Source organism: Pseudomonas sp. N-1-13 (genome assembly GCF_057787095.1).
The window spans coordinates 170017-225944 of record NZ_JBYNRI010000001.1 but is presented as its reverse complement, the minus strand read 5'-3'; the positions used below and the strand labels follow the sequence as shown (position 1 = coordinate 225944).

Annotated in this window: 55 protein-coding genes and 1 other RNA gene (2 of these 56 only partly in view); 24 read left to right on the top strand and 32 right to left on the bottom strand. The window is 60.9% G+C overall.

Going from position 1 to position 55928, the window contains the following annotated elements:
• Nucleotides 1-589, top strand: partial view of a TetR/AcrR family transcriptional regulator gene (locus AC3I65_RS01050; RefSeq protein WP_047226059.1) — the 3' portion only. 44 nt of this gene lie to the left of the window's left edge; only the last 589 of its 633 coding nucleotides appear in the window; its start codon lies beyond the left edge, outside the window; the stop codon is at nt 587-589.
• A gap of 98 nt (nt 590-687) precedes the next feature.
• Here AC3I65_RS01050 and AC3I65_RS01045 read toward each other — a convergent pair whose 3' ends face one another.
• The 10 genes from AC3I65_RS01045 to argE form a co-directional block, all read right to left on the bottom strand.
• Complete coding sequence (locus AC3I65_RS01045) at nt 688-903, bottom strand: TOBE domain-containing protein (protein ID WP_003177394.1); 216 nt, start codon at nt 901-903, stop codon at nt 688-690.
• Between the two features lie 25 nt (nt 904-928).
• The gene (ssuB, locus tag AC3I65_RS01040; RefSeq protein WP_107321383.1) at nt 929-1735 is read right to left on the bottom strand and encodes an aliphatic sulfonates ABC transporter ATP-binding protein; all 807 of its coding nucleotides are present in this window, start codon (nt 1733-1735) and stop codon (nt 929-931) included.
• Nucleotides 1732-2514 (bottom strand): aliphatic sulfonate ABC transporter permease SsuC, encoded by a 783-nt coding sequence (gene ssuC, locus AC3I65_RS01035; protein ID WP_107321382.1) that lies wholly within the window; start codon nt 2512-2514, stop codon nt 1732-1734. The genes ssuB and ssuC overlap by 4 nt, the downstream gene beginning before the upstream one ends.
• Before the next feature lie 7 nt (nt 2515-2521).
• Nucleotides 2522-3670: an FMNH2-dependent alkanesulfonate monooxygenase gene (gene ssuD / locus AC3I65_RS01030; protein ID WP_488523404.1), complete on the bottom strand. Its 1149-nt coding sequence runs from the start codon at nt 3668-3670 to the stop codon at nt 2522-2524.
• Nucleotides 3671-3694: 24 nt separating this feature from the next.
• Nucleotides 3695-4660 carry a sulfonate ABC transporter substrate-binding protein gene (locus tag AC3I65_RS01025; protein ID WP_173407486.1) on the bottom strand — a complete coding sequence of 322 codons (966 nt, stop codon included), beginning with the start codon at nt 4658-4660 and terminating at the stop codon, nt 3695-3697.
• 90 nt (nt 4661-4750) lie between these two features.
• A complete protein-coding gene (gene ssuE, locus AC3I65_RS01020; RefSeq protein WP_047226064.1) occupies nt 4751-5344 on the bottom strand; it encodes an NADPH-dependent FMN reductase in 594 nt (197 codons plus the stop codon).
• 289 nt (nt 5345-5633) lie between these two features.
• Nucleotides 5634-6272: a peroxiredoxin gene (locus AC3I65_RS01015; protein ID WP_047226065.1), complete on the bottom strand. Its 639-nt coding sequence runs from the start codon at nt 6270-6272 to the stop codon at nt 5634-5636.
• 282 nt (nt 6273-6554) lie between these two features.
• Nucleotides 6555-7874 carry an OprD family outer membrane porin gene (locus AC3I65_RS01010; RefSeq protein WP_047226066.1) on the bottom strand — a complete coding sequence of 440 codons (1320 nt, stop codon included), beginning with the start codon at nt 7872-7874 and terminating at the stop codon, nt 6555-6557.
• A gap of 488 nt (nt 7875-8362) precedes the next feature.
• The gene (gene argA, locus AC3I65_RS01005; RefSeq protein WP_047226067.1) at nt 8363-9661 is read right to left on the bottom strand and encodes an amino-acid N-acetyltransferase; all 1299 of its coding nucleotides are present in this window, start codon (nt 9659-9661) and stop codon (nt 8363-8365) included.
• Between the two features lie 133 nt (nt 9662-9794).
• On the bottom strand, nt 9795-10952 hold the full coding sequence (argE, locus tag AC3I65_RS01000; protein WP_047226068.1) for an acetylornithine deacetylase: 1158 nt from the start codon (nt 10950-10952) through the stop codon (nt 9795-9797).
• Between the two features lie 205 nt (nt 10953-11157).
• Here argE and AC3I65_RS00995 point away from each other — a divergent pair, with 205 nt between their 5' ends.
• Nucleotides 11158-12525: a CYTH domain-containing protein gene (locus tag AC3I65_RS00995; RefSeq protein WP_076383052.1), complete on the top strand. Its 1368-nt coding sequence runs from the start codon at nt 11158-11160 to the stop codon at nt 12523-12525.
• 112 nt (nt 12526-12637) lie between these two features.
• Here AC3I65_RS00995 and AC3I65_RS00990 read toward each other — a convergent pair whose 3' ends face one another.
• Nucleotides 12638-13108, bottom strand: a complete 471-nt coding sequence (locus tag AC3I65_RS00990) for an Lrp/AsnC family transcriptional regulator (protein WP_047226070.1) — start codon at nt 13106-13108, stop codon at nt 12638-12640.
• 125 nt (nt 13109-13233) lie between these two features.
• Here AC3I65_RS00990 and AC3I65_RS00985 point away from each other — a divergent pair, with 125 nt between their 5' ends.
• From AC3I65_RS00985 to AC3I65_RS00965, 5 genes are all read left to right on the top strand, one after another.
• Entirely contained in the window at nt 13234-13566 is a 333-nt protein-coding gene (locus AC3I65_RS00985) for a hypothetical protein (RefSeq protein WP_076383053.1), read from the top strand.
• A 144-nt stretch (nt 13567-13710) separates the two neighbouring features.
• Nucleotides 13711-15495 (top strand): type IV pilus assembly ATPase TfpB, encoded by a 1785-nt coding sequence (gene tfpB, locus AC3I65_RS00980; protein WP_274091170.1) that lies wholly within the window; start codon nt 13711-13713, stop codon nt 15493-15495.
• Nucleotides 15496-15669: 174 nt separating this feature from the next.
• Nucleotides 15670-16590 (top strand): SPFH domain-containing protein, encoded by a 921-nt coding sequence (locus AC3I65_RS00975; RefSeq protein ID WP_047226073.1) that lies wholly within the window; start codon nt 15670-15672, stop codon nt 16588-16590.
• A gap of 9 nt (nt 16591-16599) precedes the next feature.
• Nucleotides 16600-17049: an NfeD family protein gene (locus AC3I65_RS00970; RefSeq protein ID WP_047226074.1), complete on the top strand. Its 450-nt coding sequence runs from the start codon at nt 16600-16602 to the stop codon at nt 17047-17049.
• A 65-nt stretch (nt 17050-17114) separates the two neighbouring features.
• Nucleotides 17115-17435 carry a DUF2388 domain-containing protein gene (locus AC3I65_RS00965; protein ID WP_339490513.1) on the top strand — a complete coding sequence of 107 codons (321 nt, stop codon included), beginning with the start codon at nt 17115-17117 and terminating at the stop codon, nt 17433-17435.
• A 175-nt stretch (nt 17436-17610) separates the two neighbouring features.
• Here AC3I65_RS00965 and gcvH read toward each other — a convergent pair whose 3' ends face one another.
• From gcvH to AC3I65_RS00925, 8 genes are all read right to left on the bottom strand, one after another.
• Nucleotides 17611-17994, bottom strand: coding sequence for a glycine cleavage system protein GcvH (gene gcvH / locus AC3I65_RS00960; protein WP_047226076.1), 384 nt, complete (start codon nt 17992-17994; stop codon nt 17611-17613).
• Between the two features lie 51 nt (nt 17995-18045).
• Nucleotides 18046-19128, bottom strand: a complete 1083-nt coding sequence (gene gcvT / locus AC3I65_RS00955) for a glycine cleavage system aminomethyltransferase GcvT (protein WP_047226077.1) — start codon at nt 19126-19128, stop codon at nt 18046-18048.
• 150 nt (nt 19129-19278) lie between these two features.
• Entirely contained in the window at nt 19279-20895 is a 1617-nt protein-coding gene (locus AC3I65_RS00950; protein WP_047226078.1) for an ABC transporter permease, read from the bottom strand.
• A 129-nt stretch (nt 20896-21024) separates the two neighbouring features.
• Entirely contained in the window at nt 21025-22029 is a 1005-nt protein-coding gene (locus AC3I65_RS00945) for an extracellular solute-binding protein (protein ID WP_076383055.1), read from the bottom strand.
• 242 nt (nt 22030-22271) lie between these two features.
• Nucleotides 22272-23489, bottom strand: coding sequence for a 2-octaprenyl-3-methyl-6-methoxy-1,4-benzoquinol hydroxylase (locus AC3I65_RS00940; protein WP_171061307.1), 1218 nt, complete (start codon nt 23487-23489; stop codon nt 22272-22274).
• Nucleotides 23490-23556: 67 nt separating this feature from the next.
• Nucleotides 23557-24744, bottom strand: a complete 1188-nt coding sequence (gene ubiH, locus AC3I65_RS00935; protein ID WP_160893860.1) for a 2-octaprenyl-6-methoxyphenyl hydroxylase — start codon at nt 24742-24744, stop codon at nt 23557-23559.
• Nucleotides 24741-26075: a Xaa-Pro aminopeptidase gene (pepP, locus tag AC3I65_RS00930; protein ID WP_047226082.1), complete on the bottom strand. Its 1335-nt coding sequence runs from the start codon at nt 26073-26075 to the stop codon at nt 24741-24743. The genes ubiH and pepP overlap by 4 nt, the downstream gene beginning before the upstream one ends.
• A 27-nt stretch (nt 26076-26102) precedes the next feature.
• On the bottom strand, nt 26103-26657 hold the full coding sequence (locus tag AC3I65_RS00925; RefSeq protein ID WP_047226083.1) for a YecA/YgfB family protein: 555 nt from the start codon (nt 26655-26657) through the stop codon (nt 26103-26105).
• A gap of 127 nt (nt 26658-26784) precedes the next feature.
• Between AC3I65_RS00925 and AC3I65_RS00920 the strand changes: the two genes are divergently transcribed.
• The 4 genes from AC3I65_RS00920 to AC3I65_RS00905 all read left to right on the top strand — a co-directional run bounded on the left by AC3I65_RS00920 (nt 26785) and on the right by AC3I65_RS00905 (nt 28240).
• Entirely contained in the window at nt 26785-26994 is a 210-nt protein-coding gene (locus AC3I65_RS00920) for a TIGR02449 family protein (protein ID WP_030138125.1), read from the top strand.
• Nucleotides 26991-27308, top strand: a complete 318-nt coding sequence (locus tag AC3I65_RS00915; protein ID WP_047226084.1) for a cell division protein ZapA — start codon at nt 26991-26993, stop codon at nt 27306-27308. Before AC3I65_RS00920 ends, AC3I65_RS00915 begins: the two co-directional genes overlap by 4 nt.
• Before the next feature lie 30 nt (nt 27309-27338).
• A non-coding RNA gene (ssrS, locus tag AC3I65_RS00910) (6S RNA) lies at nt 27339-27518 on the top strand.
• A 116-nt stretch (nt 27519-27634) separates the two neighbouring features.
• Nucleotides 27635-28240, top strand: coding sequence for a 5-formyltetrahydrofolate cyclo-ligase (locus AC3I65_RS00905; RefSeq protein WP_047226085.1), 606 nt, complete (start codon nt 27635-27637; stop codon nt 28238-28240).
• A 36-nt stretch (nt 28241-28276) separates the two neighbouring features.
• Here AC3I65_RS00905 and AC3I65_RS00900 read toward each other — a convergent pair whose 3' ends face one another.
• Nucleotides 28277-28423: a hypothetical protein gene (locus AC3I65_RS00900; protein ID WP_092395219.1), complete on the bottom strand. Its 147-nt coding sequence runs from the start codon at nt 28421-28423 to the stop codon at nt 28277-28279.
• Between the two features lie 195 nt (nt 28424-28618).
• On the opposite strand from AC3I65_RS00900, the gene AC3I65_RS00895 reads away from it, so the two are divergent.
• The 4 genes from AC3I65_RS00895 (at nt 28619) to AC3I65_RS00880 (ending at nt 33953) form a co-directional block, all read left to right on the top strand.
• Nucleotides 28619-29068: an EVE domain-containing protein gene (locus AC3I65_RS00895; RefSeq protein ID WP_488523403.1), complete on the top strand. Its 450-nt coding sequence runs from the start codon at nt 28619-28621 to the stop codon at nt 29066-29068.
• Between the two features lie 81 nt (nt 29069-29149).
• Nucleotides 29150-30115 (top strand): HlyD family secretion protein, encoded by a 966-nt coding sequence (locus AC3I65_RS00890; RefSeq protein ID WP_173407491.1) that lies wholly within the window; start codon nt 29150-29152, stop codon nt 30113-30115.
• Nucleotides 30112-32835 (top strand): ribosome-associated ATPase/putative transporter RbbA, encoded by a 2724-nt coding sequence (rbbA, locus tag AC3I65_RS00885; RefSeq protein ID WP_488523402.1) that lies wholly within the window; start codon nt 30112-30114, stop codon nt 32833-32835. Before AC3I65_RS00890 ends, rbbA begins: the two co-directional genes overlap by 4 nt.
• Nucleotides 32835-33953, top strand: a complete 1119-nt coding sequence (locus AC3I65_RS00880) for an ABC transporter permease (protein WP_047226089.1) — start codon at nt 32835-32837, stop codon at nt 33951-33953. Before rbbA ends, AC3I65_RS00880 begins: the two co-directional genes overlap by 1 nt.
• Before the next feature lie 67 nt (nt 33954-34020).
• Here the strand turns inward: AC3I65_RS00880 and AC3I65_RS00875 are convergent, their stop codons facing one another.
• A complete protein-coding gene (locus AC3I65_RS00875) occupies nt 34021-34428 on the bottom strand; it encodes a flagellar basal body-associated protein FliL (RefSeq protein ID WP_047226193.1) in 408 nt (135 codons plus the stop codon).
• 150 nt (nt 34429-34578) lie between these two features.
• On the opposite strand from AC3I65_RS00875, the gene AC3I65_RS00870 reads away from it, so the two are divergent.
• Nucleotides 34579-35556, top strand: coding sequence for an NADPH:quinone oxidoreductase family protein (locus AC3I65_RS00870; RefSeq protein WP_076383061.1), 978 nt, complete (start codon nt 34579-34581; stop codon nt 35554-35556).
• Between the two features lie 694 nt (nt 35557-36250).
• Nucleotides 36251-37600 (top strand): glycerol-3-phosphate transporter, encoded by a 1350-nt coding sequence (gene glpT / locus AC3I65_RS00865; RefSeq protein WP_047226091.1) that lies wholly within the window; start codon nt 36251-36253, stop codon nt 37598-37600.
• Here the strand turns inward: glpT and AC3I65_RS00860 are convergent.
• The 6 genes from AC3I65_RS00860 to AC3I65_RS00835 all read right to left on the bottom strand — a co-directional run bounded on the left by AC3I65_RS00860 (nt 37576) and on the right by AC3I65_RS00835 (nt 43806).
• Nucleotides 37576-38244 (bottom strand): gamma-glutamylcyclotransferase, encoded by a 669-nt coding sequence (locus tag AC3I65_RS00860; RefSeq protein WP_047226092.1) that lies wholly within the window; start codon nt 38242-38244, stop codon nt 37576-37578. The genes glpT and AC3I65_RS00860 overlap by 25 nt on opposite strands.
• Before the next feature lie 345 nt (nt 38245-38589).
• The gene (locus AC3I65_RS00855; RefSeq protein ID WP_076383063.1) at nt 38590-39558 is read right to left on the bottom strand and encodes a CDP-6-deoxy-delta-3,4-glucoseen reductase; all 969 of its coding nucleotides are present in this window, start codon (nt 39556-39558) and stop codon (nt 38590-38592) included.
• The gene (gene ubiD / locus AC3I65_RS00850; protein WP_039590257.1) at nt 39558-41024 is read right to left on the bottom strand and encodes a 4-hydroxy-3-polyprenylbenzoate decarboxylase; all 1467 of its coding nucleotides are present in this window, start codon (nt 41022-41024) and stop codon (nt 39558-39560) included. The genes AC3I65_RS00855 and ubiD overlap by 1 nt, the downstream gene beginning before the upstream one ends.
• Before the next feature lie 122 nt (nt 41025-41146).
• Nucleotides 41147-42406 carry a transcription termination factor Rho gene (gene rho, locus AC3I65_RS00845; protein WP_025216061.1) on the bottom strand — a complete coding sequence of 420 codons (1260 nt, stop codon included), beginning with the start codon at nt 42404-42406 and terminating at the stop codon, nt 41147-41149.
• Between the two features lie 242 nt (nt 42407-42648).
• Nucleotides 42649-42978: a thioredoxin TrxA gene (trxA, locus tag AC3I65_RS00840; RefSeq protein WP_047226095.1), complete on the bottom strand. Its 330-nt coding sequence runs from the start codon at nt 42976-42978 to the stop codon at nt 42649-42651.
• 120 nt (nt 42979-43098) lie between these two features.
• Nucleotides 43099-43806 (bottom strand): FadR/GntR family transcriptional regulator, encoded by a 708-nt coding sequence (locus AC3I65_RS00835; protein ID WP_047226096.1) that lies wholly within the window; start codon nt 43804-43806, stop codon nt 43099-43101.
• 253 nt (nt 43807-44059) lie between these two features.
• On the opposite strand from AC3I65_RS00835, the gene AC3I65_RS00830 reads away from it, so the two are divergent.
• The 5 genes from AC3I65_RS00830 (at nt 44060) to ppx (ending at nt 48586) form a co-directional block, all read left to right on the top strand.
• Entirely contained in the window at nt 44060-44845 is a 786-nt protein-coding gene (locus AC3I65_RS00830; RefSeq protein WP_076383064.1) for a transporter substrate-binding domain-containing protein, read from the top strand.
• Nucleotides 44846-44866: 21 nt separating this feature from the next.
• Nucleotides 44867-45535: an amino acid ABC transporter permease gene (locus AC3I65_RS00825; RefSeq protein WP_092452819.1), complete on the top strand. Its 669-nt coding sequence runs from the start codon at nt 44867-44869 to the stop codon at nt 45533-45535.
• Nucleotides 45532-46182, top strand: coding sequence for an amino acid ABC transporter permease (locus AC3I65_RS00820; RefSeq protein ID WP_076383065.1), 651 nt, complete (start codon nt 45532-45534; stop codon nt 46180-46182). The genes AC3I65_RS00825 and AC3I65_RS00820 overlap by 4 nt, the downstream gene beginning before the upstream one ends.
• Nucleotides 46169-46906: an amino acid ABC transporter ATP-binding protein gene (locus AC3I65_RS00815; RefSeq protein WP_047226100.1), complete on the top strand. Its 738-nt coding sequence runs from the start codon at nt 46169-46171 to the stop codon at nt 46904-46906. The genes AC3I65_RS00820 and AC3I65_RS00815 overlap by 14 nt, the downstream gene beginning before the upstream one ends.
• Nucleotides 46907-47083: 177 nt before the next feature.
• Nucleotides 47084-48586: an exopolyphosphatase gene (ppx, locus tag AC3I65_RS00810; protein WP_047226101.1), complete on the top strand. Its 1503-nt coding sequence runs from the start codon at nt 47084-47086 to the stop codon at nt 48584-48586.
• Nucleotides 48587-48674: 88 nt separating this feature from the next.
• Here the strand turns inward: ppx and ppk1 are convergent, their stop codons facing one another.
• Both ppk1 and hemB read right to left on the bottom strand, forming a co-directional pair.
• Complete coding sequence (gene ppk1 / locus AC3I65_RS00805; protein WP_047226102.1) at nt 48675-50897, bottom strand: polyphosphate kinase 1; 2223 nt, start codon at nt 50895-50897, stop codon at nt 48675-48677.
• A gap of 17 nt (nt 50898-50914) precedes the next feature.
• The gene (hemB, locus tag AC3I65_RS00800) at nt 50915-51928 is read right to left on the bottom strand and encodes a porphobilinogen synthase (protein WP_047226103.1); all 1014 of its coding nucleotides are present in this window, start codon (nt 51926-51928) and stop codon (nt 50915-50917) included.
• A gap of 205 nt (nt 51929-52133) precedes the next feature.
• Here hemB and AC3I65_RS00795 point away from each other — a divergent pair, with 205 nt between their 5' ends.
• Nucleotides 52134-52757: a DedA family protein gene (locus AC3I65_RS00795; RefSeq protein ID WP_047226104.1), complete on the top strand. Its 624-nt coding sequence runs from the start codon at nt 52134-52136 to the stop codon at nt 52755-52757.
• Here the strand turns inward: AC3I65_RS00795 and AC3I65_RS00790 are convergent.
• Nucleotides 52738-53973 carry a sterol desaturase family protein gene (locus AC3I65_RS00790; protein WP_047226105.1) on the bottom strand — a complete coding sequence of 412 codons (1236 nt, stop codon included), beginning with the start codon at nt 53971-53973 and terminating at the stop codon, nt 52738-52740. The two genes, AC3I65_RS00795 and AC3I65_RS00790, sit on opposite strands and share 20 nt — an antisense overlap.
• A gap of 123 nt (nt 53974-54096) precedes the next feature.
• On the opposite strand from AC3I65_RS00790, the gene elbB reads away from it, so the two are divergent.
• On the top strand, nt 54097-54765 hold the full coding sequence (gene elbB, locus AC3I65_RS00785) for an isoprenoid biosynthesis glyoxalase ElbB (protein ID WP_173407496.1): 669 nt from the start codon (nt 54097-54099) through the stop codon (nt 54763-54765).
• A gap of 120 nt (nt 54766-54885) precedes the next feature.
• Here the strand turns inward: elbB and AC3I65_RS00780 are convergent, their stop codons facing one another.
• The gene (locus AC3I65_RS00780) at nt 54886-55341 is read right to left on the bottom strand and encodes a YaiI/YqxD family protein (protein WP_047226107.1); all 456 of its coding nucleotides are present in this window, start codon (nt 55339-55341) and stop codon (nt 54886-54888) included.
• Nucleotides 55342-55449: 108 nt separating this feature from the next.
• A protein-coding gene (locus AC3I65_RS00775; RefSeq protein WP_488523401.1) for an FTR1 family protein crosses the window boundary here: on the bottom strand, nt 55450-55928 show its end. Its footprint extends 1420 nt past the window's final position; the window shows 479 of its 1899 coding nt (coding positions 1421-1899); its start codon lies off the right edge, out of view — the gene reads right to left on this strand; it ends in the stop codon at nt 55450-55452.

Sequence of the window (55928 nt, the reverse complement as noted above, 5' to 3'; positions counted from 1 at the left end):
GGCCCGGATCGACTCGATTCTCGATGCCGCCCGCACGCTGCTCGCTGCCGAAGGCGTGGCCAGCCTGTCGATCTACAGCGTCGCCGAACGCGCCGGGATCCCGCCCTCCTCGGTGTATCACTTCTTCGCCAGCGTCCCGGCCCTGCTGCAAGGGCTGACCGCCGACGTCCACGCGGCCTTTCGCGCCTGCCTGCAAGTGCCGATCGATCATGCGCGACTGAACCACTGGCACGACCTGTCGCGGCAGGTGGAGCAACGCATGCTGACCATCTACAGCCAGGACGCCGCCGCCCGCCAACTGATCCTGGCCCAACATGGCCTGACTGAAGTCATCCAGGCCGACCGTCAGCACGATCTCGAACTCGGCGAATTGTTGCACAAGCTCTTCGCTCGCCATTTCGAACTGCCGGCACTGCCCCATGACGTTGATGTGTTCGCCCTGGCCATGGAACTGGGCGACCGCGTCTACGCCCGCTCGGTGCAGCAACACGGCCAGATCACCCCGCGCATGGCCGAAGAAGGCATGCGGGTGTTCGATGCTTACCTGGGGTTGTATCTGCCGCCGTATTTGCCCAAGCGCTCTGATTGATCGAACGCGGAGCATCCGCAGAGGCGTTAGCACGCAGAGCGTGGGAACGATAAGCCCCGAAGGGCTCATGCCGTCCGGGGCTGTGGGTGAAACATCGCTCACAACTTGGCGATAGACACCTCCGTGGATTTGACGAAGGCGATCACTTCGCTGCCGATCGCCAGCTCCAGCTCCTTGACGGAACGAGTGGTGATGACCGAGGTGACAATACCCGAGGCAGTCTGTACGTCGATTTCCGACAGCACGTCGCCCTCGACGATTTCCTTGATGGTGCCTTTGAACTGGTTGCGTACGTTGATGGCTTTGATAGTCATGGTGTCGATTCCTGTCTGGATGAAGTTATTGCGCCCAACGCAGTTGCGTAGGCAAGGGTGAAATCGGTTCGGGCTCCGGCGGTTGGCCGGGCAAGGACAGCACGCGGTTGAGAACTTCGGTTTCCAGGCTCGCCAGCCGATGAGAGCCGCGAGCCCGTGGGCGTGGCAGGTCGATGGCCAAGTCGAGGCCGATCCGGCCGTCCTCGATCAGGATCACCCGGTCGGCGATGGCCACCGCCTCGCTGACGTCATGGGTCACCAGCAGCACGGTGAAGCCGTGTTGCTGCCACAGGCGCTCGATCAATTGCTGCATCTCGATCCGGGTCAGGGCGTCCAGCGCCCCCAAGGGTTCGTCGAGCAGCAACAGGCGTGGCTGATGAATCAGCGCGCGGGCCAGGGCCACCCGTTGTTTCTGTCCGCCAGACAGCGCCGCCGGCCACTCATGAGCGCGGTCGGCCAAACCGACGGCTTCCAGTGCTTGCAACGCCTGCGGGCGCCAGTTGCCCTTTAGGCCGAGGCCAACGTTGTCGATGATTTTTTTCCAGGGCAGCAAACGCGCCTCCTGGAACATCAACCGCGTGTCCTGTTGTGCGGCACTCAACGGTGCCGAACCCGCCAGTAATTGGCCGTCAGTGGGTTGATCGAGGCCAGCCAGCAAGCGCAGCAAAGTACTTTTGCCGCAGCCGCTGCGCCCGACCACTGCCACGAACTGCCCGGCCGGTATATGCAGGTCAATGTCACGCAGAACCTGGCGCGAACCGAAGTTTTTTTGCAATTTGCGCACGGCCAGCGGGATACCGCGCAGCAAGCGTGGAGGTTGTTGGGCGGTCATGCGGGACCTCCCTTGCTCACTTGATACGCCGGGTGCCAGCGCAGCCAGACCCGCTCAAGCCCGCGGGCGGCAAGGTCGGCCAGTTTGCCGAGCACGGCGTACAGAAGAATCGCCAGGACCACCACGTCGGTCTGCAGGAATTCCCGGGCATTCATCGCCAGATAACCGATGCCGGCACTGGCTGAAATGGTTTCCGCCACGATCAGCGTCAGCCACATGAAGCCCAACGCAAAGCGCACGCCCACCAGGATCGAAGGCAAGGCGCCGGGCAGGATCACTTGGCGAAACAGGCTGAAGCCGGACAAGCCGTAGCTGCGCGACATTTCCACCAGCGCCGGATCGACGTTACGAATCCCGTGGTAGGTGTTGAGGTAGATGGGGAACAGCGTGCCCAGCGCCACCAGGAAAATTTTCGCTGACTCATCGATGCCGAACCACAGGATCACCAGCGGAATCAGCGCCAGGTGCGGCACGTTACGCACCATCTGCACCGAGCTGTCCAACAGTCGCTCGCCCCATGTCGACAAACCGGTGATGAAACCCAGGGTCAGGCCGATGCCGCCGCCGATCAGGAAGCCCACCGCTGCGCGCCAACCGCTGATGGCCAAGTGCGTCCAGATTTCGCCGCTGCGCACCAGGTTGACCCCGGCTTCGATGACGGCCACGGGGGCCGGCAGGATCCGCGTGGACAACCAGCCTGCCGATACCGACAGTTGCCACACCGCCAGCAACAGCAGCGGCACCGCCCAGGGCGCCAGGTTGTGGATAATTTTCTTCATGGCCGCCTCAGCTCTGGGACGCGGCTTTGGGAAGAATGTCGTTGGCGACCATTTCACCAAACGGGCTCACATAGCCCTGGCTCTTCGGCAACTCCGGGCGCTCCACGTCCAGGTGTGGGAACAGCAGTTCCGCCACGCGATAGGACTCTTCCAGGTGTGGATAACCGGAGAAGATAAAGGTGTCGATACCAAGGTCGGCGTACTCCTTGACCCGGGCCGCCACGGTCGGGCCATCGCCCACCAACGCCGTTCCGGCGCCGCCGCGCACCAGGCCGACACCGGCCCACAGGTTGGGGCTGACTTCCAACTTGTCGCGTCGGCCGCCATGCAACGCGGCCATACGTTGCTGGCCCACCGAATCGAAACGCGCCAGGGAGGCCTGGGCACGGGCAATGGTGTCGTCGTCCAGGTGGGAGATCAGCCGGTCGGCCGCTCGCCAGGCTTCGGCGTTGGTTTCACGCACGATCACATGCAGGCGGATGCCGAAGCGCACGGTACGGCCAAGCTTCGCGGCCTTGGCCCGCACTTGTTCGATTTTTTGCGCGACGGCTGCGGGCGGCTCACCCCAGGTCAGCACCATTTCCACCTGTTCGGCCGCAAGATCCTGGGCAGCTTCCGACGAGCCGCCGAAATACAGCGGCGGACGCGGTTGCTGAATCGGCGGATAGAGCAGCTTGGCGCCCTTCACACTGATGTGCTCACCGTCATAATCCACGGTTTCGCCTTCCAGCACCCCGCGCCAGATGCGGGTGAATTCCACCGACGCCTGGTAGCGTTGCTCGTGGTCCAGGAACAGGCCGTCGCCAGCCAGTTCGTCCGGGTCGCCGCCGGTCACCAGGTTGAACAGCGCACGTCCACCGGACAACCGGTCGAGCGTCGCGGCCTGGCGCGCCGCCACCGTCGGGGAAATGATCCCGGGGCGCAGGGCGACGAGGAACTTCAGGCGCTGGGTCACCGGAATCAACGAAGCGGCCACCAGCCAGGAGTCCTCGCAGGAACGCCCGGTAGGAATCAGCACACCGCCGAAACCCAGTCGATCCGCCGCCTGGGCTACCTGCTGCAGGTAGCCGTGATCGACGGCGCGGGCGCCTTCAGCAGTGCCAAGGTAATGGCCATCGCCGTGGGTGGGCAGGAACCAGAAAATATTGAGGCTCATGGAGTGGTCTCCTAAGGGATCGAATTACTGCGCTTTCGCAACGGCCGCCGGCGGCGTCCAGATCACGTCCTTGATGCTCAAGGGTTTGGGGATCAATTTGAGCTGGTAGAAGCGGTCAGCGATTTTCTGCTGCGCCGCCACCACTTCCGGCGTGAGGAACAACGCCCCGTAGCCTTGGCGTTTCACCGCCGTCAGGGTGATGTCCGCCGGCAGGCCGAGCAGCGGCGCTACCTGCTGGGTCACCTCTTCAGGGTTGGCCTTGGACCACTCCCCCACCGCGCGCACTTCTTCCACCAGCGTCGTGATGACCTGGGGATTTTTTTGCGCATAGGGTTTGGTGGCGAGGTAGAACTGGTGGTTATCGACGATGCCTTTGCCGTCACGCAGGGTGCGTGCCTGCAACTGTTGCTCAGCGGCCGCCTGATACGGATCCCAGATCACCCAGGCGTCCACGCTGCCACGTTCGAACGCCGCACGGGCATCGGCCGGTGGTAGGAAAACGGTCTGGATATCGGCGTACTTGAGGCCTGCATCTTCGAGTGCCCGGACCAGCAGATAATGGACATTGGAGCCTTTGTTCAGCGCGACTTTCTTGCCCTTGAGGTCCTGCACCGATTGGATGGGCGAGCCCTTGGGCACCAGGATCGCCTCGCTGTCAGGCGCGGGCGGCTCGTAAGCAACATAAAGCAGGTCAGCGCCGGCCGCCTGGGCGAATACCGGAGGGGTTTCGCCGGTCACACCAAAATCGATGGAGCCGACGTTCAAGCCTTCAAGCAGTTGGGGGCCGCCGGGAAACTCGGTCCATTGCACGTCCACGCCCTGGGCGGCGAGGCGCTTTTCCAAAGTACCCTTGGCCTTGAGCAGCACCAACGTGCCGTATTTTTGGTAACCGATCCGAAGGGTCTCGGCTTGAGCCTGGGTGATGGCGCCGAAGGACACAGCCGCAGCAAACAGAGCGACCAGCCCGCGACGCAAAATGACAGTGCGCATGGCGCCTCTCCTTTTGCTGTGGGGTTTTGGCTGCACCTGCTTGGCCGTTGGCGGCTGAGTAAGGTGGAGTTGAATCAGTGATGTATCGGGTCAGATGCTCCAGCGAGCACTCAATAGGCGTTCATTCAATACGCTGGGGTCCAGCGGCTTTGGCCGGCGAGCCATGGCGCTGTAGAACTGCTCCAGCGCTTCGCTCAGGCGCGCTTGCAGGGCCGGGGCCAACTGCGCCTGGGCACTGCCTTCGCCATAAGCGATCTGGCTGTCTTCGGCGAAAATCCCATGGAGCATTTCCTGGGCCTTGAGCGCCGACAGCACAGGCTTGAGGGCGTAATCCACCGCCAGCATATGGGCGATGCTGCCGCCCGTGGCCATGGGCAATACCACCTTATGGGCCAGGGCACGTTCCGGCAGAAGGTCCAGCACTGTCTTCAATGCACCGGAAAAAGACGCCTTGTAGACCGGCGTGGCGATCAACAGTCCGTCGGCGTTTTCGATCTGGGCGAGCAGGTCCACCACCTTGGGGCTGCCGAACCGGGCATGGAGCAAATCTTCGGCGGGAAAATCCCGCACCTGATAGCTCACCACTTCCACCCCCTGTTGCTGCAACCAACGTTGTGAGCGCTCCAGCAGCACTCCTGAACGGGAGCGCTGGCTAGGACTGCCGCCGAGCGAGACAACCAACATACCAACCATTCCTTAACTGTCACGTGCGATGCGCAGTGGGCGATCTCGCGGGATGGAGCAAACCATAACAGCCGGTTTATATATCCTTAAATCATATTTTTTCATTTGTTTATTCGATAAAGAGATATAAACATCAAGACGTAAAAAAGGCCGTCGGAACGGCCAAAACCCTTAGTGCACAGAGATCCTCCTTGTGGGAGCGAGCCTGCTCGCGATGGCGGCCGGCGGCGATGTCGACTGATAGACCACTATCGCGAGCAGGCTCGCTCCCACAGGTTCAGGTTTTGTGTCAGCGATTGGGCTGCGGAGTGAGGCGCAGGTAAGGTTTTACCGCGCGGTAACCCTTGGGAAAGCGCTGTTTGATTTCGTCCTCATCCTTGAGCGACGGCACGATCACCACTTCATCGCCGTCCTGCCAGTTGGCCGGTGTGGCCACCTTGTAGTTGTCGGTCAGTTGCAATGAGTCGATCACCCGCAGGATCTCGTTGAAATTGCGCCCGGTGCTGGCCGGATACGTGATAGTCAGGCGGATTTTCTTGTTCGGATCGATCACGAACAGGGAGCGCACGGTCAGCGTGTCACTGGCGTTGGGGTGGATCAGGTCATACAGGTCTGACACCTTGCGGTCGGCGTCGGCCAGGATCGGGAAATTGACCACCGCATTCTGAGTTTCGTTGATGTCCTCGATCCACTTGTGGTGCGAGTCCACCGGGTCTACCGAGAGAGCAATGGCCTTGACTCCACGTTTGGCGAACTCGTCCTTGAGCTTGGCGGTCAGGCCCAGTTCGGTGGTGCACACCGGTGTGAAATCCGCCGGATGGGAAAACAGCACTCCCCAGCTATCGCCGAGCCACTCGTGGAAGCGAATCTTGCCGGCGCTGGAATCCTGTTCGAAATCGGGGGCGATGTCGCCGAGTCTGAGGCTCATGGTGCGGCTCCTGATGGTTTTTGTGAGTCCAAACTGTGCACTGGTTTTGATTGCTTTAAAAAGAATCAATATCCATTTATCTAGATCAATAGCGAATATAAAAAACTGTTCACTGGCGGCTTCGGACCTAGCCGCTCATGATTATTTCCGAGGTTTCGAGAAGGCCTCGAGTTGCTGAAAGAGGAGAAGGTTCGGAGAAGGCTACAGGGGTGGGCCTGATCCGAAGACGCAAAAGCCCCGCCCGGCGTGCTGCCGGGCGGGGCTTCTTTACTTCGCTACGTCTTACATGAAGTTGTAAGTGTAGTTGAAGATCACGCGAGTCTGATCCTGATCATCGCCAACACCGCTGCTGCGGTAGGAGCCGTGACGCACGGTGGTACCGAAGCCTTTCAACGCACCCTGCTGGATGACGTAATCCACACGCATGTCGCGTTCCCACTCGGAGTAATCGCTTGAGCCGCTGACGGTTTTAACGTCATCACCACGCAGGTAGGAAACCGAGGCTTTCAGGCCTGGAACGCCCAAGGAAGCGAAGTCGTAGGAGTATTGGCCGAAGGTGGTATTTTCACCGGCACGGACAAACCCGTTGATCATGCTGTCGGTGAACAGGTAGAAGCTCGCACCACCGGCACCTTCGGGGCGACCGTTGCCATCAACTACGTTGCCCTGGTTCAGGTAGACAAAACCACCGTCATCGCCGACTTGCTGGTGACCCAACAGGAAGGCACTGCCGCCGAGGGTGTAAGTGAACATCGCGCTCCAGGTCTTGTTATCGACCTCGCCCGGGTTCTTGGCATAGCCACTGTTGTTGTTGAAGCGATAGCCCGCGTCGCCGTTACGGCCATCCGAGCTGCTGTCGAAATAGCGCAGGTCGGTCTTGAAGGATTGCCCCTCGCTGATCGGGAAAACGTGTACCGCGCCCAGGAAGTGCTGCTTGTAGTAATCCTGCAGGTTGGCGTAGTAGTACTGCAGGGTCAGGTCTTTGGTGACCTTCCAGTCAGCACCGGCGTAACGGAACTGGTTGCTTTCCTCGGTACCGCCCGCCACTGCCAGACCAGTGCTGTTGCTCGATGCACGGCCTGTGGCGTGTTCCAACTGACCAGCGTTGAAAGTGACGTTGTCGATTTCCTTGGAGGTGATGGTGCCACCTTCAAAGGTCTGTGGCAGCAGACGGCTGTCGTTGGCAACCAGGATCGGCAGGTTTGGTGCCAGGGCGCCACCCACGTGAGCTTCGGTTTTGGAGAAAAGTGCCTTTACGTTGCCGGACAAACGGCTCCACTCATGCACAGCCGAACCATCAGTATCGGCTGGCATATAGGAGCCGGCGTTACGACCTCTCCCCCCATCGAGACGAATACCAACCAGCGCCTGAGCGTCGATGCCGAAACCAACCACACCCTGCGTGAAGCCAGATTTGTAGTCGAACTTGAGGCCGGTGCCCGTTTCGCGCAGATCTTCAGTGCCCGTTTCACGGTTATCGTTATTGAAATACAACGTACGAGAACTGACAGACGCCTTGCTGTCCTCGATAAAACCCGCGGCGCCTGCCTGCTGCGCCAGAACCCCAACGGCCACAGCCAGGGCCAAGGTGGACTTGTTCATGCTTCGCTCCTCTCGTTTTCTAATTCTTGTGTGTCTTTGGTTCCGGGTCGAACGCCCGGAATCCGCGGATGCGTGATTAGCGCCAGACCGTGACTGGCAAGTCAATCGTAAGCATTTGTGATTACGACCATCGTCTAACCCCGCGACACCGGCCCGCAGAATAATGGTTTGCTTATAAATCTAAAAATAATTGTTTCATAAGTTTTCAGCTCATTTGGAAATATCACCGCCATCAAAGCGTCATCCAACCGTGACATGGCATATCGGCCAGTCTGGGAATTACTGAATATTTTTATTGATAGCGATTCTGCACTGTGGCGATCCTGGGAAACGCAGCAGGCTTCCATGCATTCCAAGTGCAGCACTCATGGACAAAACAGCGTAGCTGCGATCTTGATGGATTCCAGCCGGACGGATCATTGTCTGGAATCAAGAAGGTCGCAGCTACGCGGTTCACTCCGATGTGCGGCTCACCCCTGGCAGGACGCCTAGAGGGCTTTTTCGAAGATTTTCGAGTTGCGCTGATAGTTGTACAGCGATGCCCGCGCCGCTGGCAGGCGCTCGACACTGCTGGGCTCAAAGCCCCGCTCGCGGAACCAATGGGCCGTACGGGTGGTGAGTACGAAGAGCGTCTTGAGCCCTTTGGCCCGAGCCCGGGTTTCGATCCGCTCCAGCAGCTCATCGCCACGACCGCCGTGGCGGTATTCCGGATTCACCGCCAGGCACGCCAGCTCCCCGGCATCCGAATCGGCGATCTGATAAAGCGCCGCGCAGGCGATGATCATGCCTTCGCGTTCGACCACGCTGAACTGCTCAATCTCACGCTCCAGCACTTCGCGGGAACGACGCACCAGAATCCCCTGTTCTTCCAGCGGGCTGATCAGGTCCAGCAAACCGCCGACATCCTCGATGGCCGCTTCGCGCACCACCTCGAATTGTTCCTGGGCCACCAGCGTACCGCTGCCATCGCGGGTAAACAGTTCGGCCAGCAACGCACCGTCTTCGACGTAGCTGACGATATGACTGCGCGCCACACCGCCGCGACAGGCCTGGGCCGCCGCATCCAGCAGCTCGGCCTGATAGTCGCTGCCCAGCCGTTGCATGTGGGCCGGGACCTGTTGCGGGCGCAACTCGCGCACTAAACGACCGTCTTCGCCGATCAGCCCCTGCTCGGCACCGAACAGCAGCAGTTTGTCGGCTGCCAGGTCGATGGCCGCCCGGGTCGCCACGTCTTCGCAGGCGAGGTTGAAAATCTCCCCGGTCGGCGAATAGCCCAATGGTGACAGCAGGACGATGGAGCGTTCGTCCAGCAGGCGATTGATGCCCTTGCGATCGACCCGACGGACTTCGCCGGTGTGGTGATAATCCACGCCTTCCAGTACGCCGATGGGCCGTGCCGTCACCAGGTTGCCGCTGGCGACCCGCAGGCGCGAACCCTGCATCGGCGAGGACGCCATGTCCATCGACAGGCGCGCTTCAATGGCGATGCGTAGCTGGCCGACAGCGTCGATCACGCACTCCAGGGTTGCAGCGTCGGTGATGCGCATACCGTGGTGGTAATGGGGCGTCAGGCCCCGCGCGGCGAGGCGGGTTTCGATCTGTGGACGCGAACCATGAACCAGCACCAGGCGCACGCCAAGGCTGTGCAGCAGCACCAGGTCGTGGACGATGTTGCCGAAGTTCGGATGTTCCACACCATCGCCGGGCAGCATGACGATGAAGGTGCAATCGCGGTGGGCGTTGATGTAGGGCGAAGCGTGACGAAGCCAATTGACGTATTCGGGCATGAACCTGGGCCTGTAAATAAATAGCAGCCGAAAAAAGACGAAACGGAACGCACAGCGGGCTGATGGTTATCGTCGGAACAGGCTTGGCGACACGCGCGCTCTCCTCATGAATACGGGCCCGGATGTGGGCAATTTAGCCGGCCGTGGCCGGTGTCAGGCAGTAATGTTCGATCAGTTGTCGCAACAGCTGCACGGTAGGTTGCAAACGTGACATTTCAAGGTACTCGCCCGGTTGGTGGGCACAGGCGATATCGCCGGGGCCAAGTACCAGGGTTTCGCAGCCAAGACGCTGAAGATAAGGCGCTTCGGTGCCAAACGCCACTGCTTCGGCACGATGGCCGGTGAGTCGCTCGGCCACTCGCACCAGTTCGCAGTCTTCGGCCTGCTCGAAGGGGGGCACTTCGGGGAACAGCGGTGCGTAGTCGATCTTGACTTTATGACGCTCGGCGATGGGATTGAGCTTCTGCTGGATCGCCGCCCGCAAGACATTCGGGTCCATGCCGGGCAATGGCCGCAGATCGAACTCCATGGAGCACTGGCCGCAAATCCGGTTGGGGTTGTCGCCGCCGTGGATGCAGCCGAAATTCAGGGTTGGCTGTGGCACGGTGAATTGCGGGTTACGAAATTCGCGCTGCCATTGCAGGCGCAGGCCACGCAACTCGCCCATAGCGTCGTGCATCGCTTCAAGGGCGCTGTGACCCAGGCTCGGGTCGGAGGAATGACCACTGCGCCCGAGAATGTCGATGCGCTCCATCATGATGCCTTTGTGCATCCGAATCGGCTTGAGGCCGGTCGGCTCGCCGATCACCGCCGCACGCCCCAACGGCCTTCCGGCATCGGCCAGGGCACGGGCGCCGGCCATGGAGCTTTCTTCGTCGCAAGTGGCCAGGATCAGCAAGGGCTGCTTGAACGGTTGCTCCAGCAAGGGCTTGACCGCTTCGATGGCGAGGGCGAAAAAGCCCTTCATGTCGCAACTGCCCAGGCCAACCCAACGACCATCGACCTCGGTGAGCTTCAGCGGATCGGTCTGCCACAACTGGCCATCGAACGGCACCGTGTCGCTGTGCCCGGCCAGTACCAGGCCTCCGGGACCGCTGCCGAAACTGGCCAGCAAATTGAACTTGCCGGGGCTGACCTGCTGGATATCGCAGGAGAACCCCAGATCGGCGAGCCAACCCGCCAGCAGCTCGATCACGGCACTGTTGGACTGGTCCAGCCCAGGTTGGGTACAACTGACCGAAGGCGCGGCGATCAGGGCAGCGAACTGATCTTTCAGGGTGGGCAAAGGCATCGCTGGCTCCGGACTTACAAATTGATGTCCATCATAGAACCATCTTGCGCGAGTGTCCTGTCTCACCAAAAAGGAACAGTATTGGTGAGACAAGACACTCCCATAAACCGCCGCGGCGCGTAGAACGGATGAGTCCTGTACACTGCACGGCCTTGGCAGCCACACCTTCCCCCGGCTGCGCACCCGATCCCTGGATTTTCCGGCCATGCAGAAAGAAACCGAAATCAAACTCCGCGTCAGCCGCGAGACCCTGGCAGCCTTACGCGAGCACCCATTGCTCAAGAAACGCAACAAAAGCGGCTGGGAACGCCACGAACTGATGAACCAGTATTTCGACACGCCAGAGCGTGACCTGGCCGGGGCCAAGGTCGCCCTGCGCCTGCGTCGCGACGGCGAAGAGGTGATCCAGACCCTCAAGACTCGCGGCCAGAGCATCGCCGGCCTGTCCGAGCGCAACGAGTACGACTGGCACCTGCCCAAAGCCAAGCTCGACCTGAAGAAACTCGATGGCGAATGCTGGCCAGAGGCGTTGGCCGAACTGGACAAGAAAACCCTCAAGGCCATCTTCACCACCGATTTCGTGCGTGAACGCGCGGAAATCGCCTGGGGCCGCGGCAAAAGCAAAGTGGTCATCGAGGCCGCGCTGGACCTGGGCCACGTCGTGGTCGGCAAGCAGAAGGAAGAAATCTGCGAGCTGGAGCTGGAATTGCGCGAAGGTGAACCCGCTGCCCTGCTGGAACTGGCCGCCGAGCTGGCCGCGACCCTGCCCTTGATGCCGTGTGATATCAGCAAGGCCGAGCGTGGTTATCGCCTGCATGATGCGAACAGCTATGCCCTGAGCCTGCCGGCCCCGCAATTGACCGCCGAGATGCCACTCGATGATGCCTTTGCCGCGCTGAGCTGGCATTTGCTGGGCAGCAGCCAGCGTCTGGCCGAACAGTATCGTTTTAACGGCCACTGGCGCCTGCTGCAGGATTGGGTGGAAAACCTGGCCGAATTGCGCGCCCTGCTCAGCAGCCTCGGCCAGGCCGCACCACGCCAATCGACGCATGACTTGCGCGTCGCCCTGGACGCACTGCTGGAAGACTGGCGCCCGTTGGTCCAGGCCGGCCTGGATGACGAAGACGTGCGCAAGGCCGCGCCGGAACAGTTCCTTGAAGAGCTGCAAGACCCGCGCTGGGGCCAATTCTCCCTCAACACTTCACGCTGGCTGCTGGCCCGCAGCTGGGCTGCCGAGCGCAACACCCGCGGCAATCGCCAGGGTGCCGCCCAACTGGCTAGCTGGCTGCCGCGCCTGCTGGGCGAAGAGTCCTCGTCGCTGCAACTGCAACGCTATCAGCAACAGCCGGAAGACCTGGCCGAACAGCTGCCGCGCATTGAACGCATCCAGGCCTGGCTGCACCACGCTCGCCATGTGCTGGAAATCCCGGAAATGGACCGCCTCTACGGTGAGCTGAACAAACTGGCACAACTGGCCAACGAACCGATTACCGAAGAAGCCCTGGAGGCGCGCAAGCAACAGGCGATTGCGGTTTATCAGAATCGGGCCTGGAAGACTTTGCTGCGCCTGTAACATCGCCATCGCGAGCAGGCTCGCTCCCACAATGGATCTTCGGCGAACAGAGATCTCATGTGGGAGCGAGCCTGCTCGCGATGGGGCCAGCACAAACACCGCAAAAACAAGCTCAGCGCACCACCGGCAAACTCGTCGTCGATTTGATCTCCGACAGCGCCACAATCGAGTTCACTTCCTGGATCCCCGGCACCATCGACAGCTTTTCGAAGAAGAAGCGTTCATACGCCTCGATGTCCGCCGTGACGATGCGCAGCAGGAAATCCACCGACCCCATCAGCACGTAGCATTCCAGCACCTCGGGAAAACCGCGAATGGCTTCGGTGAACTCGGTGAAGTTCGAACGTCCGTGCGCGTTGAGTTTGATTTCGGCGAATATCTGCGTGTTGAGGCCGATTTTCTTGCGATCGAGCAAGGTCACCTGACCGCGAATAATCCCCTCCTCCTTCATCCGTTGAATCCGCCGCCAGCAGGGTGATTGGGACAAGCCCACCTGTTCGGCGATCTGCGCGCTGGACAGCGAAGCATCCTCTTGCAACAGCGCCAGGATCCTGCGGTCGTAGCCGTCCAACTCTCCGTGCATAAATAAACCTCTTCTAGGCTGAATCCAGAATCATACGATTCACCGGATCTGAATAATCATTCATATTAGATAAGAAATACCCCGTCGCGCATGTAAACATTTCTCCACATCCCCGGAGACCGTCCATGCCCCCTCTCGAAGCCGTCACCCCCAACCGACCCGATGTCTGGCACGCCCAGAATCGCCATTGTCGCGCCCACTACCATCTGCGGGCCGAAGCCGAACCGGATCTGCTGTGCCGGGCGCTGAATCTGTTTGCCTTGCAAGGCCTGACACCCCGGCAGGTCCACGTCGAACGCGACGACGATCTGCTGTCGATGGAGATCCTCATGGACGGGTTGAGCTGGCACCGTGCCCAAGTGCTCGCTGAAAAATTACGTAACCTGATCAGCGTGTGTTCCGTGGACCTGCAAGACGCTGACAGTGCGCGCCTTGAGCCGGCCCAGGCGGCAGGCTGAACGGCTGCCGGCAAGAATTCGAAACGCATTGGTCGGGTAGTGGCCCAACGGTCCATAGTGTCGGGACTATTCTTTTGCAGACCGAGCGAGGACGCCGAAGCGTCTGTATCGCGGCTTTGCTGCAATTGTCCAATAGGAACCCGCATGTCCACCAAACACGCCACTCAGGACCGCTGGCTGGACCTCAATGATCTGCTGCGCCAATTGGTCGCCCAGGGCTTCATCAGCCAGGACTGCGCCGAAACCGCACTCAATGCGCGCCGGCGCCATAGCGTCAGCGCCCAGCTGCACCCACTGGAGTTCATCGCCAACCAGCATCTGGACGATCTCAGCCGCCCCGGCAAGCGCCTGGACCTGGAAAGCCTGACCCTCTGGCTGTCGCAGCAGGCCGGCCAGCCCTACCTGCGCATCGACCCGCTGAAAATCAACGTGGCGGCCGTCACGCCGCTGATGTCCTACGCCTTTGCCCAGCGCCACAAGATTCTCGCGGTGGCTGTAGACCGCGACGCAGTCACGGTGGCCAGCGCCCAGCCTTACGTCAGCAGTTGGGAAGCGGACCTGACCCATGTACTCAAGCTGCCAATTCAGAGGGTCGTTGCCAACCCGGTGGATATCCAGCGCCTGAGCGTGGAGTTCTATCGCCTGGCCAAATCGGTCAGCGGTGCCACTACGGTCGATCAGCAACCGAGCAATCTGAGCAACTTCGAACAACTGCTCAACCTGGGCGCCAGCGATCAGGAGCCGGACGCCAACGACGCCCATATCGTCAACATTGTCGACTGGCTGTTCCAATACGCCTTCCAGCAACGTGCCAGCGATATCCACATCGAACCGCGTCGCGAGCAGGGCACGGTGCGCTTTCGCATCGACGGGGTGCTGCACACCGTCTATCAGTTCCCACCGCAGGTGACGATGGCGATCATCAGTCGCCTCAAGAGCCTGGGGCGGATGAATGTCGCGGAAAAGCGCAAGCCCCAGGACGGTCGGGTCAAGACCAAGACTCCGGACGGTGGCGAAGTGGAATTGCGCCTGTCGACGCTGCCCACGGCGTTTGGCGAAAAAATGGTCATGCGGATCTTCGATCCCGAAGTACTGCTCAAGGACTTCGACCAACTCGGCTTCTCCGCCGATGACCTGCGCCGCTGGCAAGACATGACCCGTCAGCCCAACGGCATCATCCTGGTGACCGGCCCCACCGGTTCGGGCAAGACCACCACCCTCTACACCACCCTCAAGAAGCTGGCGACACCAGAGGTAAACCTTTGCACCATCGAGGACCCGATTGAAATGGTCGAGGCGTCCTTCAACCAGATGCAGGTGCAGCACAACATCGACCTGACCTTCGCCGCCGGGGTCCGGGCGTTGATGCGGCAAGACCCGGACATCATCATGATCGGCGAGATCCGCGATCTGGAAACCGCTGAAATGGCGATCCAGGCGGCGCTCACCGGACACCTCGTCCTCTCGACCCTGCACACCAACGATGCACCGAGCGCCATCAGTCGCTTGCTGGAGCTAGGCGTGCCCCATTACCTGATCAAGGCCACGGTGCTCGGCGTCATGGCCCAGCGCCTGGTACGCACGCTGTGCCCGCACTGCAAGGCCCCTCTGACCCTGGATGAAGACGATTGGCAGACCCTGACACGCCCCTGGCAGGCCCCGTTGCCGGCCAATGCCCAACAGGCCGTCGGCTGCCTGGAATGCCGTGACACCGGCTATCGCGGCCGCGCCGGGGTCTACGAAATCATGCAATTGACCGACAGCGTCAAAGGCTTGATTCACCCCGACACCGACCTGCTGGCGGTGCGTCGCCAGGCATTCAAGGAAGGGATGCGCAGCTTGCGGTTATCGGGCGCACAAAAAGTCGCCGCCGGGCTGACGACCGTTGAGGAAGTCCTGCGCGTGACCCCGCAGAGCGAGCAGAAGTAGCTGTGGGGAGAGGCTGTGGGAGCAAGGCTTGCCCGCGATGAAAATGACGCGGTCTCCCAGGGAAGCAAGGCGCCTGCATCGCGAGCAAGCTTTGCTCCCACTGAGTGATGACAATGGCCGTTTGCCCTACACTCAGGGCGCGCAAGTCATTTTCAATCAGAACAGGGAACAGTCATGCAGATCGGTAGCGTACTTTTACTTTTTATCGGCCTCGTGGTCGCCATTCTATTCATGGGCTTCAAGGTCGTGCCCCAGGGCTACCAATGGACTGTCGAACGGTTCGGCCGCTACACCAACACCCTCAAGCCCGGCTTGAACATCATCATCCCAGTGATGGATCGCATCGGCCGCAAGATCAATGTCATGGAAAGCGTACTGGACATCCCACCTCAGGAAGTCATTACCGCCGACAACGCCACGGTACAGATCGACGCAGTGTGCTTCTTCCAAGTGGTCAATACCGCCCAGGCTGCGTACGAGGTCAACAACCTCGAGCACGCGATCCGCAATCTGCTGCAAACCAATATCCGCACCGTGTTGGGGTCCATGGAGCTGGACGCGATGCTGAGCCAGCGTGATGGCATCAATGAAAAACTGCTGCGCACTGTCGATGAAGCTACAGCACCGTGGGGCATCAAGATCACCCGGATCGAGATCAAGGACATCAGCCCACCGGCCGACCTGATGGCCGCCATGTCAGGGCAGATGAAAGCCGAACGCATCAAGCGTGCCCAAATCCTGGAAGCCGAGGGCTTGCGAGCGTCGGCGATTCTCACCGCCGAGGGCAAGAAGCAGGCGCAGATCCTCGAGGCAGAGGGCAGCCGCCAGGCCGCGTTCCTGGAGTCCGAGGCCCGCGAGCGTCAAGCGCAAGCCGAAGCGCTGGCCACCCAGGTGGTATCCCAGGCAATCGCAGACGGCAACGTCCAGGCCGTGAACTACTTCGTCGCGCAAAAATACATTGATGCGCTGGGCCGCCTGGCGTCGGCCAACAACAGCAAAGTGATCCTGATGCCTCTGGAAGCCAGTCAGGTCATCGGAGCGGTTGGCGGCATCGGTGAGATCGTCAAGGCCACCTTCGACAGCAAGAAAGCCTGAGGCGCCAATATGTGGGTGTTCCTGCAACAACTATCGTACTGGGACTGGCTGGCGCTGGGCGTCATCCTGCTGATCCTCGAAGTGTTTGGCGCCGGCGGCTACCTGCTGTGGATCGGCATAGCCGCCGCCGCGGTCGGCGTGCTCACGTTCATCCTGCCGCAGATGCCGTGGGAAATGCAGTTCCTGTTGTTCGGCCTTTTCGCCATCGCGACAGCACTGTACTGGTGGCGACGCCAGCGCAGCGCAGTACGCCAAAGCGATCAACCGCTCCTGAACCTGCGCGGGCAGGAACTGATCGGCAAGGTCTTTCAGATTCATGAAGCGATTATCGATGGACGCGGCAAGATCAAGGTGGCGGACAGTGTCTGGCTGGCGAAGGGGCCCGAGTCGCCCGTGGGCACGCGGGTCAGGGTGGTGGCACAGGAAGGCGCGGTGCTGCTGGTAGAACGGGCTGACTGAGACGTCATGGAACTCAATCGAGGGGTTGGTTATCCAAAGTCATAGTTAACCCAGTGGAGTCACCTATCATGCGTCTCAAACTTGCTGTCGCGACCTTGGCCTTGCTTGCTCTTCCTGTCGGCTCGGCAATGGCCGACACGTTTTGGCGTAACGTCATCTCGTCCGGTGCAACCACCGGTTCCACCTACCTGACTTTCAAGGATAACAAGCTGATCGTCGCCGCTCAGGACGACGCCGGCAGCTTCGTTGCCAGCGACGGCGGTATCCGTGGTCCATACCTGGAAGCTGCAATGCAGAAAGTCCGTGCCGAAAACCCGGGCTTGCAGGCCACCGACATGGAACTGGCCAACGCGATCCTGGCGAAAAACGCCGTCGCCCAGGACTGATTCCAGACCGATGGAAAATGCCGCTCGATTGAGCGGCATTTTTTTGCCTGGCAATTCTCTCCAAGGCACTTAAACCTGTGGGAGCGAGCCTGCTCGCGATAGCGGTGGATCAGTGGCAGCCATATTGACTGACCCACAGCTATCGCGAGCAGGCTCGCTCCCACAGGTTTGTTGCTTATTCGCCGATAGCGGCCTTGTAGCCTGCTGCATCAAGCAGCTTGTCCAGCTCGGCCTTGTCGCTTGGCTTGAGCTTGAAGATCCATGCACCGTAGGGATCGGAGTTCAGCAGTTCCGGTGAACCGCCCACGTCTTCGTTGATTGCGATCACTTCGCCACTGATCGGCGAGTAGATGTCGGAAGCGGCTTTTACCGACTCCACCACACCGGCCTGGTCACCCGCGGAATAAACCTTACCGACCTCGGTCAGTTCGACAAACACCACATCACCCAGAGCTTCCTGCGCATGATCGCTGATGCCCACGGTGACGGTACCGTCAGCTTCCAGGCGCGCCCACTCGTGGCTTTCGGCAAAATGCAAATCGGTAGGGATAAAACTCATACTCTGTGTCCTCAAGAGAAGTGTCAGCGGCCAGCGGCCCGCCGCAAAAGGTTAGATCAGGGTTTTGCCATGGCGGACGAAGGTCGGCTTGACCACTCGTACCGGGTACCACTTACCACGAATTTCCACCTCGGCACGATCGGCGGTGGCCATCGGAACGCGTGCCAAGGCAATTGACTTGCTAAGCGTAGGAGAAAAACTACCACTGGTGATCTCCCCTTCGCCAACATCGGCGATGCGGACCACCTGATGAGCGCGCAGAACGCCGCGTTCTTCCAGCACCAGGCCCACCAGTTTTTGCTGTACACCGCCGGCCAGCTCGGCTTCCAGAGCACTGCGCCCGATGAACTGACGGCTCGCCGGTTCCCAGGCGATGCTCCAGGCCATGTTCGAGGCCAGCGGAGAAACGTCCTGGTGGATGTCCTGGCCATACAGGTTCATGCCAGCTTCCAGGCGCAAGGTATCGCGAGCGCCAAGGCCGATGGGAGAAATGCCAGCGCCCACCAGATCATTGAAAAAACTCGGGGCTTCGTGGGCAGGCAGGACGATTTCCAGGCCATCTTCGCCAGTGTAGCCGGTACGGGCGATGAACCAGTCACCGTCGGCACGGCCTTCGAAAGGCTTGAGTTGCTGGATCAGTTGGCCGCGCGATTGCGAAACCAGTTCGGCAATCTTGTGCCGGGCCTGGGGGCCCTGGATCGCCAGCATTGCCAGTTCGGGGCGTTCAAGCAGGTGCACATCGTATTCACCAAGCTGTGCCTGCATCCAGGCCAGGTCCTGATCGCGGGTCGAGGCGTTGAAGACCAGCCGATAGCCGTGCTCGACCCGATAAATGATCATGTCGTCGACGATGCCGCCGCGCTCGTTAAGCATGGTGCTGTACAAGGCACGTCCCGTGTCCTGCAAGCGATCGACATCGTTGGCCAGCAAGCGCTGCAACCAGACCTTGGCCTGGGGACCGGCGACATCGATAACGGTCATGTGGGATACATCGAACACACCGCAGTCGCGACGCACCTGATGGTGCTCCTCAACCTGCGAGCCGTAATGCAAAGGCATATCCCAACCGCCAAAATCGACCATCTTCGCGCCGAGGGCGAGATGAAGGTCATACAGAGGCGTACGCTGTCCCATGGGTGTCTCCTTCCGGGATTGGCGAAGGTGCGGACGAGCACTGCACAGCGTGAACGCAAAAAACGTTTTCAGACGCTATCAGTTGCCCGGTCCGACAGACGGACCGCACCGAATGCCGCGCATTGTAGCCGCATGATGTAGGACTGACACCTAGCTGTTTCGATGGGCCGAGCGTCGTATCAATCCGATGACCGGCAACAACCCCACCAGCACCAGGGTCAGCGCCGGTAACGCGGCCCGGGCCCACTCCCCTTCACTGGTCATTTCAAAGATCCGTACCGCCAGCGTGTCCCAGCCGAACGGGCGCATCAGCAGGGTCGCCGGCATTTCCTTGAGCACATCGACGAACACCAGCAACGCCGCACTCAAGGTGCCCGGCAACAGCAACGGCAGATACACTTTGAAAAACAGTCGCGGCCCACTGACCCCAAGGCTGCGTGCTGCCTCAGGCAAAGAAGGACGGATTCGCGCGAGGCTGCTTTCCAGTGGACCGTAGGCCACGGCCAAAAAGCGCACCAGATAGGCCAGCAGCAGGGCCGACAGGCTGCCCAACAGCAACGGTTTGCCGGCACCGCCAAGTAGCGTTGACAGGGGGATGACCAGTTCGCGGTCCAGATAGCTGAAGGCAAGCATGATCGATACCGCCAGCACCGAACCGGGCAAGGCGTAGCCCAGGTTCGCCAGGCCAACACCGGCGCGAATGGGACGGGTCGGCGCCAGACGCCGAGCGAAGGCCAACAGCAAGGCGACGCAAACGGTGACCAGTGCCGCCAGCCCACCCAGATAGAGGGTATGGACGATCAGCCCGGCATAACGCTCATCCAGATCGAACCGGCCACGCTGCCAGAACCACACAAGCAGTTGCAGCATCGGAATAACAAATGCGCAGGCAAACACCAGGGCGCACCAGCCGCTGGCCGCCACCGCCTTGAGACCGCGCAAGTGATAAAGCGCCTTGACCCGGGGTCGCTCGTTGCTCGCCCGCTGGGCGCCTCGGGCGCGGCGTTCGCCGTAAAGCACCAGCATCACCGCCAGCAGCAACAGGCTGGCCAGTTGCGCGGCGCTGGAGAGGCTGAAGAAGCCGTACCAGGTTTTGTAGATGGCCGTGGTGAAGGTGTCGAAGTTGAACACCGACACCGCGCCGAAATCCGCCAGGGTTTCCATCAACGCCAGCGCCACGCCGGCACCAATGGCCGGTCGGGCCACCGGCAACGCCACTCGCCAGAACGCCTGCCACGGCGACTGCCCGAGCACCCGGGCCGCTTCCATCAATCCCTTGCCTTGGGCCAGGAACGCACTTCGCGCCAGCAAATAAACGTAAGGGTAAAAGACCAGGACCAGCACCAGGATCACTCCGCCGGTGGAGCGTACCCGGGGCAGGCGCAGGTTGCTGCCGAACCATTCGCGCATCAATGTCTGCACCGGACCGGCAAAGTCCAGCAGGCCCACGAAGACAAACGCCAGCACGTAGGCCGGAATCGCAAACGGCAACATTAACGCCCAGTCGAGCCAGCGTCGCCCAGGGAACTCACACAGGCTGGTGAGCCAGGCAAGGCTGACGCCCAGCAACGTTACACCGACACCCACACCGACAATCAGCGTCAGGGTGTTGCCCAACAAGCGTGGCATCTGGGTATCCCACAGGTGGGACCAGATTTGCTGATCGATGTTTTGCCAGGACAGCAGCAGGACGCTCAAGGGCAACAGCACCAGCGCGGCGATAGCAAAAACCAGAGGGTACCAGCGGCGTTGGACGGGGTGGGTCAAGGGGGAATCTCGGGGCAGTCAGCAAACGCCTATTAAACCGCAAAAAAAAGATCGCAGCCTGCGCCACCTTCTACATTGGAACGCGATCCCCTGTAGAAGCTGTCGCAGGCTGCGATCTTGAGTGCTTTTTTAGTTCCAGCCAGCGCGATCCATCAAGCGGATAGCTTCGGCCTGGCGTTTACCCGCCACTTCAACCGGCAGGGTGTCAGCCTTGAACTTGCCCCAGGCGGCGACTTCCTTGGAAGGCTCCACGTTCGGATTGGCCGGGAACTCCTGGTTCACGTCGGCAAAGATGTTCTGGGCTTCGGGCGTGGTCATCCACTCCACCAGTTTCTTCGCGGCTTCCGGGTGCGGTGCGTACTTGGTCAGGCCGATGCCCGAGAGATTGATGTGCACGCCACGGTCGGCCTGGTTCGGCCAGAACAGCTTGACCTTCAGGTCCGGCTTCTGCTGGTGCAGGCGACCGAAGTAGTAAGTGTTGACGATACCGACGTCGCACTGCCCGGCATTGATGGCTTCAAGCAGTGCCGTGTCATCGGAGAACACATCGGTGGACAGGTTCTTGACCCAGCCCTTGATGATTTCTTCGGTTTTTTCCGCGCCGTGGGTTTCGATCAGGGTGGCGGTCAGGGACTGGTTGTAGACCTTCTTCGAAGTGCGCAGGCACAGGCGGCCTTCCCACTCTTTACCCGCCAGGGCTTCATAGGTGGTCAGTTCGCTCGGTTTGACCCGGTCGGTGGAGTAGACAATGGTCCGCGCCCGCAGGCTCAGGCCGGTCCAGGCGTGGGAAGACGCGCGGTATTGGGCCGGGATGTTGGCGTCGATCACCTTGGAAGTGAACGGTTGGAGAATCCCCATCTGCTCGGCCTGCCAGAGGTTGCCGGCATCGACGGTCAACAGCAGGTCGGCGGTGGCGTTTTCACCCTCGGCCTTGATCCGCTGCATCAATGGCGCTTCCTTGTCGGTGATGAACTTCACCGAGACGCCCGTCTTTTTGGTGTAGGCATCGAAAACCGGCTTGATCAGCTCATCGATACGCGAGGAGTAGACCACTACCTCATCGGCAGCCTGGGCGGCGGTAGCGCCGATCAGGGTCAAGGCGAGGACGGACAGCAGACGCTTGGGTGCCAACATGGGAGCGGTCTCTCGATTGTTATAAGTGCGCGAATGATAAGGACTCACATTTGCCTTCTCAATCGAACAGTGTCCAGACACGTTTCAAAATGTTGCAGCTATGAGAGGTGCTGTGGTTTTGCGTCCGCCATCGCGGGCAAGCCGTGCTCCCACAAAAGCTCGTCCCACATTGCCCCTGTGGAAGCAAGAGCTTGTGGGAGCAAGGCTTGCCCGCGATAGGGCCATAAGCCCCAACCCATCTCTCAGACCTTGGCCAAATCCGGCAAATCCCCGGTCAACCCCAACGCCTCACGTACGAACAACGCCTTGGCCTCGGGCAGACCGTCCACCAGTTTCAGCCCGGTATTACGCAGCCAACGCACCGGCAACGGATCGGCCTGGAACAGCCGCTCAAACCCTTCCATCGCGGCCATCAGCGCCAGGTTATGGGGCATGCGTCGGCGTTCGTAGCGGCTCAGTACCTTCACGTCCGCCAGCCGTTCACCGCGCCCGGCCGCCTGCAACAGCACTTCGGCCAGGACGGCGGCATCCAGGAAACCCAGGTTCACCCCCTGTCCGGCCAGCGGATGGATGGTGTGGGCCGCATCGCCGATCAGCGCCAGCCCTTCGGCCACGTAGCGCTTGGCATGGCGCTGGCGCAGCGGTACGCACAAGCGCGAATCGGCGCTCAGCACCGTCCCCAGTTGCCCCTCGAAGGCCCGCTCCAGCTCGTTGCAGAAATCCGCTTCCTCAAGCGCCATCAACCGCTGAGCCTCGCCAGGGGTGGTGGACCAGACGATCGAGCACCAGTCGTGCAGGCCGTCGCGCTCCAGTGGCAGGAATGCCAAGGGACCGTTATCGGTAAAGCGCTGCCATGCGGTCATCCGATGAGGCCGGGCGCTGCGCACACTGGTTACGATGGCGTGGTGCAGGTAATCCCATTCCCGGGTCGCAACCCCCGTCAAGCGACGCACGGCGGAGTTCGCACCGTCGGCGGCGATCACCAGCGGTGCCCGCAGGGTGCGGCCATCGGCCAGGGTCAGCAACCAGTCATCGCCGGAGCGGCGCATCTGCTCAAGCCGCGCGTTGGCCAGCAGCCCCAGATCACAGTCATGCAGGCGGTCCAGCAGGGCATCCTGCACGACGCGGTTTTCGACGATGTGCCCCAGGACCTCGGCATGCAGGCTGGCCGCCGAGAAATGGATCTGCCCGGTGCCGCTGCCATCCCAGACGTGCATGTTGGTATATGGACTGGCGCGCCGGGCGATAATGCCGTCCCAGACCCCAAGACGATCAAGGATCCGTTGGCTCGCCGCCGACAAGGCACTGACCCGAGGTTCGAAGGCAGCCTGGGGATCGAAGGGTTTGACGCTCATCGGGCTGCCGTCGAGCAACAGCACTTGCAGGCCACTACCCTGCAACGCCAGCGCCAGGGCGCTGCCGACCATTCCGGCGCCGACAATCAGCAGATCTGCACGCAATTCCATGCTTTAAGCCTGTTGTGCTGGCGACATGAGTCGCCCATGAGAAAAATGATCGAACCAAGCCTCACGCATCGGGACGCGTCCCCAACCCCATGGCCTGGCGGGCGAACCAGCGCTTGGCCGGAGGCAGCAGGTCGAGCCCCAGCAGGCCAAGGTTGCGGCCCAGGGACACCAGCGGCAGGTTGCTGCTGAACAGCCGCGTAACCTGGTCGGAAAACCCGACGGTCAGCGTCTGATCCATCCGCTGACGCTCGCGATAGGCTTGCAGCACGGCGAAATCCCCCGGCGCGCTGTCGCTGTCGAGCAAGGCGTCGGCCAGGGCCTGGGCATCGCGCAGGGACAGATTGAACCCCTGGCCGGCAATCGGATGCAGACTGTGGGCCGCGTTGCCCAGGATCGCCAGATGCGGGCGGACCTGCTCTTCGGCTTCCACCAGCGCCAACGGATAAAGATGCCGAGCGCCAACTTGTTTCAGGGTGCCCAGGCGATAACCGAACACGCCCTGCAATTCGCTGAGAAAGCTGCGCTCATCCAGGGCCGCCAGACGTTGCGCATCCATGCCCTGGCGGGTCCAGACCAACGCGCAACGGTTTTCCGGCAGCGGCAGCAAGGCCATCGGGCCGTCGTCGGTGAAGCGCTCGAAGGCCATGCCGTTGTGGGCTTCGCCGGGTGTGATGTTGGCAATCAGCGCGCTCTGGCCATAAGGTCGATTGCGCACGCCAATACCCAGCTGTTCGCGCAGGCTGGAACGACCACCGTCAGCCAGCACGGCAAGGTCGCATTCCAAGGTGGTTTCGTCATCGAGCGTCAGGCGATAGCCGCCGACCATGGGCTCCATCCGGGTAACTTGTGCCGGACAGTGCCAACTGACCACCTCGGTGTCCAACCCTTGCCACAGGCACTGGCCGAGCCAGGCGTTTTCCACCACATACCCCAGGGCCGGCACCCCTTCTTCCATGGCCGACAACCGCGCCGTGGAAAATCGCCCGCGATCAGACACGTGGATCTGCTTGATCGGCTCGGCGCGACGAGAAACTTCCTGCCAGATACCCAGGCGTTGATAAATCTGCCGGGACCCGAACGACAAGGCCGAGGAACGGGCATCGTAGCTCGGCTGCCAGGCATCGCCGGGGGCGAAGGGTTCGATCAGCATGATCTTCCAACCCCGGGCCTTGGCGCCGGCTTGCAGGGCCAGGGCCAGGCTCGCGCCTACCAGGCCACCGCCGACGATCGCCAGATTGACCCGGCTCATGCCGCATCAGCCCGGGCGGCGGCCATCAGGGCCTCGATTTCGGCGACCGTCTTGGGTACGCCGTGACTCAGGATTTCACAACCGGTTTTGGTCACTACCACGTCATCCTCGATGCGCACGCCAATGCCGCGCCATTTTTTCGCTACGTTGCGGTTGTTCGGGGCGATGTAGATGCCCGGCTCCACGGTCAACGTCATACCGACTTCCAGTACCCGCCATTCGCCGCCGACCCGGTACTCGCCGACGTCGTGCACGTCCATGCCCAGCCAGTGGCCGGCGCGGTGCATGTAGAAGGCCCTGTGGGCTTCGCTGGCGATCAACTCGTCCACCTCGCCCTCCAGCAGGCCCAGGCGCACCAGCCCTTCGGTAATGACTCGCACTGTTGCTTCGTGGGCCTGGTTCCAGTGTTTGTCCGGCGCAATTTCGGCGAACGCCGCTTCCTGGGCGGCCAGCACCACTTCGTAGATCGCCTTCTGCTCGGGCGAAAACTTGCCGCTGACTGGCCAGGTACGGGTGATATCACTGGCGTAGCAGTCGATTTCACAACCGGCGTCGATCAATACCAGGTCGCCGTCCTTGAGCAGTGCGTCGTTCTGCTGGTAATGCAGGATGCAGCTGTTGCGACCCGCCGCGACGATCGACCCGTAGGCCGGCATTTTCGCCCCGCCCTTGCGGAACTCATAATCCAGCTCGGCCTCCAGGCTGTATTCGTACAACCCCGTGCGCGCGGCCTGCATGGCCCGGATGTGCGCCTGGGCGGAAATCCGCGCCGCTTCGCGCATCACCTTCACCTCTGCCGCCGATTTATACAGGCGCATGTCGTGCAGCAGATGATCCAGGGCAACGAATTCGTTCGGCGGCTGGGCGCCGAGATGGGCCTTGGAGCGAATCACGTTGATCCACTCCATCAGGTGCCGGTCGAATTCCGGGTTGCTGCCCATGGCCGAATACACCCGATCACGGCCCTCGATCAGGCCCGGCAGGATGTCGTCGATGTCGGTGATGGGAAATGCATCGTCGGCGCCATAGTCACGCATCGCCCCTTCCTGGCCGGCTCGCAGGCCATCCCACAACTCCCGCTCGGCGTTGCGTTCGCGGCAGAACAGGATGTATTCGCCATGGGCCCGGCCGGGCATCAGCACGATCACCGCTTGCGGCTCGGGGAAGCCGCTGAGGTATTGAAAGTCGCTGTCCTGGCGGTAAACGTGCTCGACGTCGCGGTTGCGGATGGCAACGGCGGCGGCGGGCAGGATTGCGATGCTGTTGGGTTCCATCTGCGCCATCAGGGCCTTGCGGCGACGGCTGTATTCCGATTTCGGGATATGAATCATGGGCAGACGGTGTTCCCTTTCAAGCAATCAGTGCAAGGACGGCTTGGCGGCCGGTTCAGCGGTTTTCTTGGTTTCGGTGAACAGCAGCAATGGCGCGACCCGCAGGTACTCCATCACTTCCATGTAGTCGCTTTCACCGTCATCGGATTCTTCCAGGGCGTCCTGGACCTGAGAGATCGCCGCCAGGTCTTGCAATACTTCCTTGGCCTCGTCACTCAACGCATATTCGCGGCGGGTCAGGCCGAAGCCGGCGAGGAAGCCCTGGCACCACTGGCCCAGCGCTGCGGCGCGTTCGGCCAGCGGAGCGTCATCGGTAGGCAGCAGCAGGACGACGGTCATGTCATCGCTGGTCAACTCACCCTTGACCATTTCCTGCAGGCCGATGAGCGCATTGCGCACGTTGTCCGCCGGCTCGCCTTCCAGCAACTCGGCGGCGTCAGCCAGCCAGCCGTCGGCATCGAAGCCGGCGCCGGCGCAACTGCGCCCAAGCAACAGGCCATGCAGTTCAGCAGGCGAGACAGGATGACCGCTGGTGCTCAGCAGGGTGGCAAACGCTTGATACGGGGAATTCTGAATGGGCATGGGCAGCTAGGCGCCAGACGGCGCTATGTCTAGAATGGAGGCCTTGTATCCTACATCGACAGACTCGCCAAGACTATCAGAGGCTGTGCGACCCTATCCCCATCAGACACAATCTTCAGTGGACACAATGGAAGACACCGACCTGCAAGCGCTGATGGCCAGACTCGAATTGCTAATTGAGCGGGTCGAGCAACTTAAGAGCCAAAACGGACTCCTATTAGCTCAGGAAAAGACCTGGCGCGAGGAACGCGCGCACCTCATTGAAAAAAACGAAATCGCCCGGCGTAAGGTCGAATCGATGATTTCGCGCCTCAAGGCCCTGGAGCAAGACTCATGAGTTCAAGCAATAGCGTAACCGTGCAGATCCTCGATAAAGAATATTCGATCATCTGTCCCCAGGAAGAGCGCAGCAACCTGGTAAGCGCCGCCCGTTACCTGGACGGCAAGATGCGCGAGATCCGCAGCAGCGGCAAAGTCATCGGCGCCGACCGCATTGCTGTAATGGCTGCCTTGAACATCACCCACGAGCTGTTGCACCGCCAGGATACGCCGGACGTGCAAGTCAGCGGCTCGACCCGTGAACAGGTGCGCGACCTGCTCGATCGGGTGGATCTGGTACTGGCCACCGACCCGGACGTCAGCAAGGGCTGATTCGCGAGGCTGCCTGGGGTATACTTGCGTCACTCCCTGGGGTGCTTGCCAGTTGGTGATGTCCCTGAGCCGATACGCACAACCACGGGAGTTGCACGTTGGGGCCGGTGTGCATGTCCGCTTGACGGAAAGCCTTAACGCCCCCTGCAACTTCCACCTTGAACTTTCGGGTTCAAGGGCTAAGCCGACAGCGGTTCATCCGGGGAGCCTGATTCTCACAATGCCAGTCATCAAGACTGGCATTGTTGTGTCTGGCGCAGGCATTTCTGAGCGCGCTGTTTTGCGGTTACGCTGTGCTGTCGCCACCGATTGCGTGAATTATCGATATGACCGAACCCGCGCTGCTGCCGCGCCCGCAACTCCGCCGCCTGCTACGCCAGGCCCGTCGCGCCCTGACACCTGCCCAGCAGCGTGAAGCCGCTCGCGGGCTCTACAGGCAACTGGCCCAGCACCCGCTGTTTCGCCGGGCAAGACACATCGCCCTGTACCTGCCCAACGATGGCGAGATCGACCCGCGCCTGTTGCTGCGCGCCGCTCAGCGCCGGGGCAAGGCCACTTATCTGCCGGTACTGAGCCCATGGCCGCAGACCAAGATGGTGTTCCAGCGCATCCGCCCCGGCGAAAAGCTGCGGCCCAATCGTTTTCGTATTCTGGAGCCGCGGATGAACATCGCCCGGCAACGCAAGGTCTGGACTCTGGACCTGGTGCTATTGCCGCTGGTGGGGTTTGACGATGCGGGAGGTCGGCTGGGCATGGGCGGTGGCTTTTATGACCGCAGCCTGGCGTATCTGGCGCGACGCAAGCAATGGCGCAAGCCGACACTGCTGGGACTGGCCCATGAATGTCAGAAAGTCGAACGGTTGGCGCAGGCGAGCTGGGACGTGCCGCTGCAGGGAACGGTCAGCGACCGGCATTGGTATATCGCGGGGTAGACGCCGCAGGGAAACAGCGGCGTCCGCTAGACCGGCTCAGCGTTTGAGCGAAGGCGCGGGCTGGGTGATTTCCATCGGTGTATCGGTCTTGCTGGCCCACAGACTCTGGGCGTATCCCGTGGTAACGACCCCCAGGCCGAACAGAATGACCAAGATCCACAACAAATCCGGTTTGCGTTTCATCGATTGCCCCCCTCAAGGCATATCACACACGATGACAGCAGCGGTTTTCTTATTGGCCGTGCAGCAGCGTAAAGCTTGGAAGGCCGGCATTTTGCGGCAACCTTCAGCAACACGCAAATGCTGGCGTCAACCGACTGTCGGTTTGTCATAAGATCGCTGAACTTTTTTTATCATTACCGCCCAGGAGTAGAAATCATGGCCTATTGGCTGATGAAATCCGAGCCCGACGAATTGTCCATCCAGGATCTGCAGAAGCTCGGCCAGGCGCGATGGGACGGGGTGCGCAACTACCAGGCGCGCAACTTCCTGCGGGCCATGGCGGTGGGCGATGCGTTCTTTTTCTACCACTCCAGTTGCCCGGAGCCAGGCATTGCCGGGATCGGCCGAATCGTCCGCGCGGCCTACCCTGACCCAACAGCGCTGGAACCCGACAGCCATTACTTCGACCCCAAGGCCGGGCCGGATAAAAACCCCTGGACCGCGATCGACGTGGCCCACGTCGAAACATTCCCCCGCGTGCTGAAGCTCGACTACCTCAAGCAACAGACCGCCCTGGCTGAAATGCCGCTGGTGCAGAAAGGCTCACGGCTGTCGGTGATGCCCGTCACGGCCGAACAATGGGCAGCGGTGATTGCGCTGCGCTGATCGCCGATGAGTTGATGGACATCAAGCGGGGTCGGTCGCTGATCCTGCAGACTTCGATGCTACAGCCGCAGGATGCCGGACATGTCGACGAACCATCGTACCTCTCGCTTTTTTGCCTTCGCCTTGATGGCTCTGTTGCTGGCCGCCGGTGGATTTGGCTATTGGAAGTCACGCCAGGATCGCCTGCCGGAAGGCTTGAGCATGGGCAATGGCCGCCTTGAGGCCACCGAAGTCCAGATCGCCAGCAAGACACCCGGGCGCCTGGCCGACGTTCAGGTCGACGAAGGCGACAACGTCATCAAGGGCCAAGTGCTGGCGCGCATGGACACCCGCACCCTGGAGGCCCAGCGCAACCAGGCCGAAGCCGAAGTCACCCGGGCCCGGCAGAACCTCGCCGCCACCGAAGCCAACGTGCAACTGCGCCAGAGCGAACAATTGCTCGCCCATCAAGAACTCAAGCGGACCCAGGAACTGTTCAAGCGCGGTTACGCCAGCGGCCAGATCCTCGACCAGCAACAAGCCCGCGTCGACACCGCCAACGCGGCGGTCAACGCCGCCCGGGCCCAGGTATCGGCGGCGAATGCGGCCATCGGCGCGACCCTGGCCCAGGTGGCCCAGCTCACCAGCGAAATAGATGACAGCACCTTGCGGGCCCCCCTCGACGGCGTGATCCAGTTGCGCCTGGCCGAGCCAGGTGAAGTGCTCGGCGCCGGCGGTCGAGTATTGCTGATGATCGATCCGAGCGACCAGTACATGAACCTCTACCTGCCGGCGTCGGTGGCCGGGAAACTGGCGGTGGGCGATGAAGCGCGACTGTTGCTCGACGCCTTGCCCGAGCGGCCGCTACCGGCCAAAGTCAGCTTCGTCGCGGCCAAATCCCAGTTCACCCCCAAGGAAGTCGAAACCCGTGATGAGCGCCAGAAACTGGTGTTCCGCGTCAAAGTGCACCTGACCCGTCCCGGCGAAGTGCCCCAGGCAAAACCGGGTATGCCCGGGGCCGGTTACGTGCGCACGGCGCCCATTGACTGGCCGGCCAACTTGCGATGAGCGCCACCGCCGGCGAGGCATTGCACGCCTCGGGTCTCGAACATCGCTACGGCCAGCATGTGGCGCTGAGCGAAATCGCCTTCAGCCTGCCCGCCGGCACTCGCTGTGGCCTGATCGGCCCGGACGGTGCCGGCAAATCGAGCCTGCTGGGGCTGATTGCCGGGGTGAAGAAGCTCCAGCATGGCCAACTGGATGTGCTCGGCGCCTCGATTGACGATCGACGCCATCGCAAGACTCTCTACCGACGCATTGCCTTCATGCCCCAAGGGTTGGGGGGCAACCTTTACCCGGACCTGTCGATAGGCGAGAACATTCGGTTCTTCGGCACATTGTTCGGGCTATCGCGAGCAGAATGCGAACAACGCATGGGGACCTTGCTGCTGGCCACCGATCTGCAGCGTTTTGCCGACCGTCCGGCAGGCAAACTGTCCGGCGGCATGAAACAAAAGCTCGGCCTGTGTTGTGCGCTGATCCATGAACCGGACCTGCTGATTCTCGACGAACCCACCACGGGCGTGGACCCGCTGTCCCGGCGACGTTTCTGGGAACTGATAGAAAGCGTGCGTCGGCAAAGGCCGCAACTGACCCTGCTGGTCGCCACGGCATACATGGAAGAGGCCGAGCAATTCGAGCACTGCCTGATGCTCGACAACGGTCGCTTGATCGCCAAGGGCTTGAGTGCGGAGCTGGCCAAGGTCACCCCGGACGGCAAGCTCGATTCGGCCTTCACCCACTTCCAGGGCGGCAGCGGCCATGACGCCGAACCGCTGGTGATCCCCCCCAGGACCGCCAACACTACCGACATTGCCATCCAAGCCCACGATCTCACCTTGCGCTTCGGCGATTTCACCGCCGTCGATAACGTCAGCTTCGCGATTGGTCGCGGTGAAATCTTTGGCTTCCTGGGTTCCAACGGTTGCGGCAAGACCACCACCATGAAGGTGCTGACCGGACTGATCCCCGCCAGCGAAGGCAGTGCCCGGCTGCTGGGTAACCCGGTCAACGCCAAGGACCTCGCCACCCGCAAGCGGGTGGGTTTCATGTCCCAGAGCTTTTCGCTCTACGGCGAACTGAGCGTGCGCCAAAACCTGGAGCTGCACGCCAAGCTGTTCGATCTGCCCACTACAGACAGCCGCCAGCGCATCGATGAACTTATCCAGCGCTTCAATCTCCAGGAACTGGCGGACCAAACGTCCGGGGCGCTACCACTGGGCCTGCGGCAGCGCCTGTCCCTGGCGGTGGCGGTTTTGCATCGCCCGGAAGTACTGATCCTCGACGAGCCGACCTCAGGCGTCGATCCGGCCGCGCGGGATGATTTCTGGCGACTGTTGATCGAGTTGTCTCGCGAGCAAGGTGTGACGATTTTTCTTTCCACGCACTTCATGAACGAGGCCCAGCGCTGCGATCGCATTTCGCTGATGCACGCCGGCAAGGTCCTGGCCTGCGACACGCCAGCGGCCTTGCAAGCGCAGTTCAGCGGTCAGACGCTGGAAGCCGCGTTCGTCACCTGCCTGGAAAACGCCCAAGGCGAAACGCAGCAAGACGCAGCCCCCGTGACCCTTGAGAACGCCGGCGCGCCCCGCGACCGGCGCGGCCTGAGCCTCGGTCGCCTGTGGGCCGTCGCCAGTCGGGAGGGCAAGGAGTTGCTGCGCGACAAAGTGCGGATGGCATTCGCCCTGCTGGGGGCATTGTTCATGATGGTGGTCTTCGGCTTCGGTATTTCCCTCGACGTGGAGAAACTGGCCTTCGCCGTGTATGACCAGGATCAGAGCCCGCAAAGCCGTGCCTATCTGGAGGCGTTCCGCAGCTCACGCTACTTCGAAGAACGACCGATCATCCGCGATACAAAGGAGCTACACCGACGCTTGCAGCGCTCGGAGATCAAGCTGGCCCTGGAAATCCCCCCCGGTTTCGGTCGAGACCTCTACGCCGGCCGCCAACCGACAGTGGGCGCCTGGTTGGATGGCGGCATACCGTTTCGGGCCGAGACCAGTCGCAACTACGTCCAGGCGGTGCACCAGGGCAACCTTGAGCAACTGGCTGAATCCAGCAGTCGCGCGCCCACCCGGCAACCCAGCGCGAAGCTGGAGACACGCTTTCGTTATAACCAGGACGTGGTCAGCGTCAACGCCATCGGCCCAGGGGTCATGGCGCTGATCCTCGCATTCATTCCGGCCATGTTGACGGCGCTGGGCATCGTGCGGGAAAAGGAACTGGGCTCGATCACCAACTTCTACGCTACGCCGCTGACCCGCCTGGAGTTCCTGCTGGGCAAACAAGTGCCCTACTTGGCGGTAAGCCTGATCAACCTGGCCCTGCTGACCGCGATGAACCGCTGGCTGTTTGGCGTGCCATTCAAGGGCAGCGCCCTGACGCTGGCGTTGGGCGGCCTGCTCTATGTGCTGGCGACCACCAGCATGGGGCTGTTGATCTCGGCATTCACCCGCACCCAGATCGCCGCGATCCTCGGCACCATGATCATCACCAGCCTCCCGACCATCCAGTTCTCAGGGCTGATCGTGCCGCGCTCATCCCTGGACGGTGCAGCCTCGGTGATGGGCCAGCTGTTTCCCGCCGGGCACTTCCTCGACATCGCCGTCGGCACCTTCACCAAGGCCCTTGATCTGCGCCAGCTATGGCCACAATGCCTGGCGTTGTTCGGGTTTTTCCTGGGTTTCACCGGGCTCAGCCTGATCATGCTGAAGAAGCAGGAGGCCTGATGCATACGCTTTCACATATCTGGCGTCTTGGGCTCAAGGAACTGACCAGCCTGCGCTACGACTCCGTTCTGCTGCTGTTCCTGGGCTACGCCTTCACCGTGGCGATCTACATGCCGGCCGCCGGTTCGGTGATCGGCGTGCACAACGCCAGTGTCGCAATAGTGGACGAAGACCAGAGCCATCTCTCGCGCCAATTGGCCCTGGTCCTGCAACCGCCGGAGTTCCAGAGCCCGGTGGCACTGCCCTACGCCGAACTGGACAAGGTCATGGACAATGGCCGCTACACCTTCGTCATTAACGTGCCCGCCAATTTCCAGGCCGACCTGCTCGCAGGACGCGAACCGACGCTGCAACTCAACGTCGATGCCACGGCCATGAGCCAGGCGTTCATGGGCGCCGGCTACATCGGGCGGATTTTCCAACAGGAACTGACGACCTATGCCGGCCAGGCACAAGCGAGCGAACAAACGCCCGTGAGATTGACCACTCGTTCGCTGTTCAATACCAATCTGGAAGGTGGCTGGTTCCTCGCAGTGATCCAGATCGTCAACAACATCACGATCCTGGCCATCATCCTGACGGGCACGGCGCTGTTGCGCGAGCGCGAGCACGGCACCCTCGATCACTTGCTGGTGCTGCCGCTCACGGCCTTGGAAATCATGCTGGCGAAAATCTGGAGCAACATGCTGGTGGTGGTGCTATGTACCTGGGCGTCGCTGGAAATCATCGTCAAGTTCGCACTGGGCGTTCCGCTCGCCGGCTCCATGCTGCTCTTCCTGCTGGTGACTGCGCTCTACCTGTTCGCCAGCACCGCCCTGGGTATTTTTCTCGCCACCCTTGCCCGTTCGACGCCCCAGTTCGGCTTACTGTCGATCCCGGTCATCATTCCGATGCTGCTGTTGTCGGGCGGCAGCACGCCGCTGGACAGCATGCCGCAATGGTTGCAATGGGTGATGCAAGGTTCGCCTTCGACCCATTTCGTCAGCCTCAGCGCGGCGATCCTGTTCCGTGATGCAGGCGTTAGCGTGGTATGGCCAGACCTGCTGGCACTGGCGGCGATCGGGCTGTTGTTCTTCGCAATCGCCCTGGGCCGGTTTCGCAAAAGCCTGGCGTCTTGACGAAAAAAAGCAGCCTTGGGTAGCGCCTGAGGATCCGGGCACTGCCAAAGGCTGCGATCGAGCGGGTTTATTGAATGATCAGGTTATTGAACAACAGGTCATCCACCATCGGCTTGCCGGTTTCGTCGTTCATGATCTGCTGGGTCTGCTTCAAGGCTTCCTGACGCAGTTTTTCCTTGGCTTCGATATTGTTCATGGCCTCGGTGGTCTGTTGGGCGAACAGCGCAACCAGCTGATTACGGATCAGCGGCTCGTTGGCCTTCACCGCCGCAGCGGCGGCATCCCCCGTGACACGCAGGGCCACATCGGCCTTGTACACCCTCAGCTTTGCCGAGCCGTCCAAGCCATAGTTGCCCACGAACGGCGGGCTGAGGGTGATGTAACTGACCTTCGGCGCCTCGCCTTCTTTGGCTTCCTCGGCCATTGCCGTCACAGGCAACGACAGGGCCAGCATCAACATGATCCACGCTTTCACATTCGACTCCTCATACGGTTTGCGGCCCAGCATACCGACCCGCCGTTCAAGCACAAGCTTATGGCCGGCTATCAGGGCAGGGCATGCTCGTTGACCCATTGACTCTCACACCTACACTTATCGGCCATCACTCCCAAAGGAATAGCCCTGATGAAAGCCGTGCTGTGCAAAGAATTCGGTCCTGCCGAATCGCTGGTGCTGGAAGACGTCGCCAGCCCCGTCGCGAAGAAGAACGAAGTGCTGCTGGATGTGCATGCCGCCGGCGTGAACTTCCCTGACACGCTGATCATCGAGGGCAAATACCAATTCAAACCACCCTTCCCGTTTTCCCCCGGCGGCGAAGCAGCGGGCGTCATCAGCGCCGTGGGCGAAAAGGTCAGCCACCTGAAGGTCGGTGACCGGGTCATGGCGTTGACCGGCTGGGGCAGCTTTGCCGAACAGGTGGCCGTGCCAGGCTACAACGTGTTGCCCATCCCCTCGTCCATGGACTTCAACACCGCCGCCGCCTTCAGCATGACCTACGGCACGTCGATGCATGCCCTCAAGCAACGGGCCAACCTGCAACCCGGCGAAACCCTGCTGGTGCTCGGTGCATCGGGCGGCGTCGGCCTGGCGGCCGTGGAGATCGGCAAGGCCATGGGCGCCCGGGTGATTGCCGCCGCCAGCAGTGCAGAGAAGCTGGCCGTGGCCAAGGCTGCCGGTGCCGACGAACTGATCAACTACAGCGAAACCAGCCTCAAGGATGAAATCAAACGCCTCACCGACGGCCAAGGCGCCGATGTGATTTACGACCCGGTGGGCGGCGATCTGTTTGACCAGGCCATTCGCGCCATCGCCTGGAACGGCCGGCTATTGGTGGTCGGCTTTGCCAGCGGACGCATCCCCGAGCTTCCGGTAAACCTGGCCCTGCTCAAGGGCGCCGCCGTGGTCGGCGTGTTCTGGGGCTCCTTCGCCCAACGCCAACCCCAGGACAACGCCGCCAACTTCCAGCAATTGTTTAGCTGGTTCACCGAAGGCAAGCTCAAGCCACTGGTCTCGCAGGTGTATCCATTGAGCAACGCCGCCCAGGCGATCAATGACCTGGGCCAGCGCAAGGCTGTGGGGAAGGTGGTGGTGCAGGTGCGTTGAAGTCGATCAAGCGGTCCGCGTGCCAAAAGCGGCGGACCACGTGACGATTGAATCTGGCAATCAAGGCAAAACGCCCGGCGCCCGGCATCTACTTGCCGAAAAACACATCGGACACGTAGCGGCGCGTGTAATGGAACGAGCGCAACTTCTGCACCCATGGTTGGCGCCATGCACGTTGATGTCCGAGCACTCCCAGGCCTCGGCCAATTTGTCTGCATCGATCGGCTCGCCCTCCGGATGGAATTCCAACGATTCCACGGCTTGCGTCTGCGCTGCCGGGGAGGCTGGCTCGGGATTGTTCTCGGGCACCCATAAAACCTGAGCGGCCCAACTCGCACTGCCCAAGCACAGCAGCATCACAGCACACCCCCTCATACCGTTCCTCACCTGAATGCCAGCTCCGGCAGAAACGTGAAGGGTAAAGAGCGAGGCTCATTAGTTGAATGGCGAGACTTCTGTGTTGGTTGAAGGACGTTTCCTACTTTCTTGTCCCGCAACGATGGAGTGCAGGAGTAAAGAGACCTTACAAGGCAATTCCTACAACGCCATCGGCGTATGTCTGAGCGACATGTTCATTTAAGAACATTCATTCAGGGAAATTTCCATTGTTTAAGTGATGAGAAGCGATGCTATTTTCGGTAACGAAACTGTAACATTCGCATCCGCAGTCATAACAAGAATCTGGAGCCCTTGAATGTTTGCTTTCTTTCGTCCTGCCGTACATCAGGCGCCCCTGCCTGAAGAAAAAATAGACAGCACCTACCGACGCCTTCGCTGGCAGATTTTCGCCGGCATCTTCATCGGCTACGCCGGTTATTACCTGCTGCGCAAAAACTTCTCCCTGGCCATGCCATACCTGATCGACGAGGGCTACACCCGGGGTCAGTTGGGCCTGGCCATGTCGGCCATTGCCATCGCCTACGGGCTTTCGAAGTTCCTGATGGGCCTGGTGTCCGACCGTTCCAACCCGCGCTATTTCCTGCCATTCGGTTTGCTGGTCTCGGCGGGGGTGATGTTCATTTTCGGTTTCGCGCCTTGGGCAACATCCAGCGTAACCATGATGTTCATCCTGTTGTTCATCAATGGCTGGGCCCAGGGCATGGGTTGGCCACCCAGTGGCCGGACCATGGTGCACTGGTGGTCGCAGAAAGAACGCGGCGGTGTGGTGTCCGTCTGGAACGTGGCGCATAACGTCGGCGGTGGCTTGATTGGGCCGTTGTTCCTGCTGGGGATGGGCTGGTTCAATGACTGGCATGCGGCGTTTTATGTACCGGCGGCCGTGGCGCTACTGGTGGCGCTGTTTGCCTTCGCGACCATGCGCGACACCCCGCAATCGGTAGGCCTGCCGCCGATCGAAAAATACAAGAACGATTACCCGGAAGGCTACGACGCCAGTCACGAGAACGAGTTCAGCGCCAAGGAAATCTTCGTCAAGTACGTGCTGCGCAACAAAATGCTCTGGTACATCGCCATGGCAAACGTCTTTGTTTACCTGCTGCGCTACGGCGTGCTGGACTGGGCGCCCACCTACCTCAAGGAAGCCAAAGGCTTCACGGTGGATAAAACCTCCTGGGCGTACTTTTTGTATGAGTGGGCAGGCATCCCCGGCACGTTACTGTGCGGCTGGATGTCGGACAAAATCTTCCGCGGCAACCGGGGCCTGACGGGCATGGTGTTCATGGCGCTGGTGACCGTGGCGACACTAGTGTACTGGCTGAACCCGGCCGGCAACCCGACCGTGGACATGATCGCCCTGGTTTCCATTGGCTTTCTGATCTACGGCCCGGTGATGCTGATCGGTTTGCAGGCTCTGGAACTGGCGCCGAAAAAGGCCGCTGGCACCGCCGCAGGTTTCACCGGGCTGTTTGGCTACCTGGGCGGCTCGGTCGCGGCCAGTGCTGCCATGGGCTACACGGTGGACCATTTCGGCTGGAACGGTGGTTTTGTATTGCTGGTGGGTGCTTGCCTGCTGGCGATGGCGTTCCTCGCGCCAACCTTGTGGCACAAGCAAATCGCCAGTCAGAGCCGCGAAGCGGTGGCCTGATCCAGGGCTGATTTACAGCGTTTGAGCCGCGCCTCCAGATTCCGGTCTGGCATGGCGTGGCTGCGCAGGGCGTGGATGGTCTGCTCGACATAATCGCGAGTGGTGCCATAGCGCCCACAGGCGCTTTCGAACACCTGGCTCAGCACATGATCCGGCAAGTTGCCGGCATAGCTGGGCAGGTGCCGCTCCAGCACAAACCCCAAGGCCTGCACCCGACTGCCATCTTCGAGACGGCAACTGAGCCAGTGCGGACGATAGGACGGGAACGGCATCTCGCGCTGCCACAGGGCGAACAGCGAATCCTCAAGATTGTCCTGCGGCAATCGATAGGCAAAACCGCTGCACGAACCGCCGCGATCCAGTCCAAACACCAGCCCCGGCAATTCGGGGGTGCCACGGTGTTCGTGAGACCACAAATACAAACCGCGATGATAACCATGGACGCGGCCGCGCACCCGTTCCACCGCCGTGCATTCCGGCCGCCAGATCAACGAACCATAAGCGAACAACCACACAGGCCCGCCCTGGTGCAGACTCATGGTCGATTGCATCGACGTGCGCAGCTGCTCATGGGTCAGCTGCGGCCCCAGGTCGAGGCGTGGCGGGTATGGGGCGCTGGCAAAGGCGGATTCGATAGCGGTCATGGCCGGTAGCAGTTGGCTCCTCGCGGGTCGGAAGTTGGTAGCGCCGTCATGACACTGACGCTGATCAGAATCAAGGCAAGTTGGATGCCATGAATGCCTGAAACTCAGGCATATACCTTAACGACATCTAGTGTGCGTACTAAATATCGAATCGATATATCGCCAGGTATATGACCCTGTGGGAGCAAGGCTCGCCCGCGATGAAAGCGATGCTGTCTTTCAGAGACCGAGGTGCCTGTTTCGCGAGCAAGCTTTGCTCCCACAAAGCTGAAATCCTCTCGCTACAAAAAACAGACCTCAATCAAGCTTCAAGAGCCGCTCAAGAGCGCGGCTCAAGAGCGCGGCTCAAGAGCGCGGCGCATAGGCAAACACGTCGGCGCGCATTTGGTGGGCGTCCATTCCGGCCTCTACCAAGGCATCGAGCGTGGCATAGATCATGGCCGGCGAACCGCTGGCGTAGACATGCACATCCTTGAGATTGCTGATGTCCTCGCACACAGCTTCGTGAAGCATCCCGCAACGACCTGTCCAGCCGCACAGGTCGCTGACGACTTTGTGCAAATACAGGTTCGGCAGTTTTTTCCACTCATCCCAATGCTCGATTTCATAGAAATCTTCCGGACGCCGCACCCCCCAATACAGATGCACCGGGTGTTTGAAACCCGCTGCGCGGCAATGTTCGATCAGGCTGTGCATCTGCGCCATGCCGGTACCGGCGGCAATCAACACCAGTGGGCCCTCCGGCAACTCGGACAAATGGGTGTCGCCAAAGGGCATTTCGATGCGCACATTGGGGTTACGCTGAAGTTGCTCCAACAATGTCTGCGCACTGTTTTCGCGCACTAATACGTGCAATTGCAGCTCGCGCCCCGAATGCGGCGCCGAGGCCAGGGAAAACGCCGATTTCTCGCCATTCTCCCGCTCGATCATCAGGTACTGCCCCGCGTGATAGCGCGGCGGCTTGCCCGCCGGCGCGCGCAGGCGTACTCGCCAGACATCACCGCCCACGTCGGCGCATTCAGTGACCTGGCACGCCAGGCTGCGCACCGGCAACTCGCCCGGTGACAGCACGCCATCCCAGAGCACCACGCAGTCCTCCAGGGGCTCGGCAATGCAGGTGAAAATCTCACCGTGATCGCGCACTTCACCCGCCTGCTCCACGCGGCCTTCCACTAACAGCGCACCACAGACATGGCAGTTGCCATTGCGGCAGCTTTGCGGGCACTCGTAGCCCAGGCGTCGCGCGCCATCGAGAATCCGCTCGGCGGGCCGGATATCCAACACCGCCCCGGAAGGCTGCAAGGTTACACGCATCAATCTATTCCTAACTGATTCCAGATGGCATCGATCCGTTGGGTAACGGCTTCATCCTTGACGATCACCCGGCCCCACTCACGGGTGGTTTCACCGGGCCATTTGTGCGTGGCATCGAGTCCCATCTTCGACCCCAGGCCGGACACCGGCGAGGCAAAGTCGAGGTAATCGATCGGCGTATTCTCGATCATCACCGTGTCACGCTTGGGGTCCATGCGCGTGGTGATGGCCCAGATCACGTCGTTCCAGTCTCGTGCGTTGATATCGTCGTCAGTGACAATAACGAACTTGGTGTACATGAACTGTCGCAAAAACGACCAGACCCCCAGCATGACTCGCTTGGCATGCCCCGGGTACGACTTCTTCATGGTCACCACGGCCATGCGGTAAGAGCAGCCTTCCGGCGGCAGGTAGAAGTCGGTGATCTCGGGAAATTGCTTCTGCAGGATCGGCACGAACACTTCGTTCAGAGCCACCCCGAGAATGGCCGGCTCATCAGGCGGACGGCCAGTGTAGGTACTGTGGTAAATCGGCTTGATCCGATGCGTAATGCGCTCGACGGTGAACACCGGAAAGCTGTCGACTTCATTGTAGTAGCCGGTGTGGTCGCCGTACGGACCTTCATCGGCCATTTCGCCGGGATGGATCACGCCTTCAAGAATAATCTCGGCAGTGGCCGGCACTTGCAGGTCGTTGCCGCGGCATTTCACCAGTTCGGTGCGGTTGCCACGCAACAGCCCGGCGAAAGCATATTCGGAGAGGCTGTCAGGCACTGGCGTGACAGCGCCGAGAATGGTCGCCGGGTCCGCGCCGAGGGCCACGGACACCGGAAACGGTTGCCCAGGATGTTTTTCACACCATTCCCGGTAATCCAGTGCACCGCCACGGTGGCTCAGCCAGCGCATGATGACCTTGTTCCGGCCAATGACCTGCTGACGGTAGATACCGAGGTTCTGACGGTCCTTGTTCGGACCTTTGGTGACGGTCAGGCCCCAGGTAATCAGCGGCCCCACGTCGCCCGGCCAGCAGGTCTGCACCGGCAACATTGCCAGGTCGACATCGTCGCCTTCGATCACCACTTCCTGGCAGATGGCGTCCTTGACGACTTTCGGCGCCATGGAAATGATCTTGCGGAAAATCGGCAGCTTGGACCACGCATCCTTCAGGCCTTTGGGCGGCTCAGGCTCCTTGAGAAACGCCAGCAGCTTGCCGATCTCGCGCAATTCGCTGACGGCTTCGGCGCCCATGCCCAAGGCCACGCGCTCCGGCGTGCCGAACAGGTTGCCCAGCACCGGGATGTCATAACCGGTCGGGTTTTCAAACAACAGCGCCGGGCCTTTGGCTCGCAGCGTACGGTCGCAGACCTCGGTCATTTCCAGTACGGGGGACACCGGCACCTGGATGCGCTTGAGTTCGCCGCGCTGTTCCAGACCGCTGATAAAGTCGCGCAAGTCGCGATACTGCATGCAAAAGCCTCATGGTAGCCGTGGCGTTCGGGGGCCCGAGTTTAACGCCGCCCGTTCAAAATAGTGAATGCACGGATAGCAAAAAGCCGGGTTTCCCCGGCTTTGCTGCCCTGCCTGATCGATTACTTGCGTTTCATCGACAGGAAGAACTCATCGTTGGTCTTGGTCTGCTTCAACTTGTCGACCAAAAACTCGATGGCAGCGACTTCATCCATAGGATGCAGGAGCTTGCGCAGGATCCACATACGCTGCAGCTCGTCGTCGGCGGTCAGCAACTCTTCGCGGCGGGTGCCGGAACGGTTAATGTTGATGGCCGGGAAGACGCGCTTTTCAGCGATCTTGCGATCCAGAGGCAGTTCCATGTTACCGGTGCCTTTGAATTCCTCGTAGATCACTTCGTCCATCTTCGAGCCGGTTTCAACCAGCGCGGTGGCGATGATGGTCAGCGAGCCGCCTTCTTCGATGTTGCGCGCGGCGCCGAAGAAACGTTTCGGTTTCTCCAGGGCGTGGGCATCGACACCACCGGTCAGCACCTTGCCGGAGCTCGGGATCACGGTGTTGTAGGCACGGGCCAGACGGGTGATGGAATCCAGCAGGATCACCACGTCTTTCTTGTGTTCGACCAGGCGCTTGGCCTTCTCGATCACCATCTCGGCAACCTGCACGTGGCGGGTCGGCGGCTCGTCGAACGTCGAGGCAACCACTTCGCCGCGCACGGTGCGCTGCATCTCGGTCACTTCTTCCGGACGCTCGTCGATCAGCAGCACGATCAGATGAACTTCAGGGTTGTTACGAGCGATATTGGCCGCGATGTTCTGCAGCATGATCGTCTTGCCCGCTTTCGGCGGCGCCACGATCAGACCGCGCTGGCCCTTGCCGATAGGTGCGCACAGGTCGATGACCCGGCCGGTGAGGTCTTCAGTGGAACCGTTACCGGCTTCCATCTTCATGCGCACGGTCGGGAACAGCGGGGTCAGGTTCTCGAAGAGAATCTTGTTCTTCGCGTTTTCCGGACGATCGAAGTTGATCGTGTCGACCTTGAGCAGCGCGAAGTAACGCTCGCCTTCCTTCGGAGGGCGGATCTTGCCAACGATGGTGTCACCGGTGCGCAAGTTGAAACGACGGATCTGGCTCGGCGAGACGTAGATATCGTCTGGGCCGGCAAGATAGGAAGCGTCTGCGGAGCGGAGAAAGCCGAAGCCGTCCTGGAGAATCTCCAGCACGCCATCACCGGAGATTTCCTCGCCGCTTTTCGCGTGCTTTTTGAGCAGGGAGAAAATCACGTCCTGCTTGCGCGAACGGGCCATATTTTCTATGCCCATCTGTTCGGCCAATTCGAGCAGTTCGGTAATCGGCTTTTGCTTGAGTTCAGTCAGATTCATATAGGAATGACGTAATCATTTATGGAGGGGGGAAATTAAGCTTTTGGCTTAATGAGGCCGCGCCGCGGAGAAGGCGACAGGATCGCGTACTTATTCGAAAGGAGTGCGTCGGCGACGGCTTGCAGGGGGCAAAGGAGAAACCAGTGCGGGGCCGAATGTAACACCTGGGTTTGCGAGCGTCTAGCCCCGAGTAACGAAAAAAGCCCCGCGATTAGCGGGGCTTTTTCAACAGCATTCGGCGCTTAGATGTTGGCGTCGATGAAAGCAGCCAGTTGCGACTTCGACAGTGCGCCAACCTTGGTGGCTTCGACATTACCGTTCTTGAACAGCATCAGCGTCGGGATACCACGCACGCCATACTTGGGCGGGGTTTCCTGATTCTCGTCGATATTGAGCTTGGCAATGGTCAGCTTGCCAGCGTAGGTGTCAGCGATTTCGTCCAGGACCGGGGCGATCATTTTGCATGGACCGCACCACTCAGCCCAATAGTCGACCAGTACCGCGCCTTCGGCCTTGAGTACGTCAGCCTCGAAGCTAGCGTCGCTAACATGTTTGATCAGATCGCTGCTCATGGAATCTCCGGGATTGTCAGCAAAAAAACGTGGCCCATCATAGCTGCCCTTACCGGGTTCAGGAAGCCGCAGTTGATTGAGTCTCGCTATGGTGTCTGATGTATTTAGGTATGACGCCCGTCATGGGGCAGCCGGGGCCACGAAGGAAATTCCGGTGCGCAGTGCGGCGTTACGTACGTGTTCCTGCATGGCTTTTTGCGCGCCACCCGAAGCGCGACGGGCCAGGGCCCGAAGGATCTTGCGATGCTCCTGCCAGGTCTCCATCGCCCGCTCCGCCCTGATGAACGGCAGTTTCTGGCTCTCCAGGAAGATGTCGGCGCTGGCGGTGAGAATACTCAGCATCGCCTGGTTGCCGCTGGCCTGCAGGATGCGCCGATGGAACTCGAAATCCAGCCGCGCCGCTGCGTCGAAATCCCCTGCCTTGAGCTCCCGACGCATGGCCTCGACGTTGTCCTCCAATGTGTCGAGTTCATCGGCGCTCAACGTCACCGCCGCCAACCCGGCCGCGAAACCCTCCAGGGCATAACGCAACTGGAAGATATCCACCGGCGAAGCCTGGGCCGCGAACGGCCAGCCCGGGGCCAGTTCGCTGCGCGAAACCTCCACCGACGACTGCACGAACACACCCTTGCCCGGCTGTACGCTGATGACGCCCAGCGCACTCAACGATGAAAGCGCTTCACGCAGCGAGGCGCGACTCACCCCCAGTTGCAACGCCAGGTCCCGTTGCGACGGCAGCGCATCCCCAGGAGCGAAGCCTTCATCGACGATCAGTTTACGGATGGCTTGCAGCGCCACTTCGGGCACCGCGCGAGAGATGGAATTCATGGTTTTTCAGACGAACCGGGCCAGTGAGCGACCAGTTGTAAAGCTAAACGCCGCGCCCGGCAAGTCGTGCTCCACTTGGGTTCGGCGGCAAATACCAACGCTCGATAACGGTGCGAAACGCGGCGCAACTGTTCAGACCAGTAAGACCTCATTCCGCCAGTAAAACCGTGGCTTTGGCAGATTAAAAACCAGCTTGGCATGGCCTGTGCTCTGTCCGAACGCAGAAATCACATCACCGATGCGGAGATTCGCCATGATCAAGCGTTACAGCGCCCTGCTTACCGCCCTGTTCGCCAGCCTGATGCTCACTCATCTGCCCGCTCAAGCGGACGGCCTGGAAGACGTGGTCAAGCGTGGCACCCTCAAAGTCGCAGTCCCCCAGGACTTCCCGCCGTTCGGCTCGGTAGGCCCGGACATGAAGCCGCGCGGCCTGGACATCGACACCGCGCAACTGCTGGCCGATCAGCTCAAGGTCAAGCTTGAACTGACCCCGGTCAACAGCACCAACCGCATTCCGTTCCTGACCACCGGCAAGGTTGACCTGGTGATCTCCAGCCTGGGCAAGAACCCCGAGCGTGAAAAAGTCATCGACTTCTCCAGCGCCTACGCGCCGTTCTACCTCGCGGTATTCGGCCCGCCCGACGCCGCCATCAATGGCCTGGACGACCTCAAGGGCAAGACCATCAGCGTCACCCGCGGCGCCATCGAAGACATCGAGCTGACCAAGGTCGCTCCCCAAGGCGCCACGATCAAACGCTTTGAAGACAACAACTCGACCATCGCCGCCTACCTGGCCGGTCAGGTGGACCTGATCGCCAGCGGCAACGTGGTGATGGTCGCAATCAGCGAACGCAATCCCAAGCGCGTCCCGGCGCTGAAAGTAAAACTCAAGGATTCGCCAGTGTATGTGGGCGTGAACAAGAACGAGCCGGCGCTGCTGGACAAGGTCAACCAGATCCTGGCCACTGCCAAGACCGATGGCAGCCTGGAGAAAAACTCCCAGACCTGGCTCAAGCAGCCGCTGCCGGCCGATCTCTGACCGTCGCCTGAGAGGTTGAGCATGGCTTATCAGTTCGATTTTATGCCGGTGGTGCAGAACACCGAGCTGCTGTTGCGCGGTGCCTTGTTCACCTTGGAGTTGACGGCCATCGGCGCGCTGCTCGGGGTTGGCCTGGGCATCGTCGGTGCCGTGGTGCGGGCGTGGCATATTCGTCCGTTCGCGGCGATCTTCGGCGTGTACGTGGAGCTGATCCGCAACACGCCATTCCTGGTGCAGCTGTTTTTCATTTTCTTCGGCCTGCCGTCCCTGGGTTTGCAGATATCCGAATGGCAAGCAGCGGTACTGGCAATGGTGATCAACCTCGGAGCCTACTCCACCGAGATCATCCGCGCCGGCATCCAGGCCATTCCGCGTGGGCAGCTGGAAGCCGCCGCGGCTCTGGCAATGAGCCGTTTCGAAGCCTTTCGTCATGTGGTGCTGCTGCCGGCGCTGGGCAAGGTCTGGCCGGCCCTGAGCAGCCAGATCATCATCGTGATGCTCGGCTCGGCGGTCTGCTCGCAGATCGCCACCGAAGAGCTGAGCTTTGCCGCCAACTTCATTCAGTCCCGTAATTTCCGAGCGTTCGAAACCTATGCACTGACCACGCTGATCTACTTGTGCATGGCGCTGTTGATCCGCCAGTTCCTGAACTGGGTGGGGCGCCGCTACATTGCCAGGAGCAGCCAATGAGCGATTTCACTTTCTGGGACGTGGTGCGCAACCTGCTCACGGGCCTGCAATGGACCCTGGCATTGTCGCTGGTGGCGTTTATCGGGGGCGGCGTGATCGGCTTGCTGGTGATGGTGCTGCGCATTTCCAAAAGCGCCCTGCCCCGCAATATTGCTCGCACCTACATCGAGCTGTTCCAGGGCACACCGCTGTTGATGCAGCTGTTCCTGGTGTTCTTCGGCGTCGCCCTGGCCGGGGTGGAAATCTCGCCGTGGATGGCAGCGGCGATTGCCTTGACGCTGTTTACCAGTGCCTATCTGGCGGAGATCTGGCGTGGCTGCGTCGACGCGATATCCAACGGCCAGTGGGAAGCCTCGGCGAGCCTGGCCCTCAACCCGCTGGAGCAGTTGCGCTACGTGATCCTGCCCCAGGCCTTGCGCATCGCCGTGGCGCCGACCGTGGGGTTTTCGGTGCAAGTGGTCAAGGGCACGGCAGTGACCTCGATCATTGGCTTTACCGAACTGACCAAGACCGGCGGCATGCTCGCCAACGCCACGTTCGAGCCGTTCATGGTGTACGGCCTGGTGGCCCTCGGTTACTTCCTGCTTTGCTACCCCTTGTCCCTCAGTGCGCGCTACCTGGAAAGGAGACTGCATGCCTCTGCTTAGAATTTCCGCCCTGCATAAATACTACGGCGATCACCACGTGCTTAAAGGCATCGACCTGAGCGTCGAGGAAGGCCAGGTCGTGGCGATCATCGGTCGCAGCGGTTCGGGCAAATCCACCCTCTTGCGCACCCTCAATGGTTTGGAGTCGATCAACGACGGCGTGATTGAAGTCGACGGCGAATACCTCGACGCCGGCCGCGCCGATCTGCGCAGCCTGCGGCAGAAAGTCGGGATGGTGTTCCAGCAATTCAACCTGTTCCCGCACCTGACCGTCGGTGAGAACGTGATGCTCGCGCCGCAGGTTGTTCAAAAAGTATCCAAGGCCAAAGCGGCTGAATTGGCACGCCAGATGCTGGAGCGAGTCGGACTCGGGGAGAAATTCGACGCCTTTCCGGACCGCCTGTCCGGCGGCCAGCAACAGAGGGTCGCCATCGCCCGCGCCCTGGCGATGTCGCCAAAAGTCCTGCTGTGCGACGAAATCACCTCCGCCCTGGACCCGGAACTGGTCAATGAAGTGCTCGGCGTGGTGCGACAGCTGGCCAAGGATGGCATGACCCTGATCATGGTCACCCACGAGATGCGCTTCGCCCGTGAAGTAGGGGACAAGCTGGTGTTCATGCACCAGGGCAAGGTGCATGAGACGGGGGACCCCAAGGTGCTGTTCGCCGATCCGCAGACGGTGGAACTGGCGAATTTTATCGGGACGGTCGAGTCGGCGACCTGAGGTTCTGCTGCGCCGTTTCTGGCCTCATCGCGAGCAGGCTCGCTCCCACTTCGATCGCGACTCGGTCACTTGTGGGAGCGAGCCTGCTCGCGATTGACGCGAAGCGGTCGCCTTTGCGTTGGCGTAAGCGGTTGATCGTGGCAGGATGGCAAGGTTATCGACCGAGACTTTTTGACCATGCCGCCATCCCAAGCCAAGAATCTGTCCCTGATCGCAGCCATAGACCTGGGCTCCAACAGCTTCCACATGGTCGTCGCCAAGGCCCAGAACGGGGAAATCCGAATTCTTGAGCGGCTCGGCGAGAAGGTCCAACTGGCCGCCGGCATCGACGAAGAGCGCCAGCTGAGCGAGGAATCCATCCAGCGCGGGCTCGATTGCCTCAAGCGGTTCGCCCAACTGATCAACGGCATGCCCCTGGGCGCGGTACGGATCGTGGGCACCAACGCATTGCGCGAGGCGCGCAACCGCGGCGAATTCATCCACCGCGCCGAAGAGATCCTCGGCCATCCGGTGGAAGTCATTTCCGGGCGTGAAGAAGCCCGTCTGATTTACCTCGGTGTCTCCCATACGCTGGCAGACACACCGGGCAAACGCCTAGTGGCGGATATCGGTGGCGGCAGTACCGAATTCATCATTGGCCAGCGCTTCGAGCCGCTGCTGCGCGAAAGCCTGCAAATGGGTTGCGTCAGCTACACCCAGCGTTATTTCCGCGACGGCAAGATCACCCCGGCGCGCTACGCCCAGGCCTATACGGCGGCTCGTCTGGAAATCATGAGCATCGAACATGCCCTGCACCGCCTGACCTGGGATGAAGCCATTGGCTCCTCGGGCACCATTCGCGCCATTGGCCTGGCCCTCAAGGCCGGCGGCCATGGCACTGGCGAGGTCAACGCCGAAGGCCTGGCCTGGCTCAAGCGCAGGCTGTTCAAGCTCGGCGACTCGGACAAAATCGATTTCGAAGGCATCAAGCCTGACCGCCGGGCGATTTTCCCGGCGGGCCTGGCGATCCTCGAAGCAATTTTCGACGCCCTCGAACTGCAACGCATGGACCACTGCGAGGGCGCCCTGCGCGAAGGCGTGCTCTATGACCTACTCGGGCGCCATCACCATGAAGACGTCCGTGAGCGCACCCTGGGCTCGCTCATGGAGCGTTACCACGTCGATCAGGAACAGGCCGCACGGGTCGAACGCAAAGCGCTGCACGCCTTCGACCAGGTGGCCGACGACTGGGATCTGAACGACGGGGTCTGGCGCGAATTGCTGGGCTGGGCCGCCAAGGTGCATGAGGTGGGCCTGGACATCGCCCACTATCACTACCACAAACACGGCGCCTACCTGATCGAGCATTCGGACCTGGCAGGCTTCTCCCGCGAAGACCAGCAGATGCTCGCGCTATTGGTACGTGGCCACCGGCGCAATATTCCCAGGGATAAATTCGCCGAGTTCGGCAATGACGGCATCAAACTGATTCGTCTGTGCGTGCTGCTGCGCTTTGCGATCCTGTTCCACCACATCCGCGGTACCCAGGAAATGCCCCAGGTGGTCCTGCGCGCCGACGGAGCTCAACTGGATGTACTGTTTCCCGAAGGCTGGCTGGAAGAGAACCAACTGACCCAAGCCGACTTCGCCCAGGAAGCCGAATGGCTTACCCGAGTCGGGATTGTGCTGAACATCCACTGATTGCTCACTGGAATCGGGGCTTAGCTGCAATCCATTGTGGCGAGGGGATTTATTCCCTCGCCACAAAAGCTAAGCCTGCCTCTACCTCTTAACGAACCGTTAGCAATGGGCTGCCCAAGCGCTCCAGCAATGTCGCCTGGGCGCTGCGGGCATTCTGGTTGCCGGTCGGCGTGTTGCGGATATAGCGACCGTCCGATTGCAGGCTCCAGCTGTGGGTGTTGTCGGTGAGGTAGCTTTCCAGCTCCTTCTTGACCCGCAGGATCAGCTTCTTGCCTTCCACCGGGAAGCAAGTCTCGACGCGCTTGTCGAGGTTGCGCTCCATCCAGTCGGCGCTGGACAGGAACATCTGCTCCTCCCCACCGTTGAGGAAGTAGAACACCCGGGTATGTTCCAGGAAGCGGCCGATGATCGAGCGTACATGGATGTTGTGGGAAACCCCCGGGATACCCGGCCGCAGGCAGCACATGCCGCGCACCACCAGGTCGATGCGCACGCCCGACTGGCTGGCCTTGTACAACGCGCGGATGATCTTCGGATCGGTCAGCGAGTTGAATTTGGCGATGATGTGCGCCGGCTTGCCGTCCAGGGCGAACTGCGTCTCCCGGGCAATCATGTCGAGCATGCCCTTTTTCAAGGTGAACGGCGCGTGCAGCAGTTTTTTCATGCGCAGGGTCTTGCCCATGCCGATCAACTGACTGAACAGCTTGCCGACGTCTTCGCACAAGGCATCGTCGGAGGTCAGCAGACTGTAGTCGGTGTACAGACGGGCGTTGGCGGCGTGATAGTTGCCGGTGCCCAGGTGGGCGTAACGCACGATCTCGCCGGCCTCGCGCCGCAGGATCAGCATCATCTTGGCGTGGGTCTTGAAGCCGACCACACCATAAATCACCACCGCACCGGCCGCTTGCAGACGACTGGCCAGTTGCAGGTTGGACTCTTCATCGAAGCGCGCCCGCAATTCGATCACTGCCGTGACCTCTTTGCCGTTACGCGCCGCGTCCACCAAGGCGTCGACGATTTCCGAGTTGGCGCCGCTGCGATACAGGGTCTGGCGCACCGCCAATACGTGGGGATCCTTGGCCGCCTGGCGCAGCAGGTCGACCACGGGCGTGAACGACTCGAACGGGTGCAGCAGCAGAATGTCCTGCTTGCTGATCACGCTGAAAATGTTCTCGCTGTTTTGCAGCAACTTCGGGATCTGCGGCGTGAACGGCAAATATTGCAGTTCCGGATGGCTGTCCAGACCGGTGATGCTGAACAGTCGGGTCAGGTTGACCGGACCGTTGACCTGATACAGCTCGGTCTCATGCAGGTTGAACTGCTTGAGCAGGTAGTCGGACAGGTGTTTGGGGCAAGTGTCGGCCACTTCCAGGCGCACCGCATCACCGTAGCGACGCGAGAACAGCTCGCCGCGCAGGGCGCGGGCCAGGTCTTCGACGTCTTCGGTGTCTACCGACAGGTCAGCGTTACGGGTCAGGCGGAACTGGTAGCAACCCTTCACCTTCATGCCCTGGAACAGGTCATCGGCGTGAGCGTGGATCATCGACGACAGGAACACATAATTGTCACCGGGGCCGCCGACGTCTTCCGGCACGCGGATGATGCGCGGCAACAAGCGTGGCGCGGGGATGATCGCCAGGCCGGAATCGCGACCGAAGGCGTCGATGCCTTCGAGCTCGACGATGAAGTTCAGGCTCTTGTTGACCAGCAGCGGGAACGGGTGCGTCGGGTCGAGGCCGATCGGGGTGATGATCGGGGCGATCTCGTCGCGGAAATAGCGGCGCACCCAAGTCTTGAGCTTGGTGGTCCAGTAGCGGCGACGAATGAAGCGAACCTGATGCTTTTCCAGCTCGGGCAACAGAATGTCATTGAGAATCGCGTACTGGCGGTCAACGTGGCCGTGGACCAGCTCGCTGATGCGGGCCAGAGCCTGGTGCGGCTGCAGGCCGTCGGCACCGGCCTGTTCACGGGCGAAGGTGATCTGCTTTTTCAGGCCGGCGACGCGAATCTCGAAGAACTCGTCCAGGTTGCTGGAAAAGATCAGCAGGAACTTGAGCCGCTCCAGCAGCGGGTAGGACTCGTCCAGCGCCTGCTCCAGCACGCGGATGTTGAACTGCAGTTGCGACAGCTCGCGATGGATGTACAGGCTGCTGTCATCCAGGTTGGGAATGACAATCGCAGGGGCCACGGGGGCCTCGGGCACCACCGGCGGCGTAGGCACGGCCTCATGCTCCGGCGGTGTTTCGGCGACCTGCTCGACCACGGGCTGAGCGTCTTTTACGGCAACTTCAGAGAGTCCTTCGGTATTCATCACAAGTTCCTGGGAGGCTATTTCTGCTCTCGTAACAATTGGGCGGCGCGCACAGCAAAGTAAGTCAGGATGCCATCAGCTCCTGCACGTTTGAAAGCGGTCAAGGACTCAAGGATCACTCCTTCGCCCAACCAGCCGTTCTGGATTGCCGCCATGTGCATGGCGTACTCGCCGCTGACCTGATAGACAAAGGTCGGTACTTTGAATTCGTCTTTGACCCGGCAAAGAATGTCGAGGTAAGGCATGCCCGGCTTGACCATGACCATATCAGCCCCTTCTGACAAGTCCGCCGCCACTTCGTGCAAGGCTTCCTCGCTGTTGGCCGGGTCCATCTGATAAGAGGCCTTGTTGGCCTTGCCCAGATTCAGCGCCGAGCCGACCGCATCACGGAACGGGCCGTAATAGGCGCTGGCGTACTTGGCCGAGTAGGCCATGATCCGCACATTGACATGACCGGCCACTTCAAGCGCCTCACGGATCGCCTGGATGCGACCGTCCATCATGTCCGACGGCGCCACCACCTGGGCACCGGCCTCGGCGTGAGACAACGCCTGCCTGACCAGTGCATCGACGGTAATGTCATTCTGCACATAGCCTTCTTCATCGAGAATGCCGTCCTGCCCATGCGTGGTGAACGGGTCCAGCGCCACGTCGGTGATCACGCCCAGTTCCGGGAAACGGGCACGCAGGGCACGGGTCGCGCGCTGGGCGATGCCATCGGGGTTCCAGGCTTCGGCGGCGTCCAGGGACTTGAGCCCGGCAGGCGTGACCGGGAACAGCGCCAGCGCCGGAATACCCAGCTCGACCCACTTGGCGGCTTCTTCAAGCAACAGGTCGATGGTCAGGCGCTCTACCCCGGGCATCGATGCCACGGCCTCGCGACGGTTCTCACCGTCCAGCACGAACACCGGCAGGATCAGGTCATCAGTGGTCAGCACGTTTTCACGCACCAGCCGACGAGAGAACTCATCACGGCGATTGCGACGCAGACGGGTAGCGGGGAACAGACGATTGGCGGGGGTAAAGCTCACGGCAGACTCCTGAGCCCGCGCTGACGGGCGAGCGTGACAGTTATAGACGGCCATTATGACGAACAGATGACAGATATGTGCACCTGCGTCCCGTCGTCGCAGTCATTGTCGTTGCAGGAAATGTTCACGTCGAGACACATCTCGATACTTTCCTGAATGTGTCCGAAGGGTTAGGCTGCGCGTTCATTTCGCCAGCACCCAGACAATGCTCCAGCAATTTCTCCATGACTTCGGCTACCTGGCCTTGTTTATCGGCACGTTCTTCGAAGGCGAAACCATCCTCGTGCTCGCAGGCTTCCTGGCGTTCCGTGGCTACATGGACATCAATCTGGTGGTGGTGGTGGCGTTCTGCGGCAGCTACGCGGGCGATCAGTTGTGGTACTTCATGGGGCGCAAGCACGGCCGCAGGCTACTGGCGCGAAAACCTCGCTGGCAGTTGATGGGCGATCGGGCGCTGGAGCATATTCGCCGGCATCCGGACATCTGGGTCCTGAGTTTTCGCTTCGTCTACGGCTTGCGCACAGTCATGCCGGTGGCCATCGGGCTGTCGGGCTATCCGCCGGGCCGCTATCTGTTGCTCAACGGTATCGGCGCGGCGATCTGGGCCACTGCCCTGGCCGCCGCCGCGTACCACTTCGGCGCGGTGCTCGAAGGCATGCTGGGCAGCATCAAGAAATATGAATTGTGGGTACTCGGTGCCCTGCTGGTGCTGGGGTTGTGCCTGTGGCTGCGTCGACGTATCAAGAATGCACGGCTGGCCAGGAAAGTCCTCGAAGCCGAACGGCTGGAGCAAGCCAGGACCCACGAGCCTACGACGCCAGCCGAGTGACCCGGCTGCGACAGCAATACAGCCCGATGCCACTGAGCAGGCTGTAGCTGAGCAACCCAACCCAGGCCACGGGGCTGGCCGGCCACAACCCCACCAGCGGCGCCAGCCACACCAGTGGTAAATTCAGGACCAGCCGCAACAGCTCCAGCCTCAGGGCCCACGGGCGATTCTCCAGGGCCACGCCCAACACAAACAAACCCAGCGCCACCGTGCCCCAACCCAACACCAGGGCAGCAACCGACAGGCTGTTCTCCAGGTTCATCAAGTAACTGCCCAGCGCAATGTAGGTACAGAACTGCAACGCCACGTACCACTGCTGGCGGCCGTCCAGCGGCACCTCGAATTTGCGGAACTGACTCAGGTCCGGCTTGTTCAGCGGGTACCGCGCCGCCACATCCGCCGGACGCCAACCGGTGGGCATAAACCAGATCCGCAGTTTGTCTCGCCAGCGCTCTGCCCGTCGCGCATCCGCCCACAATTGCGCATAGAACTGCAGGTTGGCCCACAACGGATTCCAGCTCGCCAGCGGCGTGGTCACGCCAAAAATCACCGGTTCGTTAGCGTCTTCTTCCTGAAAGGTGCGAAACAGACGGTCCCAAATAATGAACACCCCGCCGTAATTGCGATCCATGTAAAGAGGGTTCTGTGCATGGTGGGCGCGATGATTGGACGGCGTAACGAAACACCACTCCAGCCAGCCGAGCTTGGGGATGTGTTGGGTGTGGACCCAGAACTGATACAGCAGATTCAACGCCGCCACGCTGACGAACACCACCAGCGGCACGCCGGCCACCGCCAGCGGCAGGTAGAAAATCCAGCTCAACACAAACCCGGTGCTGGTCTGGCGCAACGCCGTGGAGAGGTTGTAGTCCTCGCTCTGATGATGGACCGAATGGGCCGCCCAGAGGATGTTGCGCTCATGGCCCATGCGGTGCAGCCAGTAATAACAGAAGTCGTAGAACACGAAAGCCAATACCCAGACCCAGGCCTGGTCGGCAGACAAGTGGATAACGGCCAGGTGTTCCAAGGCAAACGCGTAGGTCACCAACCCCACGCCCTTGGTCAGCAAACCGGTCGTGGTGGAGAGCACGCCGGTGCTCAGGCTGTTGATGGCGTCTGCCACGCGGTAATGGCTCACACCCCGCCAGCGGTCGGCCAGCAACTCGACGGCAATCAGCACAAAGAAAAACGGCACGGCATACAGAATGAAATTCATGACGCAACCCGAGCAGACAAAGCAGGGAGATAGTCGGCAGATTAGGTGTAGCTGCTCGATAACCCTATGGCAACGAGTGACAAATTAGTGGACATTTAACGCCATGAATCTGGAGAAAAGCCCATGAGCAAAAAAGTTGCAGTGATCCTTTCCGGCTGTGGCGTGTATGACGGTGCAGAGATCCAAGAAAGCGTGATCACCTTGCTGCGCCTCGACCAGCGCGGCGCACAGGTGCAGTGTTTCGCCCCCGACATCGCGCAGTTGCAGGTCATCAATCACCTGACCGGCGAGCAGATGCCCGAGAGCCGCAACGTGCTGGTGGAGTCCGCCCGGATCGCTCGGGGCAATGTAAAGGATTTGCGCGAAGCCAACGCCGAGGACTTCGACGCGCTGATCGTGCCTGGCGGTTTCGGCGCGGCGAAGAACCTCTCCAACTTTGCCGTCGAAGGCGCGGGCTGCACCGTCCAGCCTGAGGTTCTGGCGCTGACCGAAGCCTTTGCCGAGGCCGGAAAACCGGTGGGGCTGATCTGCATTTCCCCGGCCCTGGCGGCAAAAATCTATGGTCCGGGGGTGACCTGCACCATTGGCACAGATACCGACACTGCCGCCGCCGTCACCAAAATGGGCGGCATCCACGAAGACTGCGCTGTCACCGATATCGTCGAAGACACTGCGCGCAAGCTGGTCAGCACGCCGGCCTACATGCTGGCGCAGAACATCAGCGAAGCGGCTTCGGGGATCAATAAACTGGTGGACCGGGTGCTGGAGTTGACTCACGAGAATGACGAGTAACACCACCCTTCAATGTGGGAGCGAGCCTGCTCGCGATGGCGTCAGTTCAGTTGATGTATCTGTTTGCTGACACACCGTCATCGCGAGCAGGCTCGCTCCCACAAGAGGTCCGAGCAAGACTCAGGAAGTTCGGGCCAAGCGCGTCAGTATCCGATCCAGCGCATTGGCGAACCCTTGCTTGTCCCGCTCGCTGTACGCTGCCGGCCCGCCGCCCATATGGCCCTGCTCACGCAAGTCGGTGAACAGGTTGCGCACCGCCAGCCGATCACCCATGTTCTGCGCATCGAACTCCTTGCCCCGCGGATCCAGTGCCGCAACCCCCTTCTTCACCAGCCGGTCAGCCAACGGTACGTCGCTGCAGATCACCAGCTCACCCGGTACGGCATGCTCCACCAGGTAATCGTCCGCCGCGTCAGGCCCGCTGGGCACCACGATCAGCTTCACGCAGGCCAGGGCCGGCTTGATCTGCGGTTGGCCGGCCACCAACACCACTTCGAAGCGGCGTTTCAAGGCGAACTTGACCACCAGTTCCTTCGCGGCCTTGGGGCAGGCGTCGGCGTCGATCCATACACGCATTGAGTTTTTCCTCTAATTAAAAGCATCGCGGGCAAGCCTTGCTTCCACAGGCGAATACTGACTGTGGGAGCAAGTCTTGCCCGCGATTATGAGCGCAGCGAATGCTGTTCAGGAAACCTGGACCCTACGCTTCTCCGCCACCCGACTGCGCCCGTACAACACCACAATCGCCACGATCGCCATCACTTGGGCGGCCAAGGAATAAGCATCGGCGTGAATGCCCAGCCAGTCGAAATCGAAGAACGCCACCGGACGGGTGCCAAAGATCCCGGCTTCTTGCAGCGCCTTCACGCCATGACCGGCAAAAACCACCGACAGCGCGCAGAGCAATCCGGCATTGATGCTGAAAAACAACGCCAGCGGCAGTTTCGCCGAGCCGCGCAGAATCACCCAGGCCAACCCCACCAACAGCACCAGCGCCGTGGCGCCGCCAGCCAACACGGCATCATGCCCGGCGGGACCGGCTTGCAGCCACAGGGTTTCGTAGAACAGGATCACTTCGAACAGCTCGCGATAGACCGAGAAAAACGCCAGGATCGCAAAACCGAAACGTCCGCCGCCGCCCACCAGACTGCTCTTGATGTAAT

Coding starts and splice junctions, on each gene's coding strand:
- AC3I65_RS01045 (WP_003177394.1), bottom strand. CDS start 903: ATGACTATCAAAGCCATCAACGTACGCAACCAGTTCAAAGGCACCATC.
- ssuB (WP_107321383.1), bottom strand. CDS start 1,735: ATGACCGCCCAACAACCTCCACGCTTGCTGCGCGGTATCCCGCTGGCC.
- ssuC (WP_107321382.1), bottom strand. CDS start 2,514: ATGAAGAAAATTATCCACAACCTGGCGCCCTGGGCGGTGCCGCTGCTG.
- ssuD (WP_488523404.1), bottom strand. CDS start 3,670: ATGAGCCTCAATATTTTCTGGTTCCTGCCCACCCACGGCGATGGCCAT.
- AC3I65_RS01025 (WP_173407486.1), bottom strand. CDS start 4,660: ATGCGCACTGTCATTTTGCGTCGCGGGCTGGTCGCTCTGTTTGCTGCG.
- ssuE (WP_047226064.1), bottom strand. CDS start 5,344: ATGTTGGTTGTCTCGCTCGGCGGCAGTCCTAGCCAGCGCTCCCGTTCA.
- AC3I65_RS01015 (WP_047226065.1), bottom strand. CDS start 6,272: ATGAGCCTCAGACTCGGCGACATCGCCCCCGATTTCGAACAGGATTCC.
- AC3I65_RS01010 (WP_047226066.1), bottom strand. CDS start 7,874: ATGAACAAGTCCACCTTGGCCCTGGCTGTGGCCGTTGGGGTTCTGGCG.
- argA (WP_047226067.1), bottom strand. CDS start 9,661: ATGCCCGAATACGTCAATTGGCTTCGTCACGCTTCGCCCTACATCAAC.
- argE (WP_047226068.1), bottom strand. CDS start 10,952: ATGCCTTTGCCCACCCTGAAAGATCAGTTCGCTGCCCTGATCGCCGCG.
- AC3I65_RS00995 (WP_076383052.1), top strand. CDS start 11,158: ATGCAGAAAGAAACCGAAATCAAACTCCGCGTCAGCCGCGAGACCCTG.
- AC3I65_RS00990 (WP_047226070.1), bottom strand. CDS start 13,108: ATGCACGGAGAGTTGGACGGCTACGACCGCAGGATCCTGGCGCTGTTG.
- AC3I65_RS00985 (WP_076383053.1), top strand. CDS start 13,234: ATGCCCCCTCTCGAAGCCGTCACCCCCAACCGACCCGATGTCTGGCAC.
- tfpB (WP_274091170.1), top strand. CDS start 13,711: ATGTCCACCAAACACGCCACTCAGGACCGCTGGCTGGACCTCAATGAT.
- AC3I65_RS00975 (WP_047226073.1), top strand. CDS start 15,670: ATGCAGATCGGTAGCGTACTTTTACTTTTTATCGGCCTCGTGGTCGCC.
- AC3I65_RS00970 (WP_047226074.1), top strand. CDS start 16,600: ATGTGGGTGTTCCTGCAACAACTATCGTACTGGGACTGGCTGGCGCTG.
- gcvH (WP_047226076.1), bottom strand. CDS start 17,994: ATGAGTTTTATCCCTACCGATTTGCATTTTGCCGAAAGCCACGAGTGG.
- gcvT (WP_047226077.1), bottom strand. CDS start 19,128: ATGGGACAGCGTACGCCTCTGTATGACCTTCATCTCGCCCTCGGCGCG.
- AC3I65_RS00945 (WP_076383055.1), bottom strand. CDS start 22,029: ATGTTGGCACCCAAGCGTCTGCTGTCCGTCCTCGCCTTGACCCTGATC.
- ubiH (WP_160893860.1), bottom strand. CDS start 24,744: ATGAGCCGGGTCAATCTGGCGATCGTCGGCGGTGGCCTGGTAGGCGCG.
- pepP (WP_047226082.1), bottom strand. CDS start 26,075: ATGATTCATATCCCGAAATCGGAATACAGCCGTCGCCGCAAGGCCCTG.
- AC3I65_RS00925 (WP_047226083.1), bottom strand. CDS start 26,657: ATGCCCATTCAGAATTCCCCGTATCAAGCGTTTGCCACCCTGCTGAGC.
- AC3I65_RS00920 (WP_030138125.1), top strand. CDS start 26,785: ATGGAAGACACCGACCTGCAAGCGCTGATGGCCAGACTCGAATTGCTA.
- AC3I65_RS00915 (WP_047226084.1), top strand. CDS start 26,991: ATGAGTTCAAGCAATAGCGTAACCGTGCAGATCCTCGATAAAGAATAT.
- AC3I65_RS00905 (WP_047226085.1), top strand. CDS start 27,635: ATGACCGAACCCGCGCTGCTGCCGCGCCCGCAACTCCGCCGCCTGCTA.
- AC3I65_RS00900 (WP_092395219.1), bottom strand. CDS start 28,423: ATGAAACGCAAACCGGATTTGTTGTGGATCTTGGTCATTCTGTTCGGC.
- AC3I65_RS00895 (WP_488523403.1), top strand. CDS start 28,619: ATGGCCTATTGGCTGATGAAATCCGAGCCCGACGAATTGTCCATCCAG.
- AC3I65_RS00890 (WP_173407491.1), top strand. CDS start 29,150: ATGTCGACGAACCATCGTACCTCTCGCTTTTTTGCCTTCGCCTTGATG.
- rbbA (WP_488523402.1), top strand. CDS start 30,112: ATGAGCGCCACCGCCGGCGAGGCATTGCACGCCTCGGGTCTCGAACAT.
- AC3I65_RS00880 (WP_047226089.1), top strand. CDS start 32,835: ATGCATACGCTTTCACATATCTGGCGTCTTGGGCTCAAGGAACTGACC.
- AC3I65_RS00870 (WP_076383061.1), top strand. CDS start 34,579: ATGAAAGCCGTGCTGTGCAAAGAATTCGGTCCTGCCGAATCGCTGGTG.
- glpT (WP_047226091.1), top strand. CDS start 36,251: ATGTTTGCTTTCTTTCGTCCTGCCGTACATCAGGCGCCCCTGCCTGAA.
- AC3I65_RS00860 (WP_047226092.1), bottom strand. CDS start 38,244: ATGACCGCTATCGAATCCGCCTTTGCCAGCGCCCCATACCCGCCACGC.
- AC3I65_RS00855 (WP_076383063.1), bottom strand. CDS start 39,558: ATGCGTGTAACCTTGCAGCCTTCCGGGGCGGTGTTGGATATCCGGCCC.
- ubiD (WP_039590257.1), bottom strand. CDS start 41,024: ATGCAGTATCGCGACTTGCGCGACTTTATCAGCGGTCTGGAACAGCGC.
- rho (WP_025216061.1), bottom strand. CDS start 42,406: ATGAATCTGACTGAACTCAAGCAAAAGCCGATTACCGAACTGCTCGAA.
- trxA (WP_047226095.1), bottom strand. CDS start 42,978: ATGAGCAGCGATCTGATCAAACATGTTAGCGACGCTAGCTTCGAGGCT.
- AC3I65_RS00835 (WP_047226096.1), bottom strand. CDS start 43,806: ATGAATTCCATCTCTCGCGCGGTGCCCGAAGTGGCGCTGCAAGCCATC.
- AC3I65_RS00830 (WP_076383064.1), top strand. CDS start 44,060: ATGATCAAGCGTTACAGCGCCCTGCTTACCGCCCTGTTCGCCAGCCTG.
- AC3I65_RS00825 (WP_092452819.1), top strand. CDS start 44,867: ATGGCTTATCAGTTCGATTTTATGCCGGTGGTGCAGAACACCGAGCTG.
- AC3I65_RS00820 (WP_076383065.1), top strand. CDS start 45,532: ATGAGCGATTTCACTTTCTGGGACGTGGTGCGCAACCTGCTCACGGGC.
- AC3I65_RS00815 (WP_047226100.1), top strand. CDS start 46,169: ATGCCTCTGCTTAGAATTTCCGCCCTGCATAAATACTACGGCGATCAC.
- ppx (WP_047226101.1), top strand. CDS start 47,084: ATGCCGCCATCCCAAGCCAAGAATCTGTCCCTGATCGCAGCCATAGAC.
- ppk1 (WP_047226102.1), bottom strand. CDS start 50,897: ATGAATACCGAAGGACTCTCTGAAGTTGCCGTAAAAGACGCTCAGCCC.
- AC3I65_RS00795 (WP_047226104.1), top strand. CDS start 52,134: ATGCTCCAGCAATTTCTCCATGACTTCGGCTACCTGGCCTTGTTTATC.
- AC3I65_RS00790 (WP_047226105.1), bottom strand. CDS start 53,973: ATGAATTTCATTCTGTATGCCGTGCCGTTTTTCTTTGTGCTGATTGCC.
- elbB (WP_173407496.1), top strand. CDS start 54,097: ATGAGCAAAAAAGTTGCAGTGATCCTTTCCGGCTGTGGCGTGTATGAC.
- AC3I65_RS00780 (WP_047226107.1), bottom strand. CDS start 55,341: ATGCGTGTATGGATCGACGCCGACGCCTGCCCCAAGGCCGCGAAGGAA.